This window comes from Pseudomonas sp. BMW13 (genome assembly GCF_013357275.1).
GTDB classification, from domain to species: Bacteria; Pseudomonadota; Gammaproteobacteria; order Pseudomonadales; family Pseudomonadaceae; genus Aquipseudomonas; species Aquipseudomonas khazarica.
Genome location: NZ_SUKD01000013.1, coordinates 55,470 through 110,300 on the forward strand (window position 1 = coordinate 55,470; position 54,831 = coordinate 110,300).

55 protein-coding genes and 1 pseudogene (1 of these 56 cut by a window edge) are annotated in these 54,831 nt (G+C 65.4%); 32 read left to right on the forward strand and 24 right to left on the reverse strand.

Annotated elements, in window-relative coordinates; all coding sequences use genetic code 11:
* The first annotated feature begins 162 nt into the window (after positions 1 to 162).
* Together E4487_RS10860 and E4487_RS10865 are read left to right on the forward strand one after the other, a co-directional pair.
* On the forward strand, positions 163 to 834 hold the full coding sequence (locus tag E4487_RS10860; RefSeq protein ID WP_047592876.1) for a response regulator: 672 nt from the start codon (positions 163 to 165) through the stop codon (positions 832 to 834).
* The gene (locus tag E4487_RS10865; RefSeq protein ID WP_037048984.1) at positions 831 to 2,225 is read left to right on the forward strand and encodes a sensor histidine kinase; all 1,395 of its coding nucleotides are present in this window, start codon (positions 831 to 833) and stop codon (positions 2,223 to 2,225) included. Before E4487_RS10860 ends, E4487_RS10865 begins: the two co-directional genes overlap by 4 nt.
* Here the strand turns inward: E4487_RS10865 and E4487_RS10870 are convergent.
* From E4487_RS10870 to E4487_RS10880, 3 genes are all read right to left on the reverse strand, one after another.
* Positions 2,211 to 2,963, reverse strand: coding sequence for an ABC transporter substrate-binding protein (locus E4487_RS10870; RefSeq protein WP_175253328.1), 753 nt, complete (start codon positions 2,961 to 2,963; stop codon positions 2,211 to 2,213). The two genes, E4487_RS10865 and E4487_RS10870, sit on opposite strands and share 15 nt — an antisense overlap.
* A gap of 65 nt (positions 2,964 to 3,028) precedes the next feature.
* Positions 3,029 to 3,865, reverse strand: a complete 837-nt coding sequence (locus E4487_RS10875) for an HDOD domain-containing protein (protein WP_037048978.1) — start codon at positions 3,863 to 3,865, stop codon at positions 3,029 to 3,031.
* Positions 3,866 to 3,910: 45 nt separating this feature from the next.
* The gene (locus E4487_RS10880; protein ID WP_175253329.1) at positions 3,911 to 4,852 is read right to left on the reverse strand and encodes a folate-binding protein YgfZ; all 942 of its coding nucleotides are present in this window, start codon (positions 4,850 to 4,852) and stop codon (positions 3,911 to 3,913) included.
* Between the two features lie 144 nt (positions 4,853 to 4,996).
* On the opposite strand from E4487_RS10880, the gene E4487_RS10885 reads away from it, so the two are divergent.
* Both E4487_RS10885 and E4487_RS10890 read left to right on the forward strand, forming a co-directional pair.
* A complete protein-coding gene (locus E4487_RS10885; protein ID WP_037048972.1) occupies positions 4,997 to 5,251 on the forward strand; it encodes a succinate dehydrogenase assembly factor 2 in 255 nt (84 codons plus the stop codon).
* On the forward strand, positions 5,235 to 5,702 hold the full coding sequence (locus E4487_RS10890; RefSeq protein ID WP_175253330.1) for a protein YgfX: 468 nt from the start codon (positions 5,235 to 5,237) through the stop codon (positions 5,700 to 5,702). The genes E4487_RS10885 and E4487_RS10890 overlap by 17 nt, the downstream gene beginning before the upstream one ends.
* Here the strand turns inward: E4487_RS10890 and nadB are convergent.
* Positions 5,656 to 7,287, reverse strand: a complete 1,632-nt coding sequence (nadB, locus tag E4487_RS10895) for an L-aspartate oxidase (protein WP_150608738.1) — start codon at positions 7,285 to 7,287, stop codon at positions 5,656 to 5,658. The two genes, E4487_RS10890 and nadB, sit on opposite strands and share 47 nt — an antisense overlap.
* Before the next feature lie 507 nt (positions 7,288 to 7,794).
* On the opposite strand from nadB, the gene rpoE reads away from it, so the two are divergent.
* The 12 genes from rpoE (at position 7,795) to pdxJ (ending at position 18,202) form a co-directional block, all read left to right on the forward strand.
* Positions 7,795 to 8,376 (forward strand): RNA polymerase sigma factor RpoE, encoded by a 582-nt coding sequence (gene rpoE / locus E4487_RS10900; RefSeq protein ID WP_037048967.1) that lies wholly within the window; start codon positions 7,795 to 7,797, stop codon positions 8,374 to 8,376.
* A 30-nt stretch (positions 8,377 to 8,406) separates the two neighbouring features.
* Positions 8,407 to 8,979 carry a sigma-E factor negative regulatory protein gene (locus tag E4487_RS10905; protein WP_150608740.1) on the forward strand — a complete coding sequence of 191 codons (573 nt, stop codon included), beginning with the start codon at positions 8,407 to 8,409 and terminating at the stop codon, positions 8,977 to 8,979.
* An 8-nt stretch (positions 8,980 to 8,987) separates the two neighbouring features.
* The gene (locus E4487_RS10910) at positions 8,988 to 9,950 is read left to right on the forward strand and encodes a MucB/RseB C-terminal domain-containing protein (protein ID WP_175253331.1); all 963 of its coding nucleotides are present in this window, start codon (positions 8,988 to 8,990) and stop codon (positions 9,948 to 9,950) included.
* Entirely contained in the window at positions 9,947 to 10,393 is a 447-nt protein-coding gene (locus E4487_RS10915) for a SoxR reducing system RseC family protein (RefSeq protein ID WP_037048951.1), read from the forward strand. Before E4487_RS10910 ends, E4487_RS10915 begins: the two co-directional genes overlap by 4 nt.
* Positions 10,394 to 10,467: 74 nt before the next feature.
* The gene (locus tag E4487_RS10920; RefSeq protein ID WP_373921519.1) at positions 10,468 to 11,859 is read left to right on the forward strand and encodes a DegQ family serine endoprotease; all 1,392 of its coding nucleotides are present in this window, start codon (positions 10,468 to 10,470) and stop codon (positions 11,857 to 11,859) included.
* A gap of 155 nt (positions 11,860 to 12,014) precedes the next feature.
* Entirely contained in the window at positions 12,015 to 13,814 is a 1,800-nt protein-coding gene (gene lepA / locus E4487_RS10925; protein ID WP_175253332.1) for a translation elongation factor 4, read from the forward strand.
* A 6-nt stretch (positions 13,815 to 13,820) separates the two neighbouring features.
* Positions 13,821 to 14,675 carry a signal peptidase I gene (lepB, locus tag E4487_RS10930; RefSeq protein ID WP_037048943.1) on the forward strand — a complete coding sequence of 285 codons (855 nt, stop codon included), beginning with the start codon at positions 13,821 to 13,823 and terminating at the stop codon, positions 14,673 to 14,675.
* Between the two features lie 88 nt (positions 14,676 to 14,763).
* On the forward strand, positions 14,764 to 15,141 hold the full coding sequence (locus E4487_RS10935) for a DUF4845 domain-containing protein (protein WP_175253333.1): 378 nt from the start codon (positions 14,764 to 14,766) through the stop codon (positions 15,139 to 15,141).
* Positions 15,138 to 15,827, forward strand: a complete 690-nt coding sequence (rnc, locus tag E4487_RS10940; RefSeq protein WP_175253334.1) for a ribonuclease III — start codon at positions 15,138 to 15,140, stop codon at positions 15,825 to 15,827. Before E4487_RS10935 ends, rnc begins: the two co-directional genes overlap by 4 nt.
* Complete coding sequence (gene era / locus E4487_RS10945) at positions 15,814 to 16,719, forward strand: GTPase Era (protein WP_175253335.1); 906 nt, start codon at positions 15,814 to 15,816, stop codon at positions 16,717 to 16,719. Before rnc ends, era begins: the two co-directional genes overlap by 14 nt.
* A 54-nt stretch (positions 16,720 to 16,773) precedes the next feature.
* Complete coding sequence (recO, locus tag E4487_RS10950) at positions 16,774 to 17,463, forward strand: DNA repair protein RecO (protein ID WP_134676305.1); 690 nt, start codon at positions 16,774 to 16,776, stop codon at positions 17,461 to 17,463.
* Positions 17,456 to 18,202 (forward strand): pyridoxine 5'-phosphate synthase, encoded by a 747-nt coding sequence (pdxJ, locus tag E4487_RS10955; protein ID WP_037048930.1) that lies wholly within the window; start codon positions 17,456 to 17,458, stop codon positions 18,200 to 18,202. The genes recO and pdxJ overlap by 8 nt, the downstream gene beginning before the upstream one ends.
* 66 nt (positions 18,203 to 18,268) lie before the next feature.
* On the opposite strand, the gene E4487_RS10960 is transcribed toward pdxJ, so the two are convergent.
* The gene (locus tag E4487_RS10960) at positions 18,269 to 19,153 is read right to left on the reverse strand and encodes a LysR substrate-binding domain-containing protein (protein ID WP_134676304.1); all 885 of its coding nucleotides are present in this window, start codon (positions 19,151 to 19,153) and stop codon (positions 18,269 to 18,271) included.
* Between the two features lie 117 nt (positions 19,154 to 19,270).
* Here E4487_RS10960 and E4487_RS10965 point away from each other — a divergent pair, with 117 nt between their 5' ends.
* Positions 19,271 to 19,555, forward strand: coding sequence for a hypothetical protein (locus tag E4487_RS10965; RefSeq protein WP_150608748.1), 285 nt, complete (start codon positions 19,271 to 19,273; stop codon positions 19,553 to 19,555).
* A 3-nt stretch (positions 19,556 to 19,558) separates the two neighbouring features.
* Here E4487_RS10965 and cmoB read toward each other — a convergent pair whose 3' ends face one another.
* The 3 genes from cmoB to E4487_RS10980 all read right to left on the reverse strand — a co-directional run bounded on the left by cmoB (position 19,559) and on the right by E4487_RS10980 (position 21,997).
* Positions 19,559 to 20,527: a tRNA 5-methoxyuridine(34)/uridine 5-oxyacetic acid(34) synthase CmoB gene (gene cmoB / locus E4487_RS10970; RefSeq protein ID WP_175253336.1), complete on the reverse strand. Its 969-nt coding sequence runs from the start codon at positions 20,525 to 20,527 to the stop codon at positions 19,559 to 19,561.
* Entirely contained in the window at positions 20,524 to 21,267 is a 744-nt protein-coding gene (gene cmoA / locus E4487_RS10975; protein WP_175253337.1) for a carboxy-S-adenosyl-L-methionine synthase CmoA, read from the reverse strand. Before cmoA ends, cmoB begins: the two co-directional genes overlap by 4 nt.
* A 91-nt stretch (positions 21,268 to 21,358) precedes the next feature.
* On the reverse strand, positions 21,359 to 21,997 hold the full coding sequence (locus E4487_RS10980; RefSeq protein ID WP_037048916.1) for a lysoplasmalogenase: 639 nt from the start codon (positions 21,995 to 21,997) through the stop codon (positions 21,359 to 21,361).
* Between the two features lie 154 nt (positions 21,998 to 22,151).
* Here E4487_RS10980 and E4487_RS10985 point away from each other — a divergent pair, with 154 nt between their 5' ends.
* Positions 22,152 to 23,387 (forward strand): RNA polymerase sigma factor, encoded by a 1,236-nt coding sequence (locus E4487_RS10985; protein ID WP_175253338.1) that lies wholly within the window; start codon positions 22,152 to 22,154, stop codon positions 23,385 to 23,387.
* A 138-nt stretch (positions 23,388 to 23,525) separates the two neighbouring features.
* On the opposite strand, the gene rapA is transcribed toward E4487_RS10985, so the two are convergent.
* The gene (rapA, locus tag E4487_RS10990; RefSeq protein ID WP_037048911.1) at positions 23,526 to 26,369 is read right to left on the reverse strand and encodes an RNA polymerase-associated protein RapA; all 2,844 of its coding nucleotides are present in this window, start codon (positions 26,367 to 26,369) and stop codon (positions 23,526 to 23,528) included.
* Between the two features lie 324 nt (positions 26,370 to 26,693).
* On the opposite strand from rapA, the gene E4487_RS10995 reads away from it, so the two are divergent.
* The 3 genes from E4487_RS10995 to E4487_RS11005 are packed head-to-tail and all read left to right on the forward strand — an operon-like array spanning position 26,694 to position 27,779.
* A complete protein-coding gene (locus E4487_RS10995; protein ID WP_037048908.1) occupies positions 26,694 to 26,987 on the forward strand; it encodes a hypothetical protein in 294 nt (97 codons plus the stop codon).
* 34 nt (positions 26,988 to 27,021) lie between these two features.
* The gene (locus E4487_RS11000) at positions 27,022 to 27,621 is read left to right on the forward strand and encodes an alpha-ketoglutarate-dependent dioxygenase AlkB (protein ID WP_175253339.1); all 600 of its coding nucleotides are present in this window, start codon (positions 27,022 to 27,024) and stop codon (positions 27,619 to 27,621) included.
* Complete coding sequence (locus E4487_RS11005; protein ID WP_167494330.1) at positions 27,618 to 27,779, forward strand: hypothetical protein; 162 nt, start codon at positions 27,618 to 27,620, stop codon at positions 27,777 to 27,779. Before E4487_RS11000 ends, E4487_RS11005 begins: the two co-directional genes overlap by 4 nt.
* A gap of 13 nt (positions 27,780 to 27,792) precedes the next feature.
* Here the strand turns inward: E4487_RS11005 and E4487_RS11010 are convergent, their stop codons facing one another.
* Genes E4487_RS11010 through E4487_RS11025 form a run of 4 tightly spaced genes read right to left on the reverse strand, consistent with a single transcriptional unit; the run spans position 27,793 to position 31,399 of the window.
* Entirely contained in the window at positions 27,793 to 28,878 is a 1,086-nt protein-coding gene (locus E4487_RS11010; RefSeq protein WP_047592088.1) for an ABC transporter permease, read from the reverse strand.
* Positions 28,875 to 29,813: an ABC transporter ATP-binding protein gene (locus tag E4487_RS11015; protein WP_218952916.1), complete on the reverse strand. Its 939-nt coding sequence runs from the start codon at positions 29,811 to 29,813 to the stop codon at positions 28,875 to 28,877. Before E4487_RS11015 ends, E4487_RS11010 begins: the two co-directional genes overlap by 4 nt.
* Positions 29,806 to 30,768, reverse strand: a complete 963-nt coding sequence (locus tag E4487_RS11020) for an HlyD family secretion protein (protein ID WP_175253340.1) — start codon at positions 30,766 to 30,768, stop codon at positions 29,806 to 29,808. The genes E4487_RS11015 and E4487_RS11020 overlap by 8 nt, the downstream gene beginning before the upstream one ends.
* Entirely contained in the window at positions 30,758 to 31,399 is a 642-nt protein-coding gene (locus tag E4487_RS11025; RefSeq protein ID WP_175253341.1) for a TetR/AcrR family transcriptional regulator, read from the reverse strand. Before E4487_RS11025 ends, E4487_RS11020 begins: the two co-directional genes overlap by 11 nt.
* A 261-nt stretch (positions 31,400 to 31,660) precedes the next feature.
* Between E4487_RS11025 and ccoM the strand changes: the two genes are divergently transcribed.
* The 4 genes from ccoM (at position 31,661) to E4487_RS11040 (ending at position 35,025) form a co-directional block, all read left to right on the forward strand.
* Complete coding sequence (gene ccoM, locus E4487_RS24685; protein ID WP_017361612.1) at positions 31,661 to 31,777, forward strand: cytochrome c oxidase subunit CcoM; 117 nt, start codon at positions 31,661 to 31,663, stop codon at positions 31,775 to 31,777.
* 207 nt (positions 31,778 to 31,984) lie between these two features.
* On the forward strand, positions 31,985 to 33,973 hold the full coding sequence (locus E4487_RS11030) for an FUSC family protein (RefSeq protein WP_175253342.1): 1,989 nt from the start codon (positions 31,985 to 31,987) through the stop codon (positions 33,971 to 33,973).
* Positions 33,960 to 34,163 carry a DUF1656 domain-containing protein gene (locus E4487_RS11035; RefSeq protein ID WP_037048889.1) on the forward strand — a complete coding sequence of 68 codons (204 nt, stop codon included), beginning with the start codon at positions 33,960 to 33,962 and terminating at the stop codon, positions 34,161 to 34,163. Before E4487_RS11030 ends, E4487_RS11035 begins: the two co-directional genes overlap by 14 nt.
* 10 nt (positions 34,164 to 34,173) lie before the next feature.
* On the forward strand, positions 34,174 to 35,025 hold the full coding sequence (locus E4487_RS11040) for an HlyD family secretion protein (protein ID WP_175253343.1): 852 nt from the start codon (positions 34,174 to 34,176) through the stop codon (positions 35,023 to 35,025).
* Between the two features lie 376 nt (positions 35,026 to 35,401).
* Here the strand turns inward: E4487_RS11040 and codA are convergent, their stop codons facing one another.
* The 5 genes from codA to E4487_RS11065 all read right to left on the reverse strand — a co-directional run bounded on the left by codA (position 35,402) and on the right by E4487_RS11065 (position 40,765).
* Complete coding sequence (codA, locus tag E4487_RS11045) at positions 35,402 to 36,637, reverse strand: cytosine deaminase (RefSeq protein WP_175253344.1); 1,236 nt, start codon at positions 36,635 to 36,637, stop codon at positions 35,402 to 35,404.
* 12 nt (positions 36,638 to 36,649) lie between these two features.
* The gene (locus E4487_RS11050) at positions 36,650 to 37,873 is read right to left on the reverse strand and encodes a PucR family transcriptional regulator (protein ID WP_150608768.1); all 1,224 of its coding nucleotides are present in this window, start codon (positions 37,871 to 37,873) and stop codon (positions 36,650 to 36,652) included.
* Positions 37,870 to 39,141, reverse strand: a complete 1,272-nt coding sequence (codB, locus tag E4487_RS11055) for a cytosine permease (protein WP_037048875.1) — start codon at positions 39,139 to 39,141, stop codon at positions 37,870 to 37,872. The genes E4487_RS11050 and codB overlap by 4 nt, the downstream gene beginning before the upstream one ends.
* A gap of 206 nt (positions 39,142 to 39,347) precedes the next feature.
* Positions 39,348 to 39,818, reverse strand: a complete 471-nt coding sequence (locus E4487_RS11060) for a MaoC family dehydratase (protein WP_037048873.1) — start codon at positions 39,816 to 39,818, stop codon at positions 39,348 to 39,350.
* Positions 39,815 to 40,765, reverse strand: coding sequence for an alpha/beta hydrolase (locus E4487_RS11065; protein ID WP_134676294.1), 951 nt, complete (start codon positions 40,763 to 40,765; stop codon positions 39,815 to 39,817). The genes E4487_RS11060 and E4487_RS11065 overlap by 4 nt, the downstream gene beginning before the upstream one ends.
* A 217-nt stretch (positions 40,766 to 40,982) precedes the next feature.
* Here E4487_RS11065 and fadD2 point away from each other — a divergent pair, with 217 nt between their 5' ends.
* The 4 genes and pseudogenes from fadD2 to E4487_RS24860 all read left to right on the forward strand — a co-directional run bounded on the left by fadD2 (position 40,983) and on the right by E4487_RS24860 (position 46,770).
* Entirely contained in the window at positions 40,983 to 42,671 is a 1,689-nt protein-coding gene (gene fadD2, locus E4487_RS11070) for a long-chain-fatty-acid--CoA ligase FadD2 (protein ID WP_175253345.1), read from the forward strand.
* Between the two features lie 404 nt (positions 42,672 to 43,075).
* Positions 43,076 to 44,764 (forward strand): long-chain-fatty-acid--CoA ligase FadD1, encoded by a 1,689-nt coding sequence (fadD1, locus tag E4487_RS11075; protein WP_037048860.1) that lies wholly within the window; start codon positions 43,076 to 43,078, stop codon positions 44,762 to 44,764.
* Positions 44,765 to 45,084: 320 nt separating this feature from the next.
* Positions 45,085 to 45,912, forward strand: a pseudogene (locus E4487_RS24855) (cache domain-containing protein); the annotation flags it as partial.
* Between the two features lie 102 nt (positions 45,913 to 46,014).
* Positions 46,015 to 46,770, forward strand: coding sequence for a methyl-accepting chemotaxis protein (locus E4487_RS24860; RefSeq protein WP_373921520.1), 756 nt, complete (start codon positions 46,015 to 46,017; stop codon positions 46,768 to 46,770).
* Between the two features lie 12 nt (positions 46,771 to 46,782).
* On the opposite strand, the gene E4487_RS11085 is transcribed toward E4487_RS24860, so the two are convergent.
* Together E4487_RS11085 and E4487_RS11090 are read right to left on the reverse strand one after the other, a co-directional pair.
* The gene (locus E4487_RS11085; RefSeq protein ID WP_175253346.1) at positions 46,783 to 47,964 is read right to left on the reverse strand and encodes a cyanate transporter; all 1,182 of its coding nucleotides are present in this window, start codon (positions 47,962 to 47,964) and stop codon (positions 46,783 to 46,785) included.
* Positions 47,961 to 48,863 carry a DMT family transporter gene (locus E4487_RS11090; RefSeq protein ID WP_175253347.1) on the reverse strand — a complete coding sequence of 301 codons (903 nt, stop codon included), beginning with the start codon at positions 48,861 to 48,863 and terminating at the stop codon, positions 47,961 to 47,963. Before E4487_RS11090 ends, E4487_RS11085 begins: the two co-directional genes overlap by 4 nt.
* A gap of 85 nt (positions 48,864 to 48,948) precedes the next feature.
* Between E4487_RS11090 and E4487_RS11095 the strand changes: the two genes are divergently transcribed.
* The gene (locus tag E4487_RS11095) at positions 48,949 to 49,461 is read left to right on the forward strand and encodes a MarR family winged helix-turn-helix transcriptional regulator (protein WP_175253348.1); all 513 of its coding nucleotides are present in this window, start codon (positions 48,949 to 48,951) and stop codon (positions 49,459 to 49,461) included.
* A gap of 465 nt (positions 49,462 to 49,926) precedes the next feature.
* Entirely contained in the window at positions 49,927 to 50,598 is a 672-nt protein-coding gene (locus E4487_RS11100) for a hypothetical protein (RefSeq protein WP_134676288.1), read from the forward strand.
* Between the two features lie 38 nt (positions 50,599 to 50,636).
* On the opposite strand, the gene E4487_RS11105 is transcribed toward E4487_RS11100, so the two are convergent.
* Positions 50,637 to 51,530 (reverse strand): LysR family transcriptional regulator, encoded by an 894-nt coding sequence (locus E4487_RS11105; RefSeq protein WP_175253349.1) that lies wholly within the window; start codon positions 51,528 to 51,530, stop codon positions 50,637 to 50,639.
* Between the two features lie 95 nt (positions 51,531 to 51,625).
* Here E4487_RS11105 and E4487_RS11110 point away from each other — a divergent pair, with 95 nt between their 5' ends.
* The gene (locus E4487_RS11110) at positions 51,626 to 52,792 is read left to right on the forward strand and encodes an MFS transporter (protein WP_175253350.1); all 1,167 of its coding nucleotides are present in this window, start codon (positions 51,626 to 51,628) and stop codon (positions 52,790 to 52,792) included.
* Positions 52,793 to 53,033: 241 nt separating this feature from the next.
* Here E4487_RS11110 and E4487_RS11115 read toward each other — a convergent pair whose 3' ends face one another.
* The 3 genes in view from E4487_RS11115 to E4487_RS11125 are tightly spaced (at most 16 nt apart) and all read right to left on the reverse strand, a layout consistent with a single transcriptional unit that may run on beyond the window.
* Entirely contained in the window at positions 53,034 to 53,345 is a 312-nt protein-coding gene (locus E4487_RS11115; RefSeq protein ID WP_175253351.1) for a hypothetical protein, read from the reverse strand.
* A 16-nt stretch (positions 53,346 to 53,361) separates the two neighbouring features.
* Positions 53,362 to 53,730, reverse strand: a complete 369-nt coding sequence (locus E4487_RS11120) for a hypothetical protein (protein WP_175253352.1) — start codon at positions 53,728 to 53,730, stop codon at positions 53,362 to 53,364.
* Positions 53,727 to 54,831, reverse strand: the 3' portion of a protein-coding gene (locus E4487_RS11125) for a hypothetical protein (RefSeq protein ID WP_175253353.1). It continues 311 nt past the right edge of the window; only the last 1,105 of its 1,416 coding nucleotides appear in the window; its start codon lies beyond the right edge, outside the window; the stop codon is at positions 53,727 to 53,729. Before E4487_RS11125 ends, E4487_RS11120 begins: the two co-directional genes overlap by 4 nt.

The window sequence follows — 54,831 nt, forward strand, 5'->3', positions numbered from 1 at the left end:
AGCTTTCAGCAGGCTTTCATGGCTGAAAGTTTTTTCCGGCGGTGCTGGCAGGGGCGTCCGCGCGGCTGGCGGTGGCAACGAAACCTGGCAACTGGGCAATTCACAGCGGCGTCGAGGGCGCTACACTGCGCGCCTCTAACGATGCTGCAGCTGGAGGTGGCGGTGCGTATCCTGCTGGTCGAAGACCATCCGCAACTGGCGGAAAGCGTGGCCCAGGCCCTGAAAGGCGCGGGCTGGACGGTGGACGTGCTGCACGATGGCGTCGCCGCCGACCTGGCGCTGTCGAGCGAGGAGTATGCGCTGGCGATTCTCGACATCGGCCTGCCGCGCCTCGACGGCTTTGCCGTGCTGGCGCGCTTGCGTGATCGCGGGCAGACCCTGCCGGTGCTGATGCTGACCGCGCGTGGCGAGGTCAAGGACCGCGTGCATGGCCTCAACCTCGGCGCCGACGATTATCTGGCCAAGCCCTTCGAGCTGAGCGAGCTCGAGGCGCGGGTCAAGGCATTGCTGCGGCGCAGCGTGCTGGGCGGCGAACAGCTGCAGCGCTGTGGCGAGCTGGTCTACGACCTCGGGGCGCGGCGCTTCAGCCTGAAGGGCGAGGCGCTCAGTCTGACCGCCCGCGAGCAGGCCGTGCTGGAGGCGATGATCGCCCGACCGGGCCGGGTGATGAGCAAGGAGCAGCTGGCCGCGCAGGTATTCGGTCTGGACGAGGATGCCAGCCCCGATGCCATCGAGATCTACGTCCATCGCCTGCGCAAGAAGCTCGAAGGCAGCGCCGTGCGCATCGTCACCTTCCGCGGTCTCGGCTACCTGCTGGAGGCGGTCGAGGCATGAGCCGTGGCTTCAGCCTGCGCGGGCGCCTGCTGCGGCGCCTGGCCCTGCTGTTGTCGGTCATCCTGTTGCTGAGCAGCCTCAGCGCCTACTGGAGCGCGCGGCGCGCCGCCGACGAGGCCTACGACCGCACCCTGCTGGCGTCGGCACGTGCCGTGGCCGACGGCCTCTACGCCGAGGACGGGCGCCTCAGGGCCAACATTCCCTACGTGGCGCTGGACACCTTCGCCTATGACAGTGCCGGACGCATCTACTACCAGGTGCTCGACCTCGAGGGGCATCAGGTATCCGGCTACGAAGACCTGCCAGCCGCGCCCAAGGGCACGCCGCGCACCGACGACTACCCGGCGCTGGCGCATTTCTACGACGCCGAGTACCGCAATCAGGGCGTGCGCGTGGTCAGCCTGCTGCAGCCGGTCAGCGAGCCGCAGTTGAACGGTATCGCCGAGATTCGCGTGGCCGAAACCCAGGGCGCGCGCGAGCGCATGGCCCGCGAGCTGCTGGTGGGGACGCTGTGGCGCATGGGCCTGCTGTCGATCAGTGCGCTGCTGCTGGTCTGGCTGGCGGTGAACCTGGCGTTGCGACCGCTGGAGGCGTTGCGCCGGGAGGTGGCCGAGCGCACCAGCGATGATCTGCAGCCCCTGCACGACAGCGGCTTGCCCCGCGAGGTGCTGCCGCTGGTGGAGACCCTGAACCAGTTCAACGAGCGGCTGAGAGGCCTGTTCGAGCGTCAGTCGCAGTTCATCGCCGACGCGGCGCATGAACTGCGCACGCCGCTGGCCGCGCTCAAGGCGCGAATCACCCTAGGCTTGCGCGCCGAGGAAGCGCAAGAGTGGCGCAGGACGCTGGAGGAGGTGGCGTTGCAGGGGGATCGCCTGACCTTGCTGGCCAATCAGTTGCTGTCCCTGGCGCGGATCGAAAGTGGTGCGCGCGCCATCACCGAGGGCGGTGCGCAGCGCATCGATCTCAGCCAGCTGGCCCGCGACCTGGCGCTGGCCATGGCGCCGCTGGCGCATGCCCGTGGGGTGGCGCTGGCGCTGGAGGCCGAGCAGCCGGTCTGGATCGATGGCGAGCCGACCCTGCTCAACGAACTGCTGAACAACCTGCTGGACAACGCGCTGGCACATACCCCCGCCGGCGGCAACCTGGTGATCCGCGCGGTGGCCCCGGCCGTGCTGGAGGTCGAGGACGATGGTCCGGGCATTCCCGAGGCCGAGCGCGAGAAGGTCTTCGAGCGCTTCTACAGGCGCAGCGCACAGGGCAATGGTGCCGGCCTGGGGTTGGCCATCGTCGGGGAGATCTGCCGTGCCCACCAGGCCCGCATCAGCCTGCATCAGGCCCGGCCGCACGGTCTGCTGGTGCGGGTCGAGTTTCCGTTGCTAGTAGAGGCTTAGCGGCTGCTGAATCTCCAGCAGGTACTGGGAGATCTTGCCGCTGGCACGGAGCTGTTCGAGACCCCGGTTGAAGCGCGCCATCAGCTCGGCATTGCCCGGCACCTCGCGCGAAAGCAGCAGGTGCAGGCTGTCGCTGCGCAGTGGCTTGGCGTGAAAGCTCAGGCGCCGGCGCTCGGCCGGACTGAAGTGCTGGTAGAGCAGGTCGAAGCCGACCACCTTGTCCACGGGAAACAGGTCGACGCGCCCGGCCAGCAGCTGGCGTAGTCCCTGTTCGTCACTGGTCAGGCGCATGACCTCGAGGTCGCCGGCTGCTTCGGCGCGCTGGAAGGCGTCGCCGTAGTCGTAGCCGCGCGTGCCGGCAATGCGCAGGCCGCGCAGGTCATCGATGCCGGACCAGTCGAATGCGTCGTCCTTGCGGTGGAACAGGTAGTAGCCGCTCTCCACGACCGGCGCGCTGACATGGAAGTGCTGCTGCCGTTGCGGGTTGTTCAGCCACACCGCGCTGCCGTCGCGCAGGCCCTGCTCGGCCATCTTCAGCGAGCGTGCCCAGGGGTGGAACTCCCATTGCACCGTGATGCCCTGCGAGGCGAAGGCCTCTTCGACGATGCGCGAGGCAACGCCGTGATGGGGGAGGCTTTCGCCCAGGTAGGGGGGCCACTCACCGTTGGTCAGGCGGACGCGATCAGCGGCGTGGAGGTTGCCGAACAGCAGGACGAGCAGGAGAAATGCGTAACGCATGGCTCTACTTCCTCAGGCGAGTGACCTGAGTGTAGAGGCGATATGCCATCCATGGCGAGATGCTTTTACTGCAGCATGCCCATGGCCGCTTCCATGGCGGCGGAGAGGTCTTCGTCGGCCTGCATGTCGACCTGCGGGTCGAGGCCCAGCTTGGCGAACGCCGGCACCTTGCTCCAGTCGAGCTGGGTGTAGGGGTGCTCGCTGCCCAGGTAGCTCTGCAGGGTCGCGACCTGGACGATGTCGACGTAATCGACCTTGGCCGAGTTGCGCGTGAAGTCCAGGTAGTGGCTGGGCACGATGGCGATCGGCTCGGGGAACTCCCAGGTGCGCAGGATCTTGTCGCCGATGATCGGGTGAATCTGCTCGATCACATGGTTGAGGCTGATGGAATCGGCCAGCAGTTCGTTGTGTTCTTCGGCGTAGGTCAGGATCGGGAGCACGCCGATCTGATGGACCAGGCCGGCGAGGGTCGCCTGGTCCGGCATCAGGCGGGTGTAGTGGCGGCACAGAACGTGGCAGATGCCCGCAATTTCGGTGCTCTTGTTCCACACTTCACGCATCTTGCGGTCGACCACGTCGCTGGTGGCCTGGAACATCTGCTCCATCGCCAGGCCGGTGGCCAGGTTGCAGGTGTAGTTGATGCCCAGGCGGGCGACGGCCATCTGCAGGTCGGTGATTTCCTTGTTGCTGCGCAGCAACGGGCTGTTGACCACCTTGATGATGCGCGCGGTTAGGGCGGCATCGTTGCCGATCACCTTGCTGATCTGCGGGATACCGACATTGGGGTCTTCTGCGGCCTCGCGAACCTTCAGTGCCACTTCGGGCAGGGTTGGCAGTACCAGCTCATCGTTCTCGATGGCGTTGATCAGATCCTGTTGGACTTTTTCGGCAAGCTTGCTCATCAAAAGGCTCTCTTAGGCGAACCGGTGTGGCGCCGGGAAGTTTAGTCAGCGCTGGATTTCCTTGTCGGCATCCAGCTGGTAGGGCAAGTCGAGCAGGGCCAGTGCCGGGCCCTCGTTGCTGCCGAGGTGAATGCGGCCGTCATTGACTGCATCTTCCTGCAGTACGGCGAGCAGCTCAATGTCTTCGTCAGCCTGCGCGGCCAGCACCACTTCTCCGACACTGGAGCCGTGGACCGGGGAGAACAGCTCGCTGCCGACGGCCGGTAGCGCTGCGCCGACCAGGCGCAGGCGGTACAGGCGGCGCTTGAGCTTGCCGAGGTACTGCATGCGCGCGACGATCTCCTGGCCGGTGTAGCAGCCCTTCTTGAAGCTCACGCCGCCGAGCGCCTGGAGGTTGATCATCTGTGGAATGAACCGCTCGCGCGTCGCGCCGAACACCTGGCCGACGCCGGCGCGGACCTGCGCCAGCAGCCAGTCGTTGAGCGGCGCCTGGCGCAGGTGCTTGCTCAGCACGGCGAGCAGTCGCTCGGACTCGGCGTGCGGCGCCCAGAGTTCGGCACGGCCGTCGCCAAGGCGAACCGCGAGCAACTCGCCGCTGCTGGCCACGGCATCCGCCTGCTCGCCGAGCTCGATGCCCAGCTCGCTCAGCGCGGCGTTCCCGCCGGCCAGGCCGAAGCGCACCCAGGCCGCGCTTTCATCGGCGGGCTTGGATTTGGCAAACACCGCGTATTTGTGCAGCTCGGCCTGCTGAGCTTCGATCAGCTCGCGTGCCATCGCCAACAGGTAGCCGTCAGCGACCGGCACGATGCGGAAGCTGGAGAGCATGCGTCCTTTCGGCGTACAGCGGGCGCCCAGGCTGGACAGATGGGCATCGAGGTAGTTGAGGTTGCAGGTCAGCTGCCCCTGCAGGAACTTGGCGGCATCGGCGCCGCGCACGGCGAGAACGCCTTCGTGATCGAGGAGGGTGAAATACGCGCTATCGGCCATGATGCAAGTCGAATCACTGGATAAAGGTCAGGGGCGTCATCATAGAGGGCGTGATAGGCCTTGTCAGCGCAATTGCGCCTCGTCGCGGTGAACAGCGGCGCAATTCGCCGTTATACTGCGGCCCTCGTTCGAGGAGTCCGTTGCATGGTTGAGCAAACTGAACTGAATCGCCTGTTCTGGCATAGCCGTCGTGGCATGCTGGAGCTGGACGTACTGCTGGTGCCTTTCGTCCAGGAGGTGTACCCCAGCCTGGACGCCGAGGATCAGGCGCGCTACCGCAAGCTGCTGGAGTGCGAGGATCAGGACATGTTCGGCTGGTTCATGCAGCGCGGCGAGCCGGAAGACGCCGATCTCAAGCGCATGGTGCGCATGATCCTGGATCGTGTCCAACCCAAGTGACGTATTCGAGTGTCAGTGGCGGCCGTCACGCTGGCTGCTGAGGCTCTATCTGCTGGTCCTGGCGCCGGCCATGCCGGCGCCCTGGCTGGCCGACCTGCCGCTCTGGTCGAAGCTGTCGATCTGCGCGCTGCTGTTGGTGCATGCGGCCTGGGTGCTGCCGCGCCACATCCTGTTGTCATCGCCACAGAGCGTCGTCGGCCTGCGCCGCGACGCATTCGGTTGGTCGTTGCTGCATGCGGATGGCACCTGGCAGGCCGCGCAGCTGCGCCCGGACAGCATGGCGCTGCCGCTGCTGGTGGTTCTGCGTTATCGCCTGCCGGGGCAACGCTTCAGTCGCGGGCTGTGCATTCCCCGCGACGCGCTGCCGACCGAGCAGCATCGACGCCTGCGCCTGCGTCTGAAGTTCAGTCGCAGGCGCTGGGCTGAGCCTGTGGCGTCGGCGTCAGAATAGTATCGCGGGCTTCGGCCAGCTGCTCGGGGTAGTCCAGGGTGTAATGCAGGCCACGGCTCTCGTGGCGGCGCATGGCCGAATTGATCATCAGCTCGGCGACCAGGGCGAGGTTGCGCAGCTCGATCAGGTCGCGGCTGACCTTGTAGTTGCTGTAGAACTCGTCGATCTCGTCCAGCAGCAGGCGTACCCGGTGCTGCGCGCGCTGCAGGCGCTTGTTGGTGCGCACGATGCCCACGTAGTCCCACATGAAGCGCCGCAATTCGTCCCAGTTGTGGGCGATGATCACGTCCTCGTCGGAGTCCGTCACCTGGCTGGCGTCCCAGCAGGGGACGTCACTGGGCATGTCGACCCGGTTCAGGTTGGCGACGATGTCGTTGCAGGCCGAACGGGCGTAGACGAAGCACTCCAGCAACGAGTTGCTGGCCATGCGATTGGCGCCGTGCAGGCCGGTGAAGCTGGTTTCGCCAATGGCATACAGCCCGGGAACGTCGGTGCGGCCGCAGCGGTCGACAACCACGCCGCCGCAGGTGTAATGCGCTGCGGGCACCACGGGGATGGCTTGCCGGGTGATGTCGATGCCGAAGCCCAGGCAGCGTTCGTACACCGTGGGAAAGTGGCTCTTGATGAAGTCGGCGGGCTTGTGACTGATGTCGAGGTAGACGCAGTCGATCCCGAGGCGCTTCATTTCATGGTCGATGGCACGGGCGACGATGTCGCGGGGCGCCAGTTCGGCGCGCTCGTCGAAGCGCGGCATGAAACGCTCGCCGTTGGGCAGCTTGAGCAGTCCGCCTTCGCCGCGCACCGCCTCGGTAACCAGGAAGCTCTTGGCCTGCGGGTGATACAGGCAGGTGGGGTGGAACTGGTTGAACTCCAGGTTGCCGACGCGGCAACCGGCGCGCCAGGCCATGGCGATGCCGTCGCCGCAGGCACCATCGGGGTTGCTGGTATAGAGGTAGACCTTGGCTGCACCGCCGGTGGCGAGAATGACGAAGCGGGCGGTGAAGGTGTCGACCTCGCCACGGGTCCGGTCCAGCACGTAGGCGCCCAGGCAGCGCTCACCCTCCAGGCCGAGCCTGCGCTCGGTGATCAGGTCGACGGCGACGCGCTGTTCCAGCAGCTCGATGTTCGAGCGCCCGCGGGCCTGTTCCAGCAAGGTGTTGAAGATCGCGGCGCCGGTCGCATCTGCGGCGTGAATGATGCGGCGGTGGCTGTGCCCGCCCTCGCGCGTCAGGTGAAACTCGAAGCCGCCGTCTTCCAGTGCGGTTTCGTCTTCACGGGTGAAGGGCACGCCCTGGTCGATCAGCCACTGGATGGCCTCGCGGCTGTGCTCGACGGTGAAGCGCACGGCGTCCTCGCGACACAGGCCGGCACCGGCGTCGAGCGTGTCGGCCACGTGCGATTCGACCGTGTCGGTATCGTCCAGTACGGCGGCAACGCCACCTTGCGCCCAATAGGTCGAGCCATTGGACAGGTCACCTTTGCTCAGGACCGCGATGCGCAGATGGGCGGGCAGGGTAAGGGCTAGGGTCAGGCCGGCGGCACCGCTGCCGATGACCAGAACGTCGTGCTGGAAATGTAAGCTCATGTCCGAGTTCCGCGTGAAAGCGAGTCCTAGTATATAGAGAGGGGCGACGGCACAATAGCCGCCCAAGTCCTGCTCGGGATCACCCTGTTGCAATGCGGTCTTCGCGGGCGCCGATCCGCTCGGGCCGCTTGTTTGGGTGAGTGAATCGAACCGCTGCGTCTGTCCTGCCGGCAGCGCTCTGGTTCGAGAGGTTATGAACAGGCCTTATGACCGACCGCAGTGCTCGGGAACTTTCTTAGTCGTTAAGGTTCCATAGAGGGTCGTCCATGTAAGGGAGGACGCGTGCGCGTGCCTGCCTCCGAGCATTGTCGAGGAGGTCGGATGGGCGGCGATAAGATTATTCGCGCTGGCGGAAAGGTTCCGCTGGCGCCATTTCTGGCAGAGAGAAGAGAACTCTGCGGGAAAGCTTGCTTGGAGGGGAGAACTTTTGCGTAAGGCCCGAGTCTATCTTGGCAAGCTGATTCGCTTACGGGCGCAAGCCTCCTCCAAGCGTCATGAGGAGAGTGCATGCTAACCCAGGAAGACGATCAGCAGCTGGTCGAGCGAGTGCAGCGCGGTGACAAGCGCGCCTTCGATCTGTTGGTGCTGAAGTATCAGCACAAGATCCTCGGTTTGATCGTGCGATTCGTGCACGACACCCACGAGGCTCAGGATGTCGCTCAGGAGGCCTTCGTCAAGGCCTACAGAGCGCTTGGAAACTTTCGCGGTGACAGCGCGTTCTATACCTGGCTGTACCGCATCGCCATCAACACGGCGAAGAATTATCTGGTGTCGCGCGGTCGCCGGCCGCCAGATAGTGATGTCAGTAGCGATGACGCGGAGTTCTATGATGGTGATCACGGCCTCAAGGACATCGAGTCACCGGAGCGGGCATTGCTGCGCGACGAGATCGAAGCCACCGTGCATCGAACCATCGCCCAGCTGCCGGACGACCTGCGTACGGCACTGACCCTGCGCGAGTTCGAAGGCTTGAGTTACGAAGACATTGCCAGCGTCATGCAATGTCCGGTGGGTACGGTGCGTTCACGGATCTTCCGTGCACGTGAGGCAATTGATAAGTCCCTGCAACCGCTGTTGCAGGAAGCCTAAGGCAGCGGCGATAGCCAAGAGAGGTACGCCATGAGTCGTGAAACCCTGCAGGAATCGCTGTCCGCGGTGATGGATAACGAAGCGGACGAACTGGAATTGCGGCGTGTGCTCGCAGCCAGCGAAGGCAGCGAGCTGCGTGACACCTGGTCGCGCTATCAGCTGGCCAGGGCGGCCATGCATCGCGAGGTGCTGGTGCCGAAGCTGGACATCGCTGCTGCGGTATCCGCAGCGCTGGCCGACGAAGCGGCTCCGGCGCGCAAGACCCCCATGTGGCGCAGCGTCGGTCGTGTCGCCGTGGCAGCGTCCGTGACGGTCGCCGTGCTGGCTGGTGTGCGCTTCTACAATCAGGACGAGCTGACGGGTAATCAGCTGGCCCAGCAAGACGCCTCTCCGGTGCTCTCGGCGCCGCAGGTCCAGGGGCCTGCACTGCTCGCCGGCTACAACAGCAGCGAGGAAGCCGGTGAGCCTGCCAAGGTTGGCACCGTAAGCTGGCATGATCAGCGTCTGCCCGACTACCTGCGTCAACATGCGCAGCAGGCCGTGATGGGGGGTGGTGAAACCGCTCTGCCTTACGCCCGGGCCGCCAGTCTGGAAAACCGCTAAGGAGTCACATGCGCGCGATTCCCCTCTGTCTGCTCAGTGGTCTGCTGGCGTTGCCGGTGCACGCCTCTGAGGTTCAGGACTTGCTTGGACGCCTAGCCGAGGCGGAGCGTCAGCAAAGTTTTCAGGGTACGTTTATCTATGAACGTAACGGTAGTTTCTCCAGTCATGCCGTCTGGCACAAAGTGGAGGATGGGGGACAAGTGCGTGAGCGCCTTCTGCAGCTGGACGGTCCGGCGCAGGAGGTGCTGAAGGTCGATGGACAGACGCAATGCGTCAGTGGTGCGCTGGTCGATCAGGTCAGCGAAGGTCAGACCTGGCCCGCTCGCCACCTGGATGCCGATCAGCTGAGCAACTGGTACGACATTCGTGTCGTGGGTCAGTCACGCATCGCTGATCGCAGCGCCGTGGTCCTGGTGCTGGCGCCCAAGGATCAGCACCGCTATGGCTTCGAACTGCACCTGGATCGGGAGACCGGTCTGCCGCTGAAGTCCTTGCTGCTCAACGAGCGCGGTCAGCTGCTTGAGCGTTTCCAGTTCACTCAGCTCGATGTCATGACGCCCGAGGCCGAGGCCCTGCAGCCCAGCTCGCGCTGTCGTCCGGTGCGCATTCGCCCCGTCGACAACCTGGCCGAAGGCCGCTGGCGTTCCGACTGGCTGCCGCCAGGCTTCACCCTCAACATGGCACAGCTGCGCCACGAACCGTCTTCCGATGCCAGCGTTGCCTACCTCATGTACGGCGATGGCCTGGCCCGCTTCTCGGTCTTTCTCGAACCGCTGAACGGCCGTGTCGTCGAAGACGCACGTAGCCAGCTGGGCCCGACCGTCGCCGTGTCGAGGCGCATGAGCACCGAGGCGGGTGACGTGATGGTCACGGTGGTGGGGGAGATTCCCCTGGGGACTGCCGAGCGCATCGCGCTGTCCATGCGCGCGGGCGCGTCTGAAACAGGAGCGCCTGAACAGGCCAGCCAATGATCGAGGAACAGGGGCGTGTAGTGGCGCTCGAGCCCGGCGCCGTCTGGGTCGAGACGCTACGCCGGAGTACCTGCTCCAGTTGCTCGGCCAATGCTGCCTGCGGGCAGGGCGTGATGGAACGCCTGGGCGTGGGCCGTGAGCGTGGTCATGTGCGCGCGCTGTCCACGCTGCATCTGAACGTTGGTGACGCCGTGGTGATCGGCGTCCGTGAAGAGCTGCTGGTACGCAGCTCTCTGCTTGTCTACCTGCTGCCCTTGCTGGGCCTCATGGCTGCCGCCCTGGCAGCCGACGCAGCAGGGCTATCCGAACCTCTGTGCATTCTCTCCGGCCTTGCCGGTCTGTGCGTTTCCTGGCTGCTGGTACGCTGGCGAGCGTCCAGGGTCGCCGATGATCCCCAATTGCAACCTGTTGTCCTGCGCGCATTGCTGGCTGCCAGCCCGTGATTTCCTGCGTGTATTTCGTTCTGCATCTGGAGTTGTAGCCGATGAGAAATATCAAGTCCGTTGTGCCGGTGTTGATGGCCGCCCTGTTGTGGGGGCAAAGTCTGGTGGCGCAGGCCGATCTGCCTGATTTCACGCCGTTGGTCGAGGAGGCCTCGCCTGCGGTGGTCAATATCAGTACGCGCCAGAAGGTGCCTGAGCGCGCCGTTGCCGGGCAGTCCGGGCTGCCCGATCTGGAAGGCCTGCCGCCGATGTTCCGCGAGTTCTTCGAGCGCAGCATTCCGCAGGTGCCGCGCAATCCGGGCGGGCGTCAGCGCGAGGCGCAATCGCTGGGTTCCGGCTTCATCATCTCGCCGGACGGCTACATCATGACCAACAATCATGTGGTCGCCGACGCCGATGAGATCATCGTGCGCCTGTCCGACCGCAGCGAGCTGGAGGCCAAGCTGATCGGCGCCGACCCGCGCAGTGACGTGGCGCTGCTCAAGGTCGAAGGCAAGAACCTGCCGACCGTGCGCCTGGGCAAGTCCGAGGAGCTCAAGGTCGGTGAGTGGGTGCTGGCCATCGGTTCGCCGTTCGGTTTCGATCACTCGGTGACGGCCGGTATCGTCAGCGCCAAGGGCCGCAGCCTGCCCAGCGACAGCTACGTGCCCTTCATCCAGACAGACGTGGCGATCAACCCGGGCAACTCCGGCGGCCCGCTGTTCAACCTCAAGGGTGAGGTCGTCGGCATCAACTCGCAGATCTTCACTCGCTCCGGCGGTTTCATGGGTCTGTCGTTCGCCATTCCCATGGAAGTCGCCATGCAGGTCGCCGACCAGCTCAAGGCGGATGGCAAGGTCACGCGCGGCTGGCTGGGTGTGGTCATCCAGGAAGTGAACAAGGACCTGGCCGAATCCTTCGGTCTGGACAAGCCTGCCGGTGCGCTGGTCGCGCAGGTGCTGGAAGACGGCCCGGCCGACAAGGGCGGGCTGCAGGTTGGCGATGTCATCCTCAATCTCAATGACAAGCCGATCATCATGTCCGCAGACCTGCCGCATCTGGTCGGTGGCCTGAAGCCGGGCGAGAAGGCGCAACTGGACGTGGTGCGCGACGGTTCGCGCAAGAAGCTCAACGTGACCATCGGTACGCTGCCGGAAGAAGGGCAGGAGCTGGCCGCTGGCGACCCTGCTCAGGGTGGCGAGCGCAGCAACAACCGCCTGGGTGTCACGGTGGTCGAGCTGACTGCCGAGCAGAAGAAAGGCCTCGACCTGAAAGGCGGTGTGGTGGTCAAGGAAGTGCTCAATGGTCCGGCCGCGATGATCGGCCTGCGTCCGGGTGACGTGATCACGCACCTGAACAACCAGGCCATCGACTCCACCAGCACCTTTACCCAGGTGGCGCAGGAGTTGCCGAAGAACCGGTCGGTCTCCATGCGCGTGCTGCGTCAGGGGCGCGCCAGCTTCATCACCTTCAAGCTGGCGGAGTAACTCTTCTGGCGAGGCTGAACAGGGGCGCTTTCGGGCGCCCTTTTTGCGTGCACGCCAGGCGCTGCAGCAGACGTGACGTGGTTGCGAGGGATCGGGTACAATCCGCGGCTATTTTCGGCAAGCGTCTTGCCCGTGCCCTCTTCGAGTGTTGATCTGTGAGTGACCTGAGTCATATCCGCAATTTTTCCATCATTGCCCACATTGACCACGGCAAGTCCACCCTGGCTGACCGTTTCATCCAGCTCTGCGGCGGTCTCACCGCGCGTGAAATGGAGGCTCAGGTCCTGGACTCCATGGATCTGGAGCGTGAGCGCGGCATCACCATCAAGGCCCACAGCGTCACGCTTCACTACAAGGCGCAGGACGGCAAGGTCTATCAGCTGAACTTCATCGACACCCCCGGCCACGTCGACTTCACCTATGAAGTCAGTCGCTCGCTGGCGGCGTGCGAAGGTGCGCTGCTGGTGGTCGATGCCGGCCAGGGCGTGGAAGCGCAGTCGGTTGCCAACTGCTACACCGCCATCGAGCAGGGCCTCGAGGTCATGCCGGTGCTGAACAAGATGGACCTGCCGCAGGCCGATCCGGAGCGCGTCAAGGACGAGATCGAGAAGATCATCGGTATCGACGCCACCGATGCCGTGGCCTGCAGCGCCAAGAGCGGCATGGGCGTGGACGAGGTGCTCGAGCGCCTGGTGCACACCATTCCCGCGCCCGAGGGCGAGATCGAGGCGCCGCTGCAGGCGCTGATCATCGACTCCTGGTTCGACAACTACCTGGGCGTCGTGTCGCTGGTGCGCGTGCGTCACGGTCGGGTGAAGAAGGGCGACAAGATCCTGGTCAAGTCCACCGGCAAGGTGCACCTGGTCGACAGCGTCGGTGTATTCACCCCGAAACACACCGCCACCGCTGACCTCAAGGCCGGTGAAGTGGGCTTCATCATCGCCAGCATCAAGGACATTCATGGTGCGCCGGTCGGCGATACCCTGACCCTGTCTTCGACCCCTGAGGTCGAGATGCTGTCGGGTTTCAAGAAGATCCAGCCGCAAGTCTACGCGGGCCTGTTCCCGGTCAGCTCGGACGATTTCGAGGACTTCCGTGAGGCGCTGCAGAAGCTGACCCTCAATGACTCGTCGCTGCAGTACGCACCGGAAAGCTCCGATGCGCTGGGCTTCGGTTTCCGCTGCGGCTTCCTCGGCATGCTGCACATGGAGATCATCCAGGAGCGCCTGGAGCGCGAGTACGACCTGGACCTGATCACCACCGCGCCGAGCGTTATCTACGAACTCGAGCTCAAGACCGGTGAGACCATCACCGTCGACAACCCGTCCAAGCTGCCGGATGTCTCGTCCATCGCCGATTTCCGCGAGCCGATCGTGACGGCGACCATCCTGGTGCCGCAGGAGCACCTGGGTAACGTCATTACCCTGTGCGTCGAGAAGCGTGGCGTGCAGCGTGACATGCAGTTCCTCGGTTCTCAGGTTCAGGTTCGTTACGACCTGCCGATGAACGAGGTGGTGCTGGACTTCTTCGATCGTCTGAAATCGACCAGCCGTGGCTACGCCTCGCTGGACTATCATTTCGATCGCTATCAGTCGGCCAACCTGGTCAGGCTGGATGTGCTGATCAATGGCGACAAGGTCGATGCCCTGGCATTGATCGTGCACCGTGACAATGCGGCGTACAAGGGACGTGCGTTGACCGAGAAGATGAAGGAACTGATTCCTCGGCAGATGTTCGATGTGGCGATCCAGGCAGCCATTGGCGGCCAGATCATCGCGCGAACCACTGTCAAGGCACTCAGAAAGAACGTACTGGCCAAGTGTTACGGCGGCGACGTGAGCCGTAAGAAGAAGCTGCTCGAGAAGCAGAAGGCCGGTAAGAAACGCATGAAGCAGGTCGGCAACGTGGAAATCCCACAGGAAGCCTTCCTTGCGGTGCTCAGGTTGGATAGCTAAGGCTCTATGTCGATCAATTTCCCGCTCCTGTTGGTTATCGCGGTTGCCGTTTGCGGCTTCCTGGCCCTGATCGATCTGATCCTGCTGGCTCCGCGCCGCCGCGCGGCGATTGCGGCGTACCAGGGGCGGGTCGACGATCCTGACGACAGGGTGCTGGAGCGCCTGAGCAAGGAACCCTTGCTGGTCGAGTACGGCAAGTCGTTCTTCCCGGTGCTGGCCATCGTGCTGGTGCTGCGCTCGTTTCTGGTGGAACCCTTCCAGATTCCTTCGGGGTCGATGAAGCCGACCCTGGAAGTGGGCGATTTCATCCTGGTCAACAAGTTCGCCTACGGCATTCGTCTGCCGGTCATCGACACCAAGGTCATCGAGGTGGATGACCCGCAGCGTGGCGACGTGATGGTGTTCCGTTACCCCAGCGACCCGAGCATCAACTACATCAAGCGTGTCGTCGGGCTGCCGGGTGATCGCATCCAGTACACCCAGGGCAAGCGTCTGCTCATCAACGGTGAGCCGGTGGCCGAGAAGCTGCTGGGCGAAGAGCCGGGCAGCCTGGGCAGCGCGGTTCTCTATCAGGAGCGCCTGGGGCAGGTCGAGCACACCATCCGCAAGGAAATGACCCGCATGCGGCGTGATCCGGGCGGTGAGTGGGTCGTGCCGCAAGGGCACTACTTCATGATGGGCGACAATCGCGACAACTCCAACGACAGTCGCTTCTGGCGTGATCGCAACATCCCTCAGGAGCTGTGGGGCATGGTTCCGGACGACCACATCGTCGGCAAGGCCTTCGCCATCTGGATGAGCTGGCCGGAGCCGAAAACCGGCAATCTGCCCAACTTCTCGCGGGTCGGCCTGATTCATTGAGTACTGGCGCGCTGTTCAAGGCAGCGCCGCAGGCTATAAATAATTCTAGCCACGAGGCTACAACAAGACCGTTTATTGGGGGATGAACATGACTTTCGCGCGTTCGCAGCAGGGGCTTTCCGTTCTGAGCTGGCTGATGGTTCTGGCTGTGGTGGCGTTCTTCGCCAGCACCGGTTTCAAGGTCCTGCCGCATTATCTCGACTACATGTCGATGGAAAAGATCATTACCTCGGTGGAAACCGACAAGGCGTCGGAAGTACGTACCGTCGGCGAGTTCTACAGTCACGTCAGCAAAGGCATGCAGGTCAACAACATTCGAGACTTGAACATGCGTGACGTGATGCAAGTGAAGGTGGAGAACAACGAATTTCTGGTCCACCTGAAGTATGAAAAACGTGAGCCGCTGATCGAGAACCTCGACCTGGTGGTGAATTTCGACAAAGAATTTCGTGTACGGATGCCGTGAGTCCCAATCTGTCCCGCCTCGAGCGCAAGCTCGGCTATAGCTTCAAGGACCAGGATCTAATGATCCTGGCCCTGACCCATCGCAGTTTCGCCGGCCGCAACAATGAGCGGCTGGAATTTCTCGGTGATGCCATTCTCAATTTCGTCGCTGGCGAGGCGCTGTTCGAGCGCTTCCCGCAGGCGCGCGAAGGTCAGTTGTCGCGTTTGCGTGCTCGTCTGGTCAAGGGCGAGACCCTGGCCGTGCTGGCGCGCGGTTTCGAGCTGGGCGAATACCTGCGCCTGGGCTCGGGTGAGCTCAAGAGCGGTGGTTTTCGCCGCGAGTCGATCCTCGCCGATGCGCTGGAAGCCCTGATCGGCGCGATCTATCTGGATGCCGGCATGGATGCGGCCCGCGAGCGCGTGCTGGACTGGCTGACCGGCGAGCTGGATGGCCTGACCCTGGTCGATACCAACAAGGACCCGAAGACGCGCTTGCAGGAGTTCCTGCAGTCGCGCGCCTGCGAGCTGCCTCGTTACGAGGTGGTGGGCATTCAGGGCGAGCCGCACTGCCGTACCTTCATGGTCGAGTGCCAGGTGGCCCTGCTCAATGAAAAGACCCTGGGCCAGGGCGGCAGCCGGCGTATCGCCGAGCAGGTCGCTGCGGCTGCGGCGCTGATCGCCCTCGGGGTGGAGAATGGCAATGACTGATGCACCCGTGACCCGCTGTGGTTACGTCGCCATCGTCGGCCGGCCCAATGTGGGCAAGTCGACGCTGCTCAACCACATCCTCGGACAGAAGCTGGCGATCACCTCGCGCAAGCCGCAGACCACCCGTCACAACATGCTCGGCATCAAGACCGAGGGTGAGGTGCAGGCCGTCTACGTCGATACGCCCGGCTTGCACAAGCACAACGACAAGGCGCTCAACCGCTACATGAACCGCAGCGCCTCCACGGCGCTGAAGGATGTCGATGTCGTGGTGTTCGTGGTCGACCGCATGCGCTGGACTGACGAGGACCAGCTGGTGCTGGAGAAGGTCCAGCACGTCAAGTGCCCGATCCTGCTGGCGGTGAACAAGGCTGACCGTCTGGAAGACAAGAGCGAGCTGCTGCCGCACCTGAACTGGCTGGCCGAGCAACTGCCGCAGGCGGAGATCGTGCCGATCTCCGCGTTGCAGGGGCAGAATCTCGACACCCTGGAAGCGCTGGTGGGCGAGCGCTTGCCGGAGTCCGAACACTTCTACCCGGAAGACCAGATCACCGACCGCTCCAGCCGCTTCCTGGCGGCCGAGCTGATCCGCGAGAAGATCATGCGTCAGCTCGGTGCCGAGTTGCCGTACCAGATCACCGTGGAGATCGAGGAGTTCAAGCAGGAGGGCCGCGTGCTGCACATCCACGGCCTGATCCTGGTGGAACGCGACGGGCAGAAGAAGATCATCATTGGCGACAAGGGCGAGCGCATCAAGCGCATCGGCCAGGACGCGCGCAAGGACATGGAAACCATGTTCGATTCCAAGGTGATGCTCAATCTCTGGGTCAAGGTCAAAGGCGGCTGGTCCGACGACGAGCGCGCGCTGCGTTCGCTGGGCTACCTGGATTGAGCTGCGGGCTGCACGTCATGCGCTGCGCCATAGCTCGCGCTTGAGGCTTGCAGCTTGGACCTTGCCGCTTATGTCCTGCATAGCCGTCCCTACAAGGAAAGCAGCGCCCTGGTGGATTTCTTCACCGCTCAGGGGCGCATCCGTGCGGTGCTGAGAGCCGCGCGCGGCAAGGTCGGCAGCATCGCCCGTCCGTTCGCGCCGCTCGATCTCGAACTGCGTGGCCGTGGCGAGCTGAAGACCGTCGGCCGTCTGGAAAGCGCCGGCATCCCGTTGCTGCTGACTGGCGAGGCGCTGTTCTCCGGGCTCTATCTCAACGAACTGCTGATCCGCCTGCTGCCCGCCGAGGATCCGCACCCCGCGATGCTCGACCACTATGGCCTGACCCTGCAGGCGCTGGCTGCCGGCCGGCCCCTGGAGCCGCTGCTGCGCGCATTCGAATGGCGCCTGCTGGACGAGCTGGGCTATGGTTTCGCCCTCGATCGCGATCAGCATGACCAGCCCATCGACCCCGCTGCGCTGTACCGCTGGCAGCAGGACGTCGGCCTGGTGCAGGTGATACAACTGCAGCCTGGGGTATTCCAGGGCCGCGAGTTGCTGGCCATGGCCGAAGCGGACTGGCAGACGCCGGGTGCGCTGGCTGCCGCCAAGCGCCTGATGCGCCAGGCACTGGCACCCCATCTTGGCGGCAGACCACTGGTCAGCCGCGAACTTTTCATGACGCTCAAGGAGTCCAAGCGTGACTGAGGCCAATCGTATTCTGCTCGGCGTGAACATCGACCACGTCGCCACCCTGCGCCAGGCTCGCGGTACGCGCTACCCGGACCCGGTCAAGGCCGCCCTGGATGCCGAGGAGGCCGGTGCCGACGGTATCACCGTGCACCTGCGCGAAGATCGCCGGCACATCCAGGACCGTGACGTGCGGGTGCTGGCTGATGTGCTGCAGACACGGATGAACTTCGAGATGGGCGTCACCGACTTCATGCTCGGTTTCGCCGAGCAGATCCGCCCGGCGCATGTCTGCCTGGTACCGGAAACCCGCCAGGAGCTGACCACCGAAGGCGGCCTGGACGTGGCCGGGCAGGAGGCGCGCATTGCCGCGGCGGTCGAGCGCCTGTCCCTGGCCGGTTGCGAGGTGTCGCTGTTCATCGACGCCGAAGAGCGGCAGATCGAGGCGGCCATGCGCGTCGGTGCTCCGGTCATCGAACTGCACACCGGCCGCTACGCCGATGCCCATACGGCGGAGGAGGCGGCCCAGGAGCTGTCACGCATCCGCGACGGGGTGATCTGCGGTTTGAACCACGGCTTGATCGTCAATGCCGGCCATGGCCTGCACTACCACAACGCCGAAGCCGTGGCCGCGATTCCCGGGGTCAACGAGCTGAACATCGGCCACGCCATCGTCGCCCATGCGCTGTTCGTCGGCTTCAAGCAGGCGGTCGCGGAGATGAAGGCGCTGATCGTCGCGGCGGCCGAGCGCGGCTAGCGGGCTTTGTGGGACGGGCTTCAGCCGCGACCTTCCATGGCCTGTCGCCGCTGAAGTGCTTTCGATTCAGCCCTGGCTGAACGCCTGGGTCATCTGCATGGCGAGTGCCTCGATGGCGTCGTTGTGCTGATGGCCGCGAATCAGTTTGATGTGGTACTCGCCCAGCGCCGGCAGGCCCTGTTCCGCGCCCAGGCGGCGCAGAGGAGGCTTGACCAGGCTGCGGGGGAAGGGGGCGATGGCCAGGTCGGCAGTCATCGCCGCCTCCTGGCCGGCACACTGCTCGCACGAGTAGGCGACGCGGTAGCTCAGGCCCTGGCGGTCCAGTGCGTCGAGCGCGGTCCGGCGCCAGGCACAACCCGGGTTGGCCAGTGCCAGCGGTAGTGGCGAGCGCTGCACCGCCAGGCCGCCATCGCGACCGGCCCAGACCAGTTCCTCGGAATAGATGACATCACCGCGTGAGTCGTCCAGACCATCGTTGCCCGCGTTGATCAGGGTCAGGTCCAGCTCGCCGGCATCCAGTTTCGCCACCAGATCGACGCTGCGCCCGACATTGACCTCGACCTCCACGGCCGGGTGACTGCGTGCGAACAGGGTCAGGACGCCGGGGAGTACGCGGTCGCCGATGTCGTTCGGCGTGCCGAAGCGCACGCGGCCGGTCAGGGTCGGCGTCAGGAAGCGCGCTACCGCTTCCTCGTTGAGCTTGAGCAGGCGCCTGGCATAACCCAGCAGCAGCTCGCCCTCGGCCGTCAGGTGCACGCGCCTGGCTTCGCGGGTGAACAGGCGCTGGCCGAGGGTTTCCTCCAGGCGCTTGATCTGCAGGCTGACCGCCGCGGTGCTGCGAAACACCTGGGTGGCGGTGCGGGTGAAGCTGCCGCTGTCGGCGATGGCGACGAAGGTACGCAGCACATCGCTTTCCAGCAATGGCAATGACAGGGGAGCGGTCGCGTTCATTTTCGTTAAATATTACTTAATCGATGATTTGAAATTTGTCGTTTGTTTGAACGATAGGCGCGTTTCATTCTGATCGCAAGCCCGGTACGACCCGGCAGCGCAGAAGGAGGAAACGCCATGAAAAGTTCGAACCATCACGACAAGCCGCGCCCAGCCATGCCCGAGTTCTACATGCCGGCCATGTGGCCACTGGACCTGCAGAATGCCATCGTCGACTGGATCGGCGCCTGGTTCTGGCGCCGCCGCATGCGCCGCCTGCTGGCCCAGGACATCGAGGGGCGCATCCGTCTGGGCGGCGCCCGTGGCGTGGTCGAGCAGGGGGCGGCTGAACCGCTGCGCTCGATCGCACAGCGGCGGGCACGTTGGCTGCGCCCGCAGGGCGGGTGCAACCGGCCAGGCTGAAGGTTAGGGCTTGCGCGCGATCAGCACGGCGCGGGTCGGTGCCGGCAGGCCTTCGACGGTACGGCTGTGGTCAGCCGGATCGAGAAACTCCGGCAGCGACTGGAAGCGCATCCACTCGGTGGCGCGTTGCTCCTCCACCGAGGTGGTGCTGACATCGACGCAGCGCACGTCCTCGAAGCCGGCACGGCGCAGCCAGCGCTCCAGTGCCGGCACCGACGGCAGGAACCACACATTGCGCATCTGCGCGTAGCGGTCCTCGGGCACCAGCACCTGCTCGACGTCGCCTTCCACCACCAGGGTTTCCAGCACCAGTTCGCCGCCCTTGAGCAATGCATCCTTGAGGTCGAGCAGGTGATCGATGGGCGAGCGGCGGTGGTAGAGCACGCCCATGGAGAACACCGTATCGAAGCCCTGCAACCTGGCTGGCAGCTCCTCGAAGGCCAGCGGCAGGTGCCACACCGGCTGGTCCGGCAGGTAGCGCTTCATCGCCAGGAACTGGCAGAGGAACAGCCAGTTGGGGTCGATGCCCACCACGCTGTCCGCGCCGGCGCCGAGCATGCGCCACATGTAGTAGCCGTTGCCGCAACCCACGTCGAGGATGCGCTTGCCGGCGAGGTCCAGATGCGGCGCGACGCGCTGCCATTTCCAGTCCGAGCGCCATTCGGTGTCGACGTGCACGCCGAACAGTTCGAAAGGCCCCTTGCGCCAGGGAATCAGGCCTTGCAGGGCGCCCTGCAACTGGGCGCGGTTCGCCTCGTCGCAAGGGCCGTCGAACGCGAAGCGCTGGCCGAGTTCGATGTCGCTCGGCGTCAGCGCGGGCAGCGCCTGCACCGCGCCGTACCAGCGCGCCAGGTCGCCATGACCGATGGCCAGCTTGGCATCGAGCTGGCCGGGCAGTGAGCAGGCCCAGTCCTGCAGCGGCGTGCCGGCCAGTTGTGCCTGCAGTGCGTCGAGATCCAGATCGCGCATCATGGCAGGGCCACCAGGGAGGCGAAGTTCAGGCACTGGAACCAGGGCACCACCTTGCTGAATCCTGCCGCCAGCAGGCGTTCGCGATGCTGCTCGAGGCTGTCGGGTTTCATCACGTTCTCGATGGCGCTGCGCTTCTGCGCGATCTCCAGCTCGCTGTAGCCGTTGGCGCGCTTGAAGGCAACGTGCAGTTCGGTGAGCAGTTCGTGCTGGGCTTCGTCCTCGAAGCGCAGCTTCTCCGAGAGGATCAGCGCGCCGCCCGGCAGCAGCGCCTGGCGGATGCGCGTGAGCAGCTCCAGGCGGCGCTCCGGCGGGATGAACTGCAGGGTGAAGTTGAGCGTGACCAGCGAAGTGGGTTGCAGGGGGAGGGCGAGGATATCGGCCTCGATCACTGCAACCGGCAGCAGCTCCTGGAACATGGCGTCCTGGGCGTGCAGGTATTCGCTGCAACGCGAAACCATGGCCGGCGAGTTGTCCACGGCGATCACCCGGCAACCGTCGCTGCGCACGTGCCGGCGCAGCGCCTGGGTCACCGCGCCGAGCGATGCGCCGAGATCGTACAGCGTGGTATGCGCCTGGGCGAACTGGCCGGCGAGCACGCCGATGTTCTCGACGATGGCCGGGTAGCCCGGCACCGAGCGTTTGATCATGTCGGGAAAGACCCGCACGACGTCCTCGTTGAAGACGAAGTCGGGCACATCGGCCAGGGGCTGGGCGAACAGACGGTCGGATTCTTGGCTCACGGCGATTGCGACGGGTAGCGGAAAAGGCCGGCATTTTAGCCAAGTGCGGCCCAGCCGTCAGGGCTTTCCTGACGGCGCGTCGGGCTTGCTGTCAGGCCTTGCTGCGGGCGAACGCCGAGGCGGTGATGCCCCACTGGCCCAGCCAGTAGGTGAGGATGATGGCGTAGGGCGCGGCGTCGAAGCTCATGACGAAGCGGTCGATGCCGATCAGGCTGTCGGAAATCACGAACAACGCGGCGCCGGCGGCGGCCAGGCCGGCGGAGCGCGCGGCAATGGCGCGGTGGCCGATCCGCGCCAGGGCGCGCCAGAGCATCAGGGAAATCACCGTGGCATAGCAGGCAACCGGGATCAGCAGCTCGCCGAGGCCGCTGCTGGCCAGCACGGCGAACATCGCCCCGCCGGCAATCAGCGCCAGCAGCAGTGCGGCCAGGGCCGGTTGGCGGCTGTCGGAGCAGTAGGCGCGCACGTAGGCGAGATGGCCCAGCAGGAAGGCGCCGAGGCCGAACACGAACAGGTCGCCGGGCCAGTCGAGGAGGATGTCGCCGGCCAGGGAGAACACCAGGCCGATGCCGATCCAGCGGCGGTAGGTGCCAGGAGGCGCCTGGCGCAGCCAGAACAGCAGGGCGATGACCGGGATGCCCTTGCTCAGCAGGCTGAGCTGCGCGTCGCCGCTGACACGGCCATAGAGAAATACCGCAGCACCCGCCAGACCGAGCAGCAACCAACGCATAACAGGACTCCCTTGGTGATCTTCGATGGCGCGACTATGCCCAGCGCGACCCTGGCTGCCAATGCAGCGGGTGCCAAATGGAGGGGCGGATCGTGCCGAGGCTCGACGCCGCAGGCAGGATTGGGCAACGTATGCACCTGCCCTGGAGACGCGCATGTCGATATCGCCCCCCATCACCGAGCTGATCGAACGTCTGTACCGCGACGAGTCGCGCCGTGTGCTGGCGACGCTGATCCGTCTGCTGGGTGACTTCGACCTGGCCGAAGAGGCCCTGCACGAGGCGTTCCGCAGTGCGGTGGAGCAATGGCCGCGCGAGGGCGTGCCCGACAATCCGCGGGCCTGGCTGGTGTCCGCCGGACGCTTTCGCGCCATCGACAGCCTGCGGCGGCAACGCCGCTTCCAGCCCCTGGACGAGCGGGTCGACGTGCCGGGCGAGGACGATGCGCAGGAGGTCGAACTGCTGGAAGACGATCGCCTGCGGCTGATCTTCACCTGCTGCCACCCGGCGCTGGCCAGCGACGCGCAGGTGGCGCTGACCCTGCGTGAGGTCTGCGACCTGAGTACCGAGGAGATCGCCCGCGCATTCCTCTCCAGTCCCTCGACCCTGGCCCAGCGCATCGTGCGGGCCAAGGCGAAGATCCGCGATGCGCGGATTCCATACGAAGTGCCGGGGCGCAACGAGCTGCCCGAGCGCCTGGAGGCGGTGCTGCGGGTGGTCTACCTGGTCTTCAACGAAGGTTACTTCGCCAGTTCCGGCGATTCGCTGACCCGCAGCCAGCTGTCCGATGAGGCCATCCGCCTGGGCCGGCTGTTGCTGGAGCTGTTGCCCGAGCCAGAGGTGCAGGGGCTGCTGGCGCTGATGGTGCTGCACGAGTCTCGACGCCAGGCGCGCAGTGCTGCCGATGGCGAGGTGATCCTGCTGGAGGCGCAGGACCGCAGCCTGTGGGACCGCGAGCTGATCGCCGAAGGCGAGGCGCTGGTGTTGCAGGCCCTGCATTCCCGCCGCTTCGGGCCTTACAGCCTGCAGGCGGCGATCGCTGCGGTACATGCCGAGGCGGCCAGCCTGGAGGAGACCGACTGGGCGCAGATCGTTGGCCTGTATGACGAGCTGCTGCGGCTGAATCCGTCGCCGGTGGTCGCCCTCAATCGCGCCGTGGCCCTGGCCATGCACGAGGGCGAGGAGGTCGGCTTGATGGAGGTCGAGCGCCTGCTGGCCAGCGGCGAGCTGGATGGGTACCACCTGCTGCATGCCGCACGGGCCGACCTGCTGCGGCGGCTGGGGCGCACTGATCAGGCCATTGCGGCCTATCGCCAGGCCCTGGCGCTGGCGCAGCAGGGGGCGGACCGGCAGTTTCTGCAGAAGCGGCTGGAGGCGTTGGGCAGCCCCTAGGGTGCACCCGAGAGCCAGTCAGTCCGTAGCCCGGATGCGATCCGGGGACTCATGTTGGCGAGCGTTCCCGGATTGCATCCGGGCCAGTGTGCTGGCGCAGGGGGCGCATTGCGCACCCTGCGCCGGGACGAGGCCGTGTCAGCCCGCTACCAGCACGCGGATCGCTTCCAGGCGCAGGGCAGCCTTGTCGAACATCGCCAGGCTCTGTTCGCGCTGCTCGCGCAGGGCGGTGACTTCGCTGTCGCGCACGTTGGGGTTGACCGCGCTGAGCGCGACCAGGCGCGCCAGTTCCTCGTCCAGCTCGGCGACCAGGCGCCGCTTGGCTTCCGCCACGCGCTCGACATGGCGCGGCATGATCTTGGCCTCGGCATCGTTGATCTGCTTGGCCAGCACGTCGCGCTGGGCCTGGACGAACTTGTTGGAGCTGGCCCGTGGCACGCTTTCCAGCTGGTCGTTGAGGGTCTCGAAGCCGACCTTCGGCGCCAGGTCGTTGCCGTTGGCATCGAGCAGGCAGCGCAGTGCGGCCGGCGGCAGGAAGCGTCCGAGCTGCAGCTTGCGCGGGCCGACCACTTCACTGACGTAGAGCAGTTCGAGCAGCACGGTGCCGGGCTTCAGCGCCTTGTTCTTGATCAGCGCGACGGCGGTGTTGCCCATCGAGCCGGACAGCACCAGGTCCATGCCGCCCTGCACCATGGGATGCTCCCAGGTGAGGAACTGCATGTCCTCGCGGGCCAGCGCCTGGTCACGGTCGTAGGTGACGGTGACCGCCTCGTCGTCGCCGAGGGGGAAGCTGGCGTCCAGCATCTTCTCGCTGGGGCGCAGGATCAGGGCGTTGTCGGAGTGGTCTTCACTGTCGATGCCGAAGGCGTTGAACAGCTCTTCCATGTAGATCGGCAGGGTGAACTGGTCGTCCTGCTCGAGGATCGCCTCTACCAGCGCCTCGCCTTCGCCGGCGCCGCCGGAGTTCAGTTCCAGCAGGCGGTCACGGCCGCTGTGCAGCTCACCTTCGAGGCGGATGCGCTCCGCGGTGGCCTCGTCGACCAGTTGCTGCCACTCGCCGTCGTCGGCGTTCTCCAGCATCGGCAGCAGGCGCGGGCCGAACTGATGCTGCAGGGCGTTGCCGGTCGGGCAGGTGGCGAGGAAGGCGTTGAGCGCCTGGTGATACCACTGGAACAGGCGCTCCTGCGGGCTGTTCTCCAGGTACGGCACGTGCACCTGGATGCGGTGCTTCTGGCCGATACGGTCGAGACGGCCGATGCGTTGTTCGAGCAGGTCCGGGTGGGCCGGCAGGTCGAACAGCACCAGGTGATGGGCGAACTGGAAGTTGCGGCCTTCGGAGCCGATCTCGGAACAGATCAGCACCTGCGCGCCGAACTCCTCATCAGCGAAGTAGGCGGCGGCGCGGTCACGCTCGAGGATGCTCATGCCCTCGTGGAACACCGTGGCCGGGATGCCGGAGCGCACGCGCAGGGCGTCTTCCAGGTCCAGCGCGGTCTCGGCGTGGGCGCAGATCACCAGCACCTTGAATTTCTTGAGCATCTTCAGGTTGTCGATCAGCCACTCGACGCGCGGGTCGATGCGCCACCAGCGCTGCTCGTCGTCGATCTCGTCCTGGGCCTGGTAGCTGACTTCGGGGTACAGCTCGGCATGCTCGCCCAGCGGCAGCTCGAGGTACTCGTCCGGGCTCGGCAGCGGGTAGGCGTGCAGCTCGCGCTCGGGGAACCCCTGTACCGCGGCGCGGGTGTTGCGGAACAGCAGGCGGCCGGTGCCGTGGCGGTCGAGCAGCTCGCGCACCAGGCGCGCACGGGCCTCGTCGTCGCCGCCGTCGATGGCATCGAGCAGCTCACGGCCTTCGTCGCCGAGGAAGCCGCCGATGGCATCGCGTGCCTGGGCGCTGAGGCTGTCCTGATCGAGCAGCTCCTGCACCGCTTCGGCAACCGGGCGGTACTGGCTGCTTTCGGCGCGGAAGGCCTCCAGGTCATGGAAACGGTTGGGGTCGAGCAGGCGCAGGCGGGCGAAGTGGCTGTCCTGGCCGAGCTGTTCCGGGGTGGCGGTGAGCAGCAGCACGCCGGGAATGACCTCGGCCAGCTGCTCGACCAGGGCGTATTCGGGGCTGACGCGCTCCGGGTGCCAGACCAGGTGATGCGCCTCGTCGACCACCAGCAGGTCCCAGCCGGCGGCGAACAGCGCGTCCTGGGCCTTCTCGTCGTCCTTCAGCCACTCCAGGGCGACCAGCGCCAGCTGGCAATCCTCGAAGGGGTTGCTGGCATCGCTTTCCATGAAGCGCTCGGCGTCGAACAGGGCCACGTCGAGGTTGAAGCGGCGGCGCATCTCCACCAGCCACTGGTGCTGCAGGTTTTCCGGCACCAGGATCAGCACGCGCCCTGCACGCCCGGAGAGCAGCTGGCGATGAATCACCAGGCCGGCCTCGATGGTCTTGCCCAGGCCCACTTCGTCGGCCAGCAGCACGCGCGGGGCGATACGGTCGGCCACTTCGCGGGCGATGTGCAGCTGGTGCGCGATCGGCTGGGCGCGGGCGCCACCGAGCCCCCAGAGGGACGACTGCAGTAGGCGGCTGTTGTGTTCCAGGCTGTGGTAGCGCAGGGCGAACCAGGACAGCGGATCGATCTGGCCGGCGAACAGGCGGTCGCTGGCCAGGCGGAACTGGATGAAGTTCGACAGCTGGGTTTCCGGCATGGTGACCGGCTGATGCTGGGCGTTGAGGCCGTGATAGACCAGCAGGCCGTCGATGTCCTCGACCTCCTGCACGGTCAGCTTCCAGCCCTCGAAATGGGTGATCTCGTCACCCGGTGCGAAGCGCACGCGGGTCAGCGGGGCATTGCGCGTGGCGTACTGGCGGGTTTCGCCGGTGGCCGGGTAGAGCACGGTGAGCAGGCGGCCTTCCTCGGTAAGGATGGTTCCCAGACCCAGTTCCGCTTCGCTGTCACTGATCCAGCGTTGCCCCGGTTGATATTGCGCCATGCCTGTCTGTCTCCCGCGTGAAAAAGCCGGCTATGGTAACGGATGCCGCGCCACGGCCAAAGCGCTCGTGGCACTATCGCAGTGCCCGTCAGTCGAAAGTGTAGTGAGCACCGGCTAACAGGCCGTCGAAAAACTCAGGCGAGGCAGCCAGCGCAAGGCAAGAACAGGCGAGAAGCGGAGTTTACCCGCTGTAAATGAGCATTTTGATCGGACTCGCGCACGAGCCTGTTTTTAACGCAGCAATGGCAGCGCTGGTAGCTTTTCAACTGCCTGCTAAAGTCGCGGATGACGGGGCCGACAGCCTTACAAAGGAGGTGCTGTTGCATGCTGCCACCGATCCCCCACAGCCTGGTGCCGGTCACTGCCTCGCAGGACGTGATCAAGCCCAAGCCCGAGATTCCACCGGTGACCCCGGCCGAGGAGAGCGCCAAGGAGAGTGCGCTGAGCCTGGACAAGCGGCACCCGCAGGAAGCCGAGGAACTGCTGCGCGAAGAGCAGCGCCGCCGCCAGCGGCGAGGCTACACCCCGGAGCAACTGGCCGAGGCCGAGCCGGAGGAGATGCAGGAGGCGCTGGGTGATCTGCCACGGCAGGGGCTGTGGGTGGATGTGGAAGTCTGAGACACTCCTTTCAATTCTTGCCGTGTAGATCTTCATGCTGTTCGCCGACCCGTTACCCGCCATCGCCGATGCCGAGCTGGACTACCTGCCTGGCTGGGTGGACGCGGCGCTGGCCGAGCGCTGGCTGCAGGCGCTGGTCGAGCAGACGCCCTGGCAGCAGCCGGAGCTGTTCATCCATGGGCGTTACCACCGCACGCCGCGCCTGACCGCCTGGTATGGCGAGCCCGAGGCACGTTATCGCTATTCCGGGAAGGTGCACGAGCCGCTGCCATGGACGGCGCTGCTCGACGACATCCGCCAGCGGCTCATGGCCGACGTGGGGCAGGCGCTCAACGCCGTGCTGCTCAACTACTACCGCGACGGCCAGGACTCCATGGGCTGGCACAGCGACGCCGAGCCCGAACTGGGGCGCGAGCCGCTGATCGCCTCGCTCAACCTGGGCGGCAGCCGGCGCTTCGACCTGCGCCGCGTGGGCGCCACGCGCATCGAGCATTCGCTGACCCTGGAGCATGGCTCGCTACTGGTCATGCGCGGGCCGACCCAGCATCATTGGCAACATCAAGTGGCGAAGACGCGCCAAGCCTGCGCGCCGCGCCTGAATCTGACCTTTCGCCTGATCCGGTTTCCGCTATGAGCAATGACGAAAAACTGATCGACTTCGCCGCCGAGCGCGACAAGCGTATCCACGACCTCAACGACAAGCGCCTCAACGACATGCGTCAGGTCTTCGAGCAGGTCCTGCCACTGGGCAAGGGCAAGAAGAAGTCGAAGAGCAAGCCGAAGAAACGCTGAGCCACCAGCCTGCTCAGTCCAGGCGCTTGCGCACGCGGGATACCGCGATCACCAGCATCGCCAGGGTGAAGACGCTCAGTGCCAGCACCTCCACCCAGAGTTCGGCCAGGGTCGCGTTGCGCAGCATGATGCCGCGCGCCAGGCGCAGGAAATGCGTCAGCGGCAGCACCTCGGCCAGCCACTGCGCGGCCTTGGGCATCCCGGCGAAGGGAAACATGAAGCCGGACAGCAATATCTGCGGCAGGAAGGTGAAGAAGGCCATCTGCATCGCCTGGAACTGACTGCGCGCCAGCGTCGAGATGAAGACGCCAAGGGTCAGGCTGGCGAAGATGAACAGCAGTGACGCCGCGTACAGCGCCAGCAGCGAGCCGCGCACCGGCACGGCGAAGAGTTGCCAGCCGACCAGCAGGACGACCGTCACCTGCACCAGGCCGATGCCGACGAACGGCAGCACCTTGCCCAGCGTCAGCTCCCAGGGCGAGACCGGCGTGGTGATGAGCATCTCCATGTTGCCGCGTTCGCGCTCGCGCACCAGGGCGATGGCGGTGAACAGCACCATGGTCATGGTCAGGATCACGCCGATCAGGCCGGGTACGGTGTTCAGGGGCGCCAGGCGTTCGGGGTTGTAGAAGTTCACCACTGTCATCGACGGCGTGGCCTGCCAACCGGGAAGCGGGTAGCTCGCCAGTTGCCGCGCCGAGGCCTGGACTACCTGATCGGAGCCGTCGACCACCAGTTGCAGGGGCGTGCGCTCGGGGTTGGGGCGGGCCAGGCGCGTCTCGAAATCGGCGGGGATAACCAGCGCGGCGCTGATCTCGCCCCGCCGCAGCAGCGTCTGCAGTTGCTGCTCGCTCGACAGCCGGTAGCGCAGGTCGAGCACCTGGCTCGCGCCGATCTCGGCCACCACTTCGCGCGAATGGGCCGTATTGGCCTGATCGAGCACGGCGCTGGGCAGGCCGCGCACGTCGAGATTGATGGCATAGCCGAACAGCACCAGCTGCATGACGGGGATGCCGACGATCATGGCGAAGGTCAGGCGGTCGCGGCGCAGTTGACGCAGTTCCTTGAGCACGATGGCAGCCAGTCGACGCAGGTTCATGGCTTCGCTCCCTGGATGTCGGGGCGGCGCGTCACGGCGACGAAGACATCCTCCAGATTCGCTTCGGTCGCGCGGACCCCTGCCTGCACGCCAGCCTCGGCCAGACGCCGTTCGACCTGCTCGCGGGCATCGTCGGTGGCGCTGAGCAGACGCAGCGAGGCGCCGATCTGCGCGCTGGCGTAGATCGCCGGCAGGCCTTGCAGCGCCCGTTGCGCCTGGCGCGGCTGGGCGCATTCCACCAGCAGCGGTTGTCCGGGCAGGCGCGCCATCAGCTCGGCGGGGCTGCCGTCGGCGACCAGTCGCCCGCTGTCGAGTATGCCCAGGCGCGTGCAGCGTTCGGCCTCGTCCATGTAATGGGTCGAGACCAGCAGGGTCGTACCGGCTTCGGCCAGCTCGAACAGCGAGTCCCAGAATTCCCGGCGTGACTGCGGGTCGACGGCGCTGGTCGGTTCGTCGAGCAGCAGCAGGTCGGGCTCGTGCAGTACGGCGCCGGCCAGGGCCAGGCGCTGTTTCTGGCCGCCGCTGAGGGTGCCGGACAGGCGATCACGCAGGTCGCCCAGCCAGTAGCGCTCGAGCAGCTCCGCGACCCGCCTGCGTGCCCGCGCCCGTCCCAGGCCCTGGATGCTGGCGAGAAAATCGAGGTTCTCGGCCACCGTCAGGTCCTCGTACAGCGAGAATTTCTGCGTCATGTAGCCGATGCGTCGCTTTAGCGCTTCGGCATCCTGCGGAATCCGGTAGCCCAGCACCTCGATCTCTCCCGCGCTGGGCAGCAGCAGACCGCAGAGCATGCGGATGGTGGTCGACTTGCCGCAGCCGTTGGGACCGAGGAAGCCGAATACCTCGGCGCGTTCGACGCGCAGGTCGAGGCCGTCGACGGCAGTCAGATCGCCGAAGCGCTTGCTCAGGCCGCTGGCGCGGATCACCGTCTCACTCATCGTCGCTACGCTCCGCCTGCAGCGGCAGGCCGGCTGGCAGATCGCGGGCCTCGTCACCCAGCAGCACGGCTTCGGCGCGGTAGGTCAGGCGGCTGGCGTCATCGCCGTTGAGGGCGTAGTAGGGGGTGAAGCTGGCTTCGCTGGCGATGCTGCGGATGCGTGCCTGCAGCGGTCGTTCATGACCTTCGACCCGGACCCGCAGGGTAGCGCCGACGGCCAGCGTCGGGCGTACCGAGGCGGGAATGAACAGGCGCGCATAGGGCGCCTCGCCAACCAGCAGGCTGACCAGTTCCGCGTTCATCGGTGGCTGATCGCCGGGGTGGAACGGCAGGGCGTCGACGCGACCGGCGCGCGGCGCGTGCAGGCTCAGGTGTTCGCGATCCAGGCGCAGCCGTTCCAGCTGCGCGGTGGCGGCTTCGACGGCGGCGTTGGCCTGTTCGACCTGCTCCGGGCGGGTGCCGTTGGTCAGTTCGCGCAGGCGGGCGGCGCTGGCCTCGCTGGCGGCCACCAGGCGGTCGCGGGTGGCGCGGGCGCGGTCACGCTCGGCCACGGCCACCTGGCCACGGGCATACAGGGCGCTGATGCGGCGTTCGTCGCGCACGGCTTCGTCGCGTTCGGCCCTGGCCTGCTGGAGGCTGGCGCTGGCGGCCTGGATCTGTTCGATGCGTGCGCCGTTGCTCAGTTCTTCCAGGCGGGCGTTGGCCTGGTTCAGCTCGGCCTCGGCCTGACGGACGCGGGCGTCCAGCCGGCGCGGGTCGAGCTCCAGCAGTAACTGGCCGGACACGACCTGCTCGCCTTCGCTGACCTTCCACTCCAGCACGCGCTCCGAGACCTCGGCAGGCAGGCCGATGCGGTCCCACTCCAGGGTGCCCAGCAGCGGTTGCTGCGCCGGTTCGTTGCAGGCGGCCAGTGGCAGCATGAGCAGCAGGCAGAGCAGTCGTCGATCAATGGCCATCGGGCACCTCCAGTCCATGGGCGAACAGCGCCAGGGTGTGCTCGACCATCCTCTGGTCGGCGATCTCGGCGCTGGCGAAGATGCCGCGCCAGAGCGGAGCGGCGGCGTAGGGCAGCATGGTGGCGCCGATCAGCGAGACCACCAGCAGGCGAGGGTCGATGGCGTCGTGCAGCTCGCCGCGTTGCTGCGCCGCAGCGAAGCGCTGGGCCAGGCGCAGCGGCAGCAAGGGAGCGATGCGCTGGGTCAGCAGGCTGCGCAGGGCGCCCCCTTCGGTGAGCACTTCCCGCGCCCACAGCTGCGGGAGCCAGGGATGTTTCGCCACGATGGTCGCCAGTTCGGTGACCAGCGTGCGGACCTGTTCCAGCGGGGTATCGCCGGCTTGCTCCAGGCATCCGGCGAGGCGCTCGAACTCGGGCATCAGGCGCTCGTCGATCACCGCTTGGGTCAGCTTGGGCTTGTTGCCGAAGTAGTAGTGGATGAGTGCCGGCGTCACCTGCGCGGCCTCGGCGATACCGCGCAGGCTGCTGGCCTGGATGCCCTGCTGGGCGAAGCGTTGGCAGGCGGCGTCGAGCAGGCGTTCACGCTGCTGCGCTTCACCGCTGGGACGACCTGGAGTGCGTGGGCGGGGCATGGCTGGAAAGTCCTGGAAAATTATTAATTAAACACTCAATTAATTTTTGTGCAAGCGCCAGCCGCGATGCGGCGAGCGGGGCACCGACCCTCTGCAAGGGGCACTGGCGCGCTGCGTCGGGGTGGTTTCGTTGACCTGGATCAGTTTCCCGGGCAACCGTCGGGCGAGGGGGTGGCGAGCATTGATCCAGATCAATGGTGCCGGGGCTGGCGCTGATAACGTGAAGCCATCCCAGACAGACAGGCACAACAGGAGGCAGCCATGTTCGTCGATACAGTGGTTCTCGCCGGAGTCGGCACCGTTCTTCTGATGGTCGCGTTCTTCGGGGGTGTTGGTTACTTCATCTGGAAGGATGCTCACAAGCGCAAGCAGAGCTGATCCTTCCGGTCAACTGGGCACGCAAGGCAATTCGGGCGACTTCGGTCGCCCATTTTTTTGCCTGTCGTTCCGGTTGACGGTCTCCTGGCAGGGAAAGTTGGGCAGGGGGCTGGACGAAATTAGATAGCTAGCTAATAATTGGCTTTGTTTGGCTGCTCGCTCGAGCCGTCGTCTATCTTCAAATCGTCACGTTCCGAATCCCTGTCCATGCGAGATTCCCTGCAGGCTTTCCTGGCGCCCAGTGCCCAGGCTGTTCAGTTCGCCGTCAAGACCCTGCTTGGCGGTGGGCTGGCGCTATGGCTCGCGCTGCGGCTCGGCCTCGAACAGCCGCAATGGGCGCTGATGACGGCCTTCATCGTCGCCCAGCCGCTGTCCGGCATGGTGGTGCAGAAGGGCCTGGCGCGGTTGCTCGGCACCATGGTGGGCACCTTCATGGCCGTGGTGATGATGGCCCTGTTCGCCCAGACGCCCTGGCTGTTCCTGCTCGCCTTCGCCCTGTGGCTGGCGCTCTGTACCGCCGTTTCGACCATGCTGCGCAGCGCATGGGCCTATTCCTTCGTCCTGGCCGGCTACACGGTGGCGATCATCGGCCTGCCGGCCATCGGCAAGCCCCATGTGATCTTCGACGAAGCCATCGCCCGCTCCACCGAGATCTGCCTGGGGCTGGTCTGCGCCACGCTGAGCAGCGCCCTGCTCTGGCCGCAGCGGGTCGAGCGGCAACTGGTGCAGCAGGCGCGCGACACCTGGCTGGCCGGCGTCAAGGCCGTGTGCCAGGCCCTGGCCGGGGAGGAGGGCGATTCGCGCCAGGGCCTGCTGGAAGTGCTGGCGCGTATCGTCGCCGTGGACGCCCAGCGCGAACATGCCTGGTTCGAGGGCGAGCGGGGGCGCCAGCGGGCCATCGCCCTGCGCGTACTCAGTCGCGACCTGCTCGGTATGCTGCGCCTGGCCCGTGGCGTGGCACGGCAATGGCGACAGCTCGGTGCCGACGAGGCGCAGCGGGTCGCGCCCTGGCTGCAGGAGGTGCAGACGCAGTTGCAGGCACAGCCCGGGGAACTCTCCGAACTGCTCGCTCGCCTGCGCGAGGCGGCGCTGGACGAGACCCTGAGCGCTGCCCAGCAGCTGTGCCTGGAGCGCCTGGCCGTTCTCCTGCTGCGCGTCGCTGAGGCTCGTCGCGCGCTGCAGGCGGTGGAGCAGGGCCAGGCACCGGAGGATGCGCCGCGAGCGCTGTCCTGGCACTACGACTGGCAGACGGCGCTGGTCTATGGCGCGCGCAGCGGCCTGACCTTTCTGGCGCTGGCCGCATTCTGGATGGCCACCGGCTGGACCCACGCGATCGGTGCGATGCTGCTCGGCGCGGTGGTCTGCAGCCTGTTCGCCCGGCTGGAGGCGGCCCCGGCAATCGGCATGATGTTCCTGCGCGGCATTTTCTATGCGCTGCCGGTGGCGTTCTTCGTCGGGCAGATCCTGATGCCGCAGATCGACGGTTTCCCCATGCTCGCCCTGGTGCTCGGCGTGCCACTGTTCTTCGGCGTGCTGGGCATGGCCAAGCCAGCGCTGGCGGCGACCTCGACCTCGTTCTGCCTGCACCTGATCGTGCTCTGCCTGCCGCCGGCCGGTGTCGGCTATGACGTGGCCTACTTCCTCAATGAGGCCCCCGGCATGCTGCTGGGCGTCGGCTGTGCGGTGCTGGCCTTCAAGCTGATCGGCCTGCGTGACCCGGTGTGGCATGGCCGGCGCCTGATGCAGGCCGTCCTGCTCGACCTCGGCCGCCTGACCCGGCGTGACCTGGGGCGCGCGGAGAACTGGTTCGGCGGGCGCATGGCCGATCGCCTGTTGCAGCTGGCGCGGCACTACCCGGCACGACCGGACCGTGCGCGCAGCCGCTGGGACGATGGTGTCGCCGGGCTCGATCTGGGTGACGAGCTGCTGCACCTGCGCGCCTGCCTGGCGCATGTCGACGCCGACCTGACGCAGGCGCAACAGCGTTTCCTGCAGCAGCTGGACGAGGTGCTGGAGCGGGGGCCGACGCCGGGCCGTCGGGATGCGCTGGATGCGCCCGCGACCGAGCTGCGCCAGGCGCTGGCTGCCCTGGCGCCGAGCATCGAACGGCGCCTGGCCGACGCCGCCCTGTCGCAATTGCAGAACGGCTGGCGCCAGTGGTGTCACCTGAGAGGAGAAGCCCATGGGCTTGCATGAGTGGTCGCTGGGCGGCGTGTTGCTGAGCCCCATGGCGATCTACGCGGTATTGGCGCTGCTGCTGACCGGCGCGTTGCGCCTCGGCTTGCAGCGCATCGGGCTGACGCGCTGGATCTGGCACGAGGCCCTGTTCGACTGTGCCCTATATGTCTGCGTCCTGGCGGCCGTGATGGCCGTCCTGGCGCATTGAGGAGAGAAGCATGCATTCGACCATTCGTGTCGGTATCACCCTGGCCATAGTGGCGGCGGCGATCTTCGCCGGCTCTTGGATCTGGCAACACTACATGTATTCGCCCTGGACGCGTGACGCCCGGGTGCGCGCGGATGTGGTGACCATCGCCCCGGACGTGTCCGGCTGGGTGCTCGAGCTCAAGGTGCGCGACAACCAGCAGGTCAAGGCCGGCGACCTGCTGATGACCATCGACCGCGATCGTTACCAGGCTGCGGTGGAGAAGGCCCAGGCCGTGGTGGACATCCGCCGCCAGCAGCTCAGCCTGCGTGAGCACGAGGCGTTGCGCCGCTCGCGTCTGGGCGCCAAGGCGATCAGCGCCGAACTGCTGGACAACGCCAAGATCAGCGCCGAGATGGCGCGTGGCGAGTACCGCGAGGCGCAGGCCGACCTGCGTATCGCCGAGCTGAACCTGGCGCGCAGCGAAGTGCGTGCACCGCGCGATGGCCAGGTGACCAACCTGGTCCTGGCGCAGGGCAACTACGTCAAGGCCGGGCAGGCGGTGATGGCCCTGGTCGACACCCAGTCGTTCTATGTGCAGGCCTATTTCGAGGAAACCAAGCTGCCGCGCATCCAGGTCGGCGCGCCAGTGGAGGTCTGGCTGATGGGCGGCACGGACGAGATTCGCGGCGAGGTGGAGAGCATTAGCCGTGGCATCACCGACCGCAACGCCAGCCCGGATGGGCAGCTGCTGGCGGATGTCGAGCCGACCTTCAACTGGGTGCGCCTGGCGCAGCGCATTCCGGTGCGCATCAAGCTGACCAGCCTGCCCGAAGACATCGCCCTGAGTGCCGGCATGACCGCCAGCGTGCGGGTGGAGTAGGGTGCTCTCGCAATTGTAGGAGCGGCTTCAGCCGCGAGCTCTCATGGGGGCTCGCGGCTGAAGCCCCTCCCACGGTGCCACTGTTGCATGCCTGGGTCGTAGGGTGGACAACGCGAAGCTTGTCCACCGTCTGGGCGTGGTCGTTGTCGCCTGGGGATCGCTTCGTTCGACGGCCGGCTACGGGGTGATGCACTGGTGGATGGATAAAGCGTCATCCACCCTACGGCGAGGTGCGTAGGGTGGACAACGCGAAGCTTGTCCACCACCTGGGCGTGGTCGTTGTCGCCTGGGGATCGCTTCGCTCGACGGCCGGCTACGGGGTGATGCGCTGGTGGATGAATAGAGCGTCATCCACCCTACGTGCCAAGGAACGTGATCAACTGCGTTCGATGCTGGCCGGGGTACGCCGCATCAGCACCTTGCCGTGGCGCACTGACACCAGGGCGTGGCCCTGGCTGCGCACCATCTCGTAGTCGTCCGGTGCCGAGAGAATCAGCAGGTTGGCCGGGCGGCCGACTTCCAGGCCGTAGCGTTCGCCCAGGTTCAGCGCGCGCGCCGAGTTGTCGGTGATCAGGTCCAGGCTGCGCTTGAGGTCGTCGTAGCCGAGCATGTGGCAGATGTGCAGGCCGGCCTCGAGGATGCGCAGGATGTTGCCGTTGCCCAGCGGGTACCAGGGGTCGACGATGGAGTCCTGGCCGAAGCAGACGTTCATCCCGGCGCGGTCGATCTCGGCCACGCGGGTCAGGCCGCGGCGCTTCGGGTAGGTGTCGAAGCGGCCCTGCAGGTGGATGCTCTCGGTGGGGCAGGAGACGAAGCTGATGCCGCTCATCTTCAGCAGGCGAAACAGCTTGGAGCAGTAGGCATTGTCGTAGGAACCCATGGCCGTGGTGTGGCTGGCGGTGACGCGCGCGCCCATGCCACGCACGCGGGCTTCCTCGGCCAGCACCTCGAGAAAGCGCGACTGCGGGTCGTCGGTTTCGTCGCAGTGCACGTCCACCAGGCAGCCCGTGCGTTCGGCCAGCTCCATGAGGAACTTGATCGACGACACGCCCTGGTCGCGGGTGTTCTCGAAGTGCGGGATGCCGCCGACCACATCGGCGCCCAGTTCGATGGCCTGCTCCATCAGGGCGCGACCGTTCGCGTAGGACTCGATGCCTTCCTGGGGGAAGGCGACGATCTGCAGGTCGATCAGGTGGCGGGTTTCCTCGCGCACTTCGAGCATGGCCTTGAGCGCCGCCAGGGTCGGGTCGGTGACGTCGACGTGGGTGCGTACGTGCTGGATGCCGTGGTCGACCAGCATGTCGATGGTCTTCTTGGCGCGGGTCTTGGTGTCTTCATGGGTCACCAGCGCCTTGCGCTCGGCCCAGCGCTCGATGCCTTCGAACAGCGTGCCGCTCATGTTCCAGGCCGGCTCGCCGGCGGTCAGCGTGGCGTCGAGGTGGATGTGCGGTTCGACGAATGGCGGCACCACCAGGTTGCCGGCCGCGTCGAGGTCGCCCGCCGCCGGGGGGGCGCTGGCGGTCTGGATGTCGATGGCGGCGATCTCGGCGCCGTTCAGGGTGATGCGGTACAGGCCGTCGCGGCCACGCAGGCGGGCGTTGTGGATGATCATGCTGGGTTCCTCTCAGGCAGGCGACGACAGGCGCCGGATCAGCAGCGCGACGCTGATGTTCAGGCGGTCGTGCGGGGTGTCGAAGGAGCAGCCGGTCAGCGCTTCGATGCGCTGTAGACGGTAGCTCAGGGTATTGCGGTGAACGTTCAGGCGCTGTGCGGCCAGGGCCAGGTTGCCGTTCTCGGCGAACCAGGCCTCCAGCGTCGGCATCAGTACCGGCTGGTGGCGCGAGTCGTCGCCGATCAGCGGGCCGAGCACGCGCTCGACGAAGCGGTCGAGCAGGCTGCGATCGCGGATCGCGCCCAGCAGCTCCAGCACGCCCAGCTCGTTGAAACTGCACAGCCCCAGGCGCTCCGGGAAACGCTGCGCCACGGCCAGTGCCTGGCGCGCCTCACCCAGGCCCTGGGCGAAATGCGGGGCGTCGCAGCCGGCGCTGCCGAGGCCGAGAAACAGCCGCAGCGGGCCGAGTTGCGGGCGCAGCTCGTCGAGCAGTGCGGTCATCACCTGGCGGTTGCGCGCTTCATCCTGCGACGTGGGGCAGGGCAGCAGGGCGATCCAGTGCCGGCCCTGGCTGACCAGTGGCAGCGCCTCGCCACGCTCGCCCAGGCTCTGCTCCAGGCGCCGTTGCAGCAGTTGCTGGCGGCTCTGCAGCTGGCGCTCGGCGTCTTCGCCGGCCAGGTCGCCGAACAGCTGCTCGCTGCCGTCGAGGCGCAGCAGCGCCACCTGACGCGGCACGTGCAGCGCCAGGCCGAGGCTGTCGCCGCGCTGCAGGAGCAGCTCCAGCGACTGGTAGTCGCCATCGAGCACCTGCTCCAGCACGTGCTGGCGCGAGCGGCCCAGTTGTTGCGCATGGACCAGCGCGGTGCCGATGGCCTGGGTGACCACCACCATCTTCAGGGCATAGGGCTGCTCGATCAGCGGCAGGCCCAGGCGCTCGGCCTCTGCGATCACGCTGGGCGGGATCGCCTGGATGTATTCGGCGCCGGTGAGGATGACCATGCCGGCGACGATGCGCTCGTGGCCCTCGCGCACCAGGCGCAGCAGGTTGGCTTCGTCGCGCGGATGGTTGATGCCGGTGACGAAGATCAGTTCACCGCCCATCACCCAGTCGGCAATGCCCTCGTTCTCGGCCACGTAGGGCCAGCGCACGGCATTGTCGCGTCCGGCCTGGCCGGCACGCAGGCGCATGCTGGCCAGATCCGGCAGGGCGAGTACGTCGGCGACGGTCAGGCTCACGCGCCGGCGACCTGCTGACGGCCCGCCAGTGCCTTGTTCAGCTCGAACAGTGCGACATAGGCCAGCGCCGCCACCGCGATGCCGACCAGTGGCGCGACCCAGGGCGAGAAGTAGGCGCTCAGCGCACCGATCAGGTAGGCGCCGAGGCCGACCCAGTTGAAGGCCGGCAGGCGGGCGTCGGCCAGTTTCGGGTAGCGTGCGCGGTGAGCGTAGAAGTAGTCGGCCATGATCACGCCGCCAATCGGCGGGATGATCGAGCCGAGCAGGATCAGGAAGGGGATCAGCAGTTCGTACATGCCGCCGATGGCCAGCAGCGTGCCGATGCCGGCACCGGCCAGGGTCACGGTCTTGCGCTTGCCGGTGCGCAGCAGGTTGCAGCCGGCGGCGGCGAAGTTGTAGATGGTGTTGTCCTGGGTGGTCCACAGGTTGAGGAACAGCATGATCACGGCGGCCATGGACAGACCCTGCAGCACCAGCACCTCGACCACGTCCGGTTGCTGGTAGACGATGGCACCGTAGGCACCGGCGACGATCATCAGGCCATTGCCGATGAAGAAGCCGAGCAGGCTGGCCAGCACCGCGACGCGGCCGCTCCGGGCGAAACGGGTCCAGTTGGTCGCCTGGGTGGCGCCGCTGACGAAGGTGCCGAACACCAGGGTGATGGCCACGCTCAGACTCATGCTCTCGGACGGCTCCACGGCCAGCAGCCCGGCGAGGCCGCCGATGTCACGAGTGGCGATCCACAGCGACGCCACCAGCAGTACCAGCATGGCCGGCACGGCGACGCGCGAGAGCAGGTCCAGGCCCTTGTAGCCGACGAAGGCGGTGAGGCAGAAACCGAAGCCGAACAACACCATCAGCGGGATGGTCAGGCCCTCCGGCAGGCCGAGGATCTTCACCAGGACGATGGCGACGGTCGCCGTGCCCCAGGCGTACCAGCCGATCTGGGTGAAACCCAGAAGCATGTCGGACAGCTTGCTGCCCACTTCGCCGAAGCAGAAACGCCCCATCAGCACCGAGTTCAAGCCGCTGCGGCAGGCGATGAAACCCAGCGCGGCCGCGTACAGGCCCAGCAGCAGGTTGCCGATCACCGCGGCCCAGAGCAGGGTGGTGAAATCGAAGGCCATACCGATCTTGCCGCCGGCGAACATGGTGGCGGTGAAGAAGGTGAAACCGAACAGCAGAATGGCGGTGGAGAACAGCCCCTTGCGGGCGCCGCTGGGGACCTCGCTCAGAGGGTAGTCGCTATCGGGGGTGGCGTTACTCATGGACCTGGCTCCGGTAGGGGGTAGGCCTTGGCGATAGCAGGGGACGTGCCAGAGTCAGCGGGCATGGCCGTTTGGCAAGGTAGTCAAAGGGGTTTGTGCAAAGTGCACAAGGAATTGCACTTCTGGAGTGTCAGATCGCTCAAGGCTTGTGAGTGTAGAACAAAAGTGGTGCGCGGCGCTGCTGCCGCGCACCAGTGTGCAGCGGATCAGGCGACGGTCACCTGCGGCATCGGCGGCATGGTCACGGTCTGCTCGGCGCTCGGGGCGAGCACTTCGGCTTCGCCGTCGACCACTTGCTTGCCGTCCTGGTTGAACACGCGGGTGGCGATGCGCACGCGGTTCTTCGGCAGTTTCTCCAGCACTTCCAGTTTCACGGTCAGGGTGTCGCCGAGTTTCACCGGACGGGTGAACTTCAGCTGCTGGCCGAGGTAGATGGTGCCCGGGCCTGGCAGGTTGCAGGCGATGGCGGCGCTGATCAGCGCGCCGGTGAACATGCCGTGGGCGATGCGCTCCTTGAACATCGTCTCGGCAGCGAAGGCGGCGTCCAGGTGTACCGGATTGTTGTCGCCGGACACGGCGGCGAACAGCTGCACGTCACGTTCTTCCACCTGCTTTTCGAAGCTGGCCTGCTGGCCGATTTCGAGCGCCTCGTAGGGGATGTTGGTTACCTGGGTCATGAACACTCCTGAGTGGGCTTGCGACCGTGGCTCAATGCCTGTTGCAGCCAGTCGATCAGATGGGCGGTGACCTCGTCGCGGTTGCTCTCGTTGAGCAGCTCGTGGCGGGCCTCGGGATAAAGTTTCAGTTGCACGTCGCGCACGCCGGCCTCACGCAGGGCGCCAGCCAGGTCACCCAGGCGCTTGCCGTCGCTGACCGGATCACGCGAGCCGCCGATGACCAGCAGCGGCAGGTCGGCATCGATCTGCGCCAGGTTGGCGGGGGGCGTGATGTGCTGCAGGCCGTCGAGCAGGTCGCACCACAACTGCGTGGTGCAGACGAACCCGCACAGCGGATCGGTCACGTATTTGTCCACTTCCGCCGGGTCACGGCTGAGCCAGTCGAAGGCGGTGCGGTTGGGCTTGAACGCCTTGTTGAACGAGCCGAAGGAGAGAAAATCGATGACCTTGCTGCGGCCTTTCGCGCCCAGGCGCCAGCGTTCGAAACCGGCGATCAGGCGTGCCGCCTTGTACAGCGCCACGGGCTGGTAGTTGGAACCGGAAAGCACGGCGCCCTGCAGGCTGCAGCTATGGCCCATGAGGTAGGCGATGCCGATGTAGCTGCCCATGCTGTGGCCGAAGAGGAAGATCGGCGTGTGCGGATGCTGCTGGCGAATGTGGTGATTGAGGGTGGAGAGGTCGCCGACGACCTTGCTCCAGCCGTCCTCGTCGGCGTAATGCCCCAGGGTGCCGCGTTCGGCCGTGCGGCCATGGCCGCGCTGGTCCAGGGCGTAGAGGGCGAAGCCCGCCGCCACCAGGGCTTCGGCCAGCCGTTCGTAGCGCAGGCTGTGCTCGGCCATGCCATGGGCAAGCATGACCATCGCACGGGGTGGCTCATCGCCGTACCAGTGGTTGACGTGCAGCGGCAGGCCGTCGCTGGCGTTGAGGGTGAAGGCGTCGTGGCGCATGGCGAATCCTTGTGCCGAAGGTTGGCGGCATTGTGCACCTTGCTCGTCATCAGGCAAAGCGTTGCGGTTTATTCGCGAATGCCAAAGATCGGTTACGAATCGCTACATTTATTGCGAAATTCAGCCCATCAATGACGCCTTCGAGCTATTTGCGGTTCAGCTCTAAGCTGCTACTTTCCGGCCAGTCAGATCACTTCAGGGGAAGAGGACAAGAACAATGCAACCTGATTTCTGGAACGACAAACGCGCCCCTGGCGTGCCCAACGATATCGACCTGTCCAGCTACAAGTCGGTGATCGAAGTCTTCGAGCGCTCCTGCAAGCGTTTCGCTGACCGCCCTGCCTTCAGCAACCTCGGTGTCACGCTGACCTACGCCGAGCTGGACCGTCTCTCCGCTGCCTTCGCCGCCTACCTGCAGAAGCACACCGACCTCAAGCCGGGCGACCGCATCGCCGTGCAGATGCCCAACGTGCTGCAGTACCCGATCGCCGTGTTCGGTGCCATGCGCGCCGGCCTCATCGTGGTCAACACCAATCCGCTGTACACCGCGCGCGAGATGCGCCACCAGTTCAAGGATGCCGGCGTGCGTGCGCTGGTGTACCTGAACATGTTCGGCAAGCTGGTCCAGGAAGTGCTGCCGGACACCGAGATCGAGTACCTGATCGAAGCGCGGATGGGTGACCTGCTGCCGAGCCTCAAGGGCTGGCTGGTCAACACCGTGGTGAAGAAGGTCAAGAAGATGGTGCCCGACTACCACCTGCCGCAGGCCATCGCCTTCAAGCAGGTGCTCCGGCAGGGGCATGGCCAGGCGCTGGCGCCGGTCACCGCCAGCCACGAGGATGTCGCCGTGCTGCAGTACACCGGTGGCACCACCGGCGTAGCCAAGGGCGCGATGCTCACGCACGGCAACCTGGTGGCGAACATGCTGCAGGTCGATGCCTGCCTGTCGCAACTCGGCCCGGACGGCACGCCACTGATGAAGCAGGGCCAGGAGATCATGATCGCGCCGCTGCCGCTGTACCACATCTATGCCTTCACCGCGAACTGCATGTGCATGATGGTCAACGGCAACCATAACGTGCTGATCACCAACCCGCGCGACATCCCCGGTTTCGTCAAGGAACTGGGCAAATGGAAGTTCTCCGCCCTGTTGGGCCTGAATACCCTGTTCGTCGCGCTGATGGATCATCCCGAGTTCAAGAGCCTCGATTTCTCCCACCTCAAGGTCACCAACTCCGGCGGTACCGCGCTGGTCAAGGCCACCGCCGAGCGCTGGCAGCAGATGACCGGTTGCACCGTGGTGGAGGGCTACGGCCTGACCGAGACCTCGCCGGTCGCCAGTACCAACCCCTATGGCGACAAGGCGCGCCTGGGCACCGTTGGCATTCCGGTGCCGGGTACCGCGTTCAAGGTGATCGACGACGAGGGCAACGAGCAGCCCCTGGGCGATCGTGGCGAGCTGTGCATCCAGGGGCCGCAGGTGATGAAGGGCTACTGGCAGCGCGAGGAGGCCACGGCCGAGGTGCTGGATGCCGACGGCTGGTTCAAGACCGGCGATATCGCGGTGATCGACCCGGATGGCTTCGTGCGCATCGTCGACCGCAAGAAGGACATGATCATCGTCTCCGGCTTCAACGTGTATCCCAACGAGATCGAGGACGTGGTCATGGCGCACCCGAAGGTCGCCAGCTGCGCGGCCATCGGCGTGCCGGACGAGAAGTCCGGGGAAGTGGTCAAGCTGTTCGTGGTGCCGCGCGATGGCGGGGTGACCGTGGAAGAGCTCAAGGCCTACTGCAAGGAAAACTTCACCGGCTACAAGGTGCCCAAGCACATCGTGTTCAAGGACGCCCTGCCGATGACGCCGGTGGGCAAGATCCTGCGTCGCGAGCTGCGCGACATCGCCTGAGCCGAAACCTCTCCCCCGGCCCGGGGGAGAGGTTTTCCCGCCTCTGTCCGCCAGCACGGCGGAGCATTTGTTGTGATTTGGTAACCACCAGCAGGGTGGCAAGCCTCGTTTCGTCGAACCCAGCACTGTGCCTGACGCCTGTTCAGGTTAGGCTCTGCGCGCTGCAAAAGCCGAGCTAGAGGCCTTTGTTCGATTCTCATAGCGAAAGTTGGGTTGTGACTGGATGGTGTTTTCTGGTCATTTTTCTGACTCCGCAGGCCATGCTTGGTGCTGGTGAGCCTCCGGTAAAGCTGCTACTCTCGGCGCGCTTCCGGGCCCCTGGCCAGCGGGAAAGCGAGCTAAACACACAATAAACAACCGCCTGCGCGCGGTGAAGATCAGCTGTTGCTTAGGAGTGGGCTTCCATGACCGAAAACTTCTGGAAGGACAAGTATCCCGTTGGGGTCGCTGCCGAAATCAATCCCGACCAGTACCCGAACATCCTCGCGGTATTGAAAGAGTCCTGCCAACGCTTCGCCGACAAGCCTGCTTTCAGCAACCTGGGCAAGACGCTCACCTACGGCGAGATCTACCAGCTCTCCGGTGATTTCGCGGCTTATCTGCAGCAGCACACCGACCTCAAGCCGGGCGATCGCATCGCCGTGCAGCTGCCCAACGTGCTGCAGTACCCCGTCGTGGTTTTTGGCGCCATGCGTGCCGGCCTGGTGGTGGTCAACACCAACCCGCTGTACACCGCGCGGGAAATGGAACATCAGTTCAACGACTCCGGCGCCAAGGCGCTGATCTGCCTGGCCAACATGGCGCACCTGGCCGAACAGGTGGTGCCGAAGACCGGGGTGAAGACCGTCCTGGTCACCGAAGTGGGCGACATGCTGCCGACGTTCAAGCGTCTGCTGGTCAACTTCGTGATCAAGCACGTGAAGAAGATGGTGCCGGCCTACAACCTGCCGCACGCCATCAAGCTCAATGACGCCCTGGCCAAGGGCCGTGGCCAGAGCTTCAACGAAGCCAAGCCGAGCAACGGCGATATCGCCGTGCTGCAGTACACCGGCGGTACCACCGGCGTGGCCAAGGGCGCGATGCTCACGCACCGCAACCTGGTCGCCAACATGCTGCAGGTCAAGGAGCTGATGGGCGCCAACCTCGATGAGGGTTGCGAGGTGCTGATCGCGCCGCTGCCGCTGTACCACATCTACGCCTTTACCTTCCATTGCATGGCGATGATGCTGATCGGTGGCCACAACGTCCTGCTGACCAACCCGCGCGACCTGCCGTCGGTGGTCAAGGACCTGGCCAAGTACCGCTTCACCGGGTTCGTCGGCCTCAACACCCTGTTCGTTGCCCTGTGCAACAACGAAGACTTCCGCAAGCTGGACTTCTCCAGCCTGAAGGCGACCTTCTCCGGCGGCATGGCCCTGCAACTGGCTACCGCCGAGCGCTGGAAGGAAGTCACCGGTTGCGCCATCTGCGAAGGCTTCGGCATGACCGAGACCAGCCCGGTGGCCACGGTCAACCCGTTCAGCGCCATCCAGCTGGGCACCATCGGCATTCCGCTGCCTTCGACCCTGTGCAAGACCATCAACGACGAAGGCCAGGACCTGGCCATCGGCGAGATCGGCGAGCTGTGCGTGAAAGGGCCGCAGGTGATGAAGGGCTACTGGCAGCGCCAGGAAGCGACCGACGAGATCCTCGATGCCGACGGCTGGCTGAAGACCGGTGACATCGGCCTGATCCAGGAAGACGGCTACCTGCGTATCGTCGACCGCAAGAAGGACATGATTCTGGTGTCCGGCTTCAACGTCTATCCGAACGAGCTGGAAGACGTCCTGGCGACCCTGCCTGGCGTGCTGCAGTGCGCGGCCATCGGCGTGCCGGACGAGAAGTCCGGCGAGGCGATCAAGGTGTTCGTGGTGGTCAAGCCGGGCGAGAGCCTGACCAAGGAACAGGTGATGGAGCACATGCGCGCCAACCTGACCGGCTACAAGGTGCCCAAGGCCGTGGAGTTCCGCGACGTGCTGCCCACCACCAACGTCGGCAAGATCCTGCGCCGCGAGCTGCGTGACGAAGAACTCAAGAAACTGGGCAAGAAGTGACGCGACCGCGTTGAACGAAGAACCCGCCACGGCGGGTTTTTTATTGCCCGCCATTCCTGGCAGGCAATTCTGCCGGTCGTGCACGCGGCGGTGCTGGCCGCCCCGAGGGGATCGCAGGCACCAGCGAGATGCGCTGCTCGCTGCTGCCGGCATGACCATTGATCCTGATCAGGCACTCCGTGACCAGATACGGGATAGTCATTCCATTATGAGACGAGGCTGGTCATACCAGTTTTTGCTTTTCTCTGTTTTTTTGACGCCGTCATATTGGCAATATGCCGGCTCTATAACATCAAAGCGCCGGTAAAGGTGTACTGCCCATGATCTTCTCTCTGCGTCTGCGTTCCAAAGTGCTGCTGCTGGCGTTTGGTCCTATCTGCCTGTTGACCCTGCTGCTCAGCTCCATCGCGTTCGTCGTCCTCGGCAATCTGGCCGACCAGCAGGAGGCGCAGACCCGGGCCAAGCTGGTGGCGGACCGCAAGGCGGAGATCAAGCAGTACGTGGAACTGGCGGTCAACGCGATCGATCCGCTGTACCAGGCCTCCGCCGATGGCGACATGAACGCGCGCGCCCAGGCCGTCGAGGTTCTCAAGCGCCTGTCCTACGGGGCGGATGGCTATTTCTGGGGCTACGACAGCAACGTCCATCGCGTGCTGCAGGGCAATACCAACGACCGCATCGGCGAGGACTTCAGCGGCTACCGCGACCCCAATGGCGTCTATGCCATTCGTGAGCTGGTGCGAGCCGGCATGGATAGCAGCCACTACGTCGACTACAGCTTCGTGCTGGGCGACGGCAAGGTGCTGGTGGCCAAGGTCGGTTACTCGCACTACCTGCCCAAGTGGAAGATGGTCTTCGGCACCTCGGTCAATCTCGACGGGGTCGAGCGGGATGTCCAGGCGGCGAGGGCGCAGTTCCAGCACAGCGTCGACCGCCTGCTGATGGTCATGGCCGGCTCCGCGATCGGCCTGCTGCTGGTGCTGGCCCTGCTGTCCCTGCCGCTGGCGGCGTCGATCACCAAGCCGGTGCAGCTGATCAAGAGCAAGCTCGATGACATGGCGGCCGGGGAGGGCGACCTGACCCAGCGCCTGCCGGTCACCAGCCAGGATGAGCTGGGCGAGCTGGCGAGTTCGTTCAACGCCTTCGTCGCCAAGATTCATGCGCTGGTGCAGCAGGTATCGGTGACCACCGATCAGCTCTTCGGTCTGGTCGGTGGCGTGTCCAGTCAGGCACAGCGCTCCGAACAGGCGATGGCCGGGCAGCGTCAGGAGACCGATCAGGTCGCCACCGCCATCAACGAGATGTCCGCTGCGGCCCACGAGGTGGCGCAGAGTGCCCAGCGTGCCGCCGAGGCGGCGCGCGAGACCGACCAGCAGGGCCAGGATGCCAAGCGCGTGGTGGATGGCAGCATCGCCCATATCCACGACCTGGTCGGCGAGGTGCGCAGCAGCAGCGAGTCACTGGACAGCCTGCGTCGCGACGTACAGGGCATCGTCAGCGTGCTGGAGGTGATTCGTGCGATCGCCGACCAGACCAACCTGCTGGCCCTCAATGCGGCCATCGAGGCTGCGCGAGCCGGTGAGGCGGGGCGTGGCTTCGCCGTGGTGGCCGACGAGGTCCGCGCCCTGGCCAGCCGTACCCAGCAGAGCACTGGGGAGATCCAGGGCATGATCGACCGTCTGCAGAATGCCACGGGCGAGGCCGTGGCGGCGATGCAGCGCGCCAGTCAGATGGGCGAGAGCACCCGCGAGCAGGCCAGCCATGCCGGCGAGGCGCTGGACAGCATCGCGGTGTTGATCGGCACCATCAACTCGATGAACGCGCAGATCGCCAGTGCTGCCGAGGAGCAGACCGCCGTGGCCGAAGAGATCAACCGCAGCGTGCACCAGATTGCCGTCGCGGTGGACGAGGTCGCCAGCGATGCGGAGCAGGGCGCGCAGGCCGCTCGTGATCTCGACGGCCTGGGCGGGCGCCTGCAGGGCCTGGTCGGCCAGTTCCGCGTCTGAGTGCCGGGCGCTTCAGTCCGTCAGCGCGTCCAGCGGACGCTGTTGCCGAGGCGGGCTGAAGCGCACGGCCATGACCATCAGCACCAGGGTGGCCAGCGCCATCAGCTGCCAGCTCAGGCTCAGGTCCGTGCTGTAGTGCCGTAGCAGACCCGCCAGCAGCGGTGCGCACGCCGCGATCAGATAGCCGCCGCCCTGGACGAAAGCCAGCAGATCCGCCGTCTGCCGCGGATCGTCCAGGTGATCCTGGGCCACCACCAGCGACAGCGGGAACAGGCCGCCGATACCGACCCCCAGGAGCAGGGCGACGGGCACCACCAGGGTTTCCGGCGCCAGCTGCAGGCCGATCAGGCCGATCAGGCCGGCCAGCAGCGACAGCAGCACCGCCGCCAGCAGCGGCCGGCGGTCAGGAAAGCGCGGCAGCAGGCTGGATAGCAGCAGACCGGCGACGACCTCGCACAGGGTCAGCGCGGCCAGCAGCAGGCCACTGGCCTGGGCGCTCCAGCCCAGGGCGGTGTAGTAGGGCGGCAGCCAGGCCAGCACCAGGGTGTAGCCGGCGGTGCCGATGCCGAAGAAGCTCATCAGCAGCCAGGCCCGGGGCCAGCGCCAGGTCACCAGTGGCGGGGCGCTGGCGACAGCGCTTGCGCCAGCGGAGGGCGCGGCGCGACGCCACACCGCTGCCGCCAGCAGGGCGGGCAGCGTCCAGCCTGCCAGGGCCCAGGCCCAGCCCAGCGACTGGGCCAGCCAGGGGGTGAAGGCCGCACCGAACGCAGCGCCGGCCATGATCGCGCAGCTGTAGAAGCCGATCAGGCGGCCACTGTCGGCGGCGAAGCGCGACTTGATCAGACCGGGTAGCAGGGCCTGGACGAAGGCGATGCCCGCGCCAGCCAGCACCGCACTGACGAGCAGCGTAGAGGCTGCGGGCAACAGACCGCGCAGCAGCGAGGCGAGGGCGATCAGCAGCACACCGAGCAGAATCCCGCCGTTGTGGCCAAGGCGCCTGCGCAGAGGGCCGCAGGCCAGCGCCCCGAGCCCCATGATGACCACGGGCACGCTGGTCAGCAGGCTGGCGGCGACGTGATCCAGTCCGGTATCGCGCTGGATGCGGTCGAGCAGCGGGCCGATGGCGGCCAGCGCCGGCCGCAGGTTGAGGCCGAGCAGGACGATGGCGAGCAGTAACAGAGCCTGGCGTTTCATGCTTGGGCCTCCTTGGTACCGCGCGAGGCGACCAGCAGCACGCCACCGACGATGCACACGGCGGCCAGCAGCATCGACAGGCTGCCGTTCTCACCGAACAGGCCGATGGCCATGGCCGCGCCGATGATCGCCGCCACCGAGCCTATCTGGCTGAGGAACACCGCGCCGGCGAGCTTCTGCAGCACGAAGAACAGCGCGTAGACCATGGCGAACAGGGCCATCTGTCCGGCCAGCAGAGCGATCGCGGTGGCATCGTGCAGACGGGGTTGCAGATCGAACCCCAGCCCGCTCAGGGGGAGCAGCAGCAAGGCGCCGCCGAGCAGCATGCCGGGCGCCAGAGACAGCGGGCTGGCGCCTTGTGGCCAGTAGCGGGAGCGGTAGATGTTGCCCAGGGCGAGGAACACCGGCACGCAGAGCGCCGCCAGCACCCACAGGTAGGGGCTGTCGCCGCTGTGCAGTTTGCCCAGCGCCAGCAGCACGCTGCCGAGCAGGCCGACGCAGATGCCCAGCAGGCGAATCCGGCTGGGGCCCTCCATGCGCAGGGCCAGGGCCAGCAGGTAGGTAACCAGGGGCGGAAAGGCCAGGCACATGGCCGCGAAGCCGGCGCCGACGTGCGGGATCGAGCTGAACATCAGGCCATTGGGCAGGGTGATGCTGAGCAGACCGGAGGCCAGGTAGTAGCGCAGCGAGTTGGCGCCCAGGCCGGGCCGCTCACCGCGCAGCCAGCTGAGCGCAAGCAGCAGCAGGCCACTGCCGAGCAGGCTCCACAGCAGGTAGGCGAGAGGTGGCCAGCCTTGCGTGCCGGCGATCTTCACCAGATTGGTGGTCAGTCCCATCAGCGCGCCGATGGTGAACAGCAGTGACAGGGCCAGAAATGATCTGGAGCGTGAACCTGGCATGGGGATGCCTCCTTGGCGTGAATACGTTACGATGGCGACATTCTTTTTGAAAAGTATCTTGATGGCAAGATAAATCGAGGGCGACATGCAAGACCGCGCACAACTGGCTGCCGAGCAGTGGCAGCAGCAACGACCCGATCTCGATGCTTTCTCCATGGCCGTCATTGGCCGCCTGGGGGAGTTGAGCCTGCTGATCAGCCGCGATCACCTGCTGCCGTTCTTCGCCGAGCATGGCCTGCAGGCCGGTGAGTTCGACCTGCTCGCCACCCTGCGCCGTTCGGGTGAACCCTATGCGTTGATGCCGACTGCGCTGTACGAGAGCGCGATGATTTCCTCGGGGGGCATGACCAGCCGCATCGACCGCCTGGAAAAGGCCGGTCTGATCGAGCGGCGCAAGCATCCCAGCGACCGTCGCGGTGTCCTGGTGGCGCTGACGCCGGCGGGCTTCGAGCTGATCGACGGCATCATCACGGCGCATGTGGCCAACCTGCAGCGCGTGCTTGCAGGGTTGACCGCCGACGAGCAGCGAACGTTGCATGCGTTGCATGGCAAGTTGCTGGCGGGGGTGAAGGCGCGCGAGGAGGAGGCGCAGGGCTAGGTGGTGCGGCTGCGCTCCTGCCTGGGCCCGCGCCCGTGATATTCCGCGTCGCCATGCGCCGGGCAATTGCCCGTGGGGACGCTGCCGCCGTTTCCTGGCGTTCCATCAGCCGAGTCGCTGATCCAGGCTCGTGACGGCATGGATAGAACCCCTGTGCGACGCAGGAGTCTCACCCCTCCTGAATATTGGCCCCATGCCAGGGACAGGCCTGTCGCCCCTCATTTGGAGTATGTCGCCTGCTTGGGGCGCAATTATTGTCCAGGCATCGGTCGGTGACCTCTGGTCCATCCAGGAACCCTGCTGCGTTGCTGGTCACCGTACTGCGGCAATGACCTGCTTGCTGCAGCGCGTAGACCGCCACAAGAACAAGAACCGGGGGTAAGGACTGTGCGAAAGCCATCGCTGCTATTGCTGCTATGCCTGATCTGTCCGCTGGTCTGGGGGGACGCCCGCAGCGCGGGGACCTTGAGCGAGATCCTCAGTCGCAGCCAACTGATGTGCGCGAGTGCGATGCTCTACTTCAATCCGGCGGAGCGCAGACCCGACCCGCGAGGCCTGAGCGCTACCTACGAGCATCTGAACCTGATGGAGACCTACTGGGTGCAGCTCGGCCAGCCAGAAGCCTTTGCGCAGCCGTTGCGGGCCATCAAGGCGGTTTTCGACACCCTCGATCATCTGCCGGCAGCCGAGCGCGAACGCTACCCGGAGCTGATCCAGCAACTGCTCGACCATCAGCAGCAACTGCATCAGGCCGTCTCAGTCGTCTATGCCGGTGCGGAGCCTGATCCGGCTGCCGCCGAGCTGCAGGTGCAGAGCCAGGCGCTGGCCGCGCTTCTGCTGGACTACCAGATTCGGCTGTATCCACTGCCACGAAAGAGCGGCCTGACACTCACGCCCGAGCGGGCACGGGACCTCGACCAGGCGATCGTCCGGCGTTTCGAGACATTGCTTGCGCGTCACGTCGATCAGGCCGAGCTGTTGACGAAGATAAGGGCCAGCTACCTGTTCGTGCGTCCGCTACTGCAGCAGGCGGCCAACGGCCGCATCGCTGGCAGCGGCGGAGCCGAGTTCTATCTCAATCGTGCCTCTGTCGATCTGGACGAGCTGGCAGCAGCGCTGCTGCCCCGTGCTCCCTGAGTCGTCGTCGGTTCGCTGGTTCGGTACGCTTGCGTCGTTCACATGCTGTGCTGTTCAACCAGGAAATCCACGAATACCCGCACCCGCGCCGGCATGGCGGTGCCACCGACGAACACTGCGTGAATCGGTTCCCGGTCGCCGGGGTTGAAGGCCTGCAGCAGTGGCACGAGATCGCCGCGTTGCAGGTCCTCGGTCACGCTGAACTCGCCGATGCGCGTGATGCCCGCACCCTCGCGGGCGAGTTGCGCCAGCGCCTCGCCGCTGCTGCATTCGATGTTGCCGCAGACCTTCAGGGAAAACCCCTGGCCTTCGCGGATGAAGGGCCAGTTCGGCTCGGCGCGGCGGAAGTTGAAGCGCAGGCAGTTGTGCTGCAGCAGGTCTTCCGGTTGCTGCGGCGTGCCATGGCGTTCCAGGTAAGCGGGGGAGGCCACCACCACCTGGCCGGTTTCACCGATGCGACGGGCAGTCAGCGGGCTGTCGGGCAGGTGGCCGAAGCGCACCGCCACGTCGGCCTGGCCGCCGAGAATGTCGACCACCTCGTCGCCCAGCGACAGGTCGACGGTGATGTTCGGATAGCGGGCAATGAAGGCCGCGACCAGCGGCACGATGGTCATCCGGCCATGGCCGAGGGCTGCACTCACACGCAGGCGGCCCCGTGGTACGCCCTGATCGGCAATGGCCTCTTCGACTTCCGCCAGGTCGGCGAGGATGCGCCGCGCGCCGCGCAGGTAGGCTTCACCCTCGGCGGTGAAGGTGAGCGCGCGGGTGGTGCGCAGCAGCAGGCGGGCGCCGAGGCGCTGTTCGGTGCGCGCGATGATCCGGCTGACGGCCGAAGGTGTCAGCCCCAGTGCGCGAGCGGCGGCCGACAGGCTGCCTTGCTCCGCGACGGTGACGAACACGAGCATTTCGCCTGACCTGCCGTTGAAATCCATTTGTGCTCCATAGGCAAAGGTGTTTGCCAGAAATGCCATCTACCGCGTTCAAGGTTTGGATCCTAGCATTCGCGGCATAGATGAGGAGCCTTTGCATGCGTATCAATCCACCCCTTGTTGCACTCGCCATCGGTGCCTTCGGCATCGGCGTCACCGAGTTCTCGCCCATGGGCATGTTGCCGGGTATCGCCGCCGATCTCGGCGTTTCCATTCCCGCCGCCGGGCTGCTGGTCAGCGCCTATGCGCTGGGCGTGCTGCTCGGCGCGCCGCTGATGACCCTGACCACCGGCAGGATTCCCCGGCGCTACCTGCTGATCGGCCTGATGGCCATCTTCACCCTGGGCAACCTGATGTCGGCCCTGGCCACCGACTACTACACCCTGCTGACTGCCCGGGTGGTGACCTCGCTGAACCACGGCGCCTTCTTCGGCGTCGGCTCCATCGTCGCCGCCAGCGTGGTGGCGCCGGACAAGCGCGCCGGCGCGGTGGCGGCGATGTTCATGGGCCTGACCCTGGCGACCATCGGCGGCGTGCCGCTGGCCGCCTGGTTTGGCGAAGTGTTCGGCTGGCGCACCGCGTTCTGGGGCATTACCGGCCTGGGCGTGCTGGCGATGCTGGCGCTGTGGTTCGCACTGCCCAACGTGCCACTGCCGAAGAGCGATGGCGTGCTGGCCGAAATCCGCGTGCTGGGCCGAGGCCCGGTGCTGGCCGCGCTGGCGCTGACGGTGGTCGGTTCGAGTGCCATGTTCACCGTATTCACCTATATCGCACCGATCCTCAGCAGCGAAACCCATGCCTCGACCGCCTTCATCACCGCCATGCTGGTGCTGTACGGCGTGGGCCTGACGCTGGGCAACATGTGGGGTGGCAAGGCGGCGGACCGTTCGGTCGACCGTACCCTGATCGTTTCGTTGAGTGCACTGATCCTGGTGCTGCTGGCGTTCACCGTGCTGATGCGCTGGCCGCTGCCGGCTGCCGTGGCCATCCTGATCTGGGGTATCGCCAGCTTCGCCATCGTGCCGCCGCTGCAGATGCGCGTGATGGAGGCGGCCAAGGATGCGCCCAACCTGGCTTCTGCGGTGAATATCGGTGCCTTCAACCTGGGCAACGCGATTGGCGCGGCGCTGGGCGGCGCGGTGATCAAGGTCGGGCTGGGCTATCCGGCGATCTCCCTGGCCGGCGCGGCGATGGCGGGGCTGGGGCTGTTGATGGTGTTGGGTTTTGCCTGGCGTTCCAGGGCGGTAGCGGCTGCGGTGGCCTGAAAAGGGCGGCGATAGAAAAGGGGGCAGACTGAACCGGTCTGCCCCCTTTTTCGTTGCGCAGGAGCGGTGGACAAGCTTCGCGTTGTCCACCCTACCCGAGGGTGCCGTAGGGTGGATGACGCTGTTTTCATCCACCGTTGCTGCGGATGTCCGGGCTACCTGTTGGTGTTGCTAGGAGCGCTCGGCGTTCCGATCCGCCCCGAGTGCCATTGGCGATTCTGCGCAGTGCCGGCTTGTGGCGTCACTGCGCTTCGCGTTTGAGAAACACCTTTACGCCCGGTGTTTCTGGAAGCGGTTGGGTTGCCGGGATCACAAGCACCTCGGCTTTGAATCCCGCGCAAGGGATATCGACATCCATCATTCCGACCTCGAAGGTACTGATAATCTCCTCGATCTCCTCTCGGTCGGCTGCCGAGTCTTTTCCGAGAAAGAAGGAAATGAGCCATACCGGGTGATCCTGATCGATGGCCACCATGCGGAAGTTGCTGGAAATGGCGCCGAGCATGGCCTGAGTGAGCATGGCCAAGGCCATGTTCTGATCGTCAATGCTCACGCGGCCTGCACCCTCGCTATTCAATATGCGTCAGCTCCGGGTATGAGTCTTCCAGCGTACTGAGAATATGCTCAAGGTCAGTTTCCACATCCCATGACGAGCTATCGACGGCACGCAGCAAGAGCTGCTGTTTGCCGCTCTCATCCGTTGCCGTGATCTCTCCGTCGATGATTTGAATACCGGGCGTGACCAGATGTAGTAGCTCAAAAATACTGAGTGCTGTAGTGGGGGATAGCGCTTCAAGCTGCTCAGCACCTGGCTCTGGCGCTATCTCGGTAATTTTGACGTACCACTGTAGATCGGCCAGTGATTTACCAAGGCAGAGCAGTATCTCTGCAAGGCTTATGTAGTGGTCACCTGTCCAAGCGGGCATAGATAAGATCATGGAAACTCCAAGGGTTGTCCCTTTCCGCGTTTATAACCAGCTTTGGGGTTATTCGGGTCATTAGGTATATAAATGTGTTGCTCTGGTACCGAGTGATCGGGCCTTAACTTTCCGTTTGGGTAAGTAGGGTGGGTAAAGTCTATATCACGGATAGGCACGCCATCTGCGCCATATTCTCTGGCCTTATAAACTCGGTTGTTTGTTTCATCCCACTGGATAACAGAGTGTGGCGATTCACTAATCGGCCCTTTGACTTTTCCTGGTTGCTGGCCCTCCATAACTGTGGTTCCGTCTGGGTATTGAGAGTGAACAGGTGTTCTCGGTTTTATATCTGTAGGGGGAGTGGTCTCTGTTCGCGGGAAGCTATCTGCTTTTACTCCTTCAGGCCTTGGCAGCTCTACCGTCTGTGCCCCCGTTCCGTTCCCTCTGGCTTTGCCACCTGCTTTTATCCTCGCTCGTCTCAGCGCTGCTGCCAGTTTGGTTAGCGCGTTGCCGAGTCGTTGCAATAGCTTGAGATGGCGCAGAGATGTGGCGGCTTTGGCTGCCAGGAACGCACCGCCAGTCAATACCGCGAGCACAGCAGTCAGAACGATTTCGAACGCAGCTCCACCGCTGAATTCGGCGATTTCTTCAGCGTTTTGTGCTTTTGCGTAATCCACGGCGAAGCGCCCGAGCATTGCCTTGCTCGGCGCATCGTCGTAGATGAAGTTCGCAATCTCGTAGGCTTGTGCGAGCTGTTCGCGTGTGATGCTTGACGGGTCGAAACCCAGTGCTTCGACCAACTCTCGATGCTGCTCAGCAGTAAAGTTCTGACGGAACGAGTCCATCCAACTGCCATCGCTGGCATCGGCATTCCAAGCGGAGCGCAGTGCATTTGATAAGTAGGTATGGGGGCTGATCAGGTCATTGAGCTGCATGGCTGAGTCGACCATGCCCACGCCGGCCATGAACAGTCCTTTGCCAAAGGCCAGGCCTTTGTGGAGCGCATTCATGGCTGCACTGCGTTCGTTTTGAATCGCTTGCAGCTTGGCAGCCTCGGCTTGTTCCGCAGTGATTATTTCATCCAGAACACCCTGTAACTCCGTGCGTGCTGCTGCTACG

Excerpts from the sequence above, each read along its gene's own strand:
- E4487_RS10865 (WP_037048984.1), top strand. The coding sequence starts at position 831 with ATGAGCCGTGGCTTCAGCCTGCGCGGGCGCCTGCTGCGGCGCCTGGCC.
- E4487_RS10870 (WP_175253328.1), bottom strand. The coding sequence starts at position 2,963 with ATGCGTTACGCATTTCTCCTGCTCGTCCTGCTGTTCGGCAACCTCCAC.
- E4487_RS10875 (WP_037048978.1), bottom strand. The coding sequence starts at position 3,865 with ATGAGCAAGCTTGCCGAAAAAGTCCAACAGGATCTGATCAACGCCATC.
- E4487_RS10880 (WP_175253329.1), bottom strand. The coding sequence starts at position 4,852 with ATGGCCGATAGCGCGTATTTCACCCTCCTCGATCACGAAGGCGTTCTC.
- E4487_RS10885 (WP_037048972.1), top strand. The coding sequence starts at position 4,997 with ATGGTTGAGCAAACTGAACTGAATCGCCTGTTCTGGCATAGCCGTCGT.
- nadB (WP_150608738.1), bottom strand. The coding sequence starts at position 7,287 with ATGAGCTTACATTTCCAGCACGACGTTCTGGTCATCGGCAGCGGTGCC.
- rpoE (WP_037048967.1), top strand. The coding sequence starts at position 7,795 with ATGCTAACCCAGGAAGACGATCAGCAGCTGGTCGAGCGAGTGCAGCGC.
- E4487_RS10905 (WP_150608740.1), top strand. The coding sequence starts at position 8,407 with ATGAGTCGTGAAACCCTGCAGGAATCGCTGTCCGCGGTGATGGATAAC.
- E4487_RS10910 (WP_175253331.1), top strand. The coding sequence starts at position 8,988 with ATGCGCGCGATTCCCCTCTGTCTGCTCAGTGGTCTGCTGGCGTTGCCG.
- E4487_RS10915 (WP_037048951.1), top strand. The coding sequence starts at position 9,947 with ATGATCGAGGAACAGGGGCGTGTAGTGGCGCTCGAGCCCGGCGCCGTC.
- E4487_RS10920 (WP_373921519.1), top strand. The coding sequence starts at position 10,468 with ATGGCCGCCCTGTTGTGGGGGCAAAGTCTGGTGGCGCAGGCCGATCTG.
- lepB (WP_037048943.1), top strand. The coding sequence starts at position 13,821 with ATGTCGATCAATTTCCCGCTCCTGTTGGTTATCGCGGTTGCCGTTTGC.
- E4487_RS10935 (WP_175253333.1), top strand. The coding sequence starts at position 14,764 with ATGACTTTCGCGCGTTCGCAGCAGGGGCTTTCCGTTCTGAGCTGGCTG.
- era (WP_175253335.1), top strand. The coding sequence starts at position 15,814 with ATGGCAATGACTGATGCACCCGTGACCCGCTGTGGTTACGTCGCCATC.
- E4487_RS10960 (WP_134676304.1), bottom strand. The coding sequence starts at position 19,153 with ATGAACGCGACCGCTCCCCTGTCATTGCCATTGCTGGAAAGCGATGTG.
- E4487_RS10965 (WP_150608748.1), top strand. The coding sequence starts at position 19,271 with ATGAAAAGTTCGAACCATCACGACAAGCCGCGCCCAGCCATGCCCGAG.
- cmoB (WP_175253336.1), bottom strand. The coding sequence starts at position 20,527 with ATGATGCGCGATCTGGATCTCGACGCACTGCAGGCACAACTGGCCGGC.
- E4487_RS10980 (WP_037048916.1), bottom strand. The coding sequence starts at position 21,997 with ATGCGTTGGTTGCTGCTCGGTCTGGCGGGTGCTGCGGTATTTCTCTAT.
- E4487_RS10985 (WP_175253338.1), top strand. The coding sequence starts at position 22,152 with ATGTCGATATCGCCCCCCATCACCGAGCTGATCGAACGTCTGTACCGC.
- rapA (WP_037048911.1), bottom strand. The coding sequence starts at position 26,369 with ATGGCGCAATATCAACCGGGGCAACGCTGGATCAGTGACAGCGAAGCG.
- E4487_RS10995 (WP_037048908.1), top strand. The coding sequence starts at position 26,694 with ATGCTGCCACCGATCCCCCACAGCCTGGTGCCGGTCACTGCCTCGCAG.
- E4487_RS11000 (WP_175253339.1), top strand. The coding sequence starts at position 27,022 with ATGCTGTTCGCCGACCCGTTACCCGCCATCGCCGATGCCGAGCTGGAC.
- E4487_RS11005 (WP_167494330.1), top strand. The coding sequence starts at position 27,618 with ATGAGCAATGACGAAAAACTGATCGACTTCGCCGCCGAGCGCGACAAG.
- E4487_RS11010 (WP_047592088.1), bottom strand. The coding sequence starts at position 28,878 with ATGAACCTGCGTCGACTGGCTGCCATCGTGCTCAAGGAACTGCGTCAA.
- E4487_RS11015 (WP_218952916.1), bottom strand. The coding sequence starts at position 29,813 with ATGAGTGAGACGGTGATCCGCGCCAGCGGCCTGAGCAAGCGCTTCGGC.
- E4487_RS11020 (WP_175253340.1), bottom strand. The coding sequence starts at position 30,768 with ATGGCCATTGATCGACGACTGCTCTGCCTGCTGCTCATGCTGCCACTG.
- E4487_RS11025 (WP_175253341.1), bottom strand. The coding sequence starts at position 31,399 with ATGCCCCGCCCACGCACTCCAGGTCGTCCCAGCGGTGAAGCGCAGCAG.
- ccoM (WP_017361612.1), top strand. The coding sequence starts at position 31,661 with ATGTTCGTCGATACAGTGGTTCTCGCCGGAGTCGGCACCGTTCTTCTG.
- E4487_RS11030 (WP_175253342.1), top strand. The coding sequence starts at position 31,985 with ATGCGAGATTCCCTGCAGGCTTTCCTGGCGCCCAGTGCCCAGGCTGTT.
- E4487_RS11035 (WP_037048889.1), top strand. The coding sequence starts at position 33,960 with ATGGGCTTGCATGAGTGGTCGCTGGGCGGCGTGTTGCTGAGCCCCATG.
- E4487_RS11040 (WP_175253343.1), top strand. The coding sequence starts at position 34,174 with ATGCATTCGACCATTCGTGTCGGTATCACCCTGGCCATAGTGGCGGCG.
- codA (WP_175253344.1), bottom strand. The coding sequence starts at position 36,637 with ATGATCATCCACAACGCCCGCCTGCGTGGCCGCGACGGCCTGTACCGC.
- codB (WP_037048875.1), bottom strand. The coding sequence starts at position 39,141 with ATGAGTAACGCCACCCCCGATAGCGACTACCCTCTGAGCGAGGTCCCC.
- E4487_RS11060 (WP_037048873.1), bottom strand. The coding sequence starts at position 39,818 with ATGACCCAGGTAACCAACATCCCCTACGAGGCGCTCGAAATCGGCCAG.
- E4487_RS11065 (WP_134676294.1), bottom strand. The coding sequence starts at position 40,765 with ATGCGCCACGACGCCTTCACCCTCAACGCCAGCGACGGCCTGCCGCTG.
- fadD2 (WP_175253345.1), top strand. The coding sequence starts at position 40,983 with ATGCAACCTGATTTCTGGAACGACAAACGCGCCCCTGGCGTGCCCAAC.
- fadD1 (WP_037048860.1), top strand. The coding sequence starts at position 43,076 with ATGACCGAAAACTTCTGGAAGGACAAGTATCCCGTTGGGGTCGCTGCC.
- E4487_RS24860 (WP_373921520.1), top strand. The coding sequence starts at position 46,015 with ATGGCCGGGCAGCGTCAGGAGACCGATCAGGTCGCCACCGCCATCAAC.
- E4487_RS11085 (WP_175253346.1), bottom strand. The coding sequence starts at position 47,964 with ATGAAACGCCAGGCTCTGTTACTGCTCGCCATCGTCCTGCTCGGCCTC.
- E4487_RS11090 (WP_175253347.1), bottom strand. The coding sequence starts at position 48,863 with ATGCCAGGTTCACGCTCCAGATCATTTCTGGCCCTGTCACTGCTGTTC.
- E4487_RS11095 (WP_175253348.1), top strand. The coding sequence starts at position 48,949 with ATGCAAGACCGCGCACAACTGGCTGCCGAGCAGTGGCAGCAGCAACGA.
- E4487_RS11105 (WP_175253349.1), bottom strand. The coding sequence starts at position 51,530 with ATGGATTTCAACGGCAGGTCAGGCGAAATGCTCGTGTTCGTCACCGTC.
- E4487_RS11110 (WP_175253350.1), top strand. The coding sequence starts at position 51,626 with ATGCGTATCAATCCACCCCTTGTTGCACTCGCCATCGGTGCCTTCGGC.
- E4487_RS11120 (WP_175253352.1), bottom strand. The coding sequence starts at position 53,730 with ATGATCTTATCTATGCCCGCTTGGACAGGTGACCACTACATAAGCCTT.